This window comes from Paenibacillus faecis (assembly GCF_008084145.1).
GTDB lineage: Bacteria > Bacillota > Bacilli > Paenibacillales > Paenibacillaceae > Fontibacillus > Fontibacillus faecis.
Window position 1 is genome coordinate 692059 of sequence record NZ_VSDO01000003.1, and the last position, 57205, is coordinate 749263.

Consider the following 57205-nt stretch of genomic DNA (forward strand, 5'->3'; position numbering starts at 1 on the left):
AAACGGGCTAACCATCGCGGTTAGCCCGTTTTGCTTATTTCAAATGATTGTACCGCAGGTTTACGATTATTCGTTATCCTGCGCGGCCGGACCGGCCGGAGCCATCAAGCCTTGAACAGCGCCGAGAAACGGGCGGATGGACTTAATCATGCCGTAGCCCATTTTCACGACCGGAACAAATCTCCGGATCATGCCGAACAGCCGCATCCCGCCGCCGAGCATACCGCCAAGCCCCCCTGTGCCCGCAGCAGCAGCGGTGCCGCCGGACCCGCCAAAACCGCCGAACAGCGAGCCCAAGATCGGCAGGAACGCCGACACTTGGGCGTCCGGCTTGCGGGATCGCGAGCGGCCAGACGGTTTGCGCGCGCTGCTTCTCCGCTTTCCGGAACGGACGCCCCCCGGGGAGCGTGCACCCGCTCTGTTTTTCAGAGAGCGGGTGCTTTGCTTCCCGGACGAAGGGCGAGGGAGGGCTCCGGCGCCGGCGAGTACCACCCCGCTGGAATTGACGTCCGTGATGTAGCCGACGTAAGTCTCTCCGTTGTTCAGGGTGACACATACAGGATGGCCCTGCAGCTTCTTCGCTCGCGCACGCATCTCTTTCGATTGTGCCATGAAGTTCACCTCGATCACTGAGTTGTACTTCAGTTTACGCCGGGGGCGGGCTGGCTGCTTGTGCGAATGGGGCATGCGTACGCTAAAACGTTTTTCTAATACTCTCCTTTGATTACGAAAAACGAGCCCCGGATCGTTCCGGCCAGTTTGGACTTCTGGCGGGCAAATTTAAACTTCTTCTCCTCCAGCTCCCGGGGAACCTCCATCCCCTCGGAGAGTTTAAAACCAACCGCCCGTTTCTTCGGGTCGTCCACGGTGTACAAGACATTGACCTCAAGGCCATCTTCATAAAAAACGTAGGCCCATCGGATATTCTCCACTTGAAAACGCGACGTTTCCAGAGGCTTGGCCGCAAACTCGATGCCGCGTTCCTCTTTCAAAATCCGGTTCACATAGTCTAGAGTCTCCTGGCTTTCGCCGGCGGGTTCCACCGTAAATTCATGCTTGTATTTGTTCATGAAGTAGCGGGCTTCATTCGCGCGCAAACCGGCCAGCGCTTCCGCTACGGGTGAAGACTCCAAACCGATCGTGGACACATTTTTAAAATCAACAATATAGGACATCTCCATCACCCCTCCTGTCTATCCATCTATTTTCGAACAACGGGAATCCACATTTCGCCAAACACTTGACCGTCCCGCTGCCCCATGATCACCGTGGCATTCGGACCGCCTACATACGCGACATGGCTGACTTCAGGCAGGACTTGGCCGAAGGCAATCCCGGCAAGCTGATTACTCAATGCATCGGCCGTCGGCCCTTCCCCTTTAACCACCAGGTATTCCCCTTTAGGGAATTGAATAACCCGGGAACCCTCCGCTGCGGATGCCGACCCCGGCGCCGATGACTCGGTCAAGACTCCGGCATAATACATCATCTTGTTGTTCACCGCTTCGTTTACGGCAAATACATAGTCGTTGGCGGCCATGGATTTTAAAGTATCGAGCCTTCCGTCATGATGGACCGCCTGCCAAAAGTCCGATTTTTCCTTGTTAATGCCGGCATAGTCCGTGTAATCGCTCTTCAGCTCGGTTCCCAGACCGTAAACGATAAAGCCCTCTTTTTCTTCCAATTGATAGTTTGCCATGTTCATAACCTTCCTTCTTTTTTATTTCATTTGTGTTCTTCACTTGATAGGTTTATGATAATCTTCAATCATGTCAAAAAATGATACCATTTAGGAGTCGCAATGAAAAAAGTTGAACGGATTAATACGATCATGCGGTATATCAATAATCGTTCCCAATTTACCATCTCCGAAATCATGCGCGAATTTCAGATCTCCCGTTCCACGGCCATTCGGGACATCCGGGAAATCGAAGCCTTGGGGATGCCGCTTGTCGCCGAGGTTGGACGGGATGGGGGCTATTTTGTCATGCACAACAAGCTCCTGCCCGGCGTTCGTTTTACCGATAATGAAGTCAAAGCCCTTTTTATCGCCTTTATGGCCACAAGAAATGCGCAGCTCCCCTATCTGAAGAGCCGTCAATCTCTAGCCGAGAAATTACTGGGCCTCATCTCGACCAACCAGCAGGACGACCTTGTTCTTTTGAATCAAATCCTGCTTTTTGAAGGAACCAACCCGCATAATCCCGATCTGCTTGAGCTTTCCGACCTCCCCCACCCCATGCTGGAAAAGCTCATCCAAAACCTGCTTACGGACAGCTATTTACGGATTACGATCGAAGAAGCGCGGGAAATGAAGTCCTACCCCATCTATCTCCTGCATCTTTATCATCAAAAAGGCGTCTGGCTGATGGAGGGCTTTGACTTACAGGAAGAAAGGAAGCGGCTGTTTCCCGTCGACGGGCTCACCGATATCACACTCTACCAACCGAAGAAAAGGGTAAGCCGGAAAAAGATTATGGAAACCCTGAGCAAACAGGAGGAAGAAATTAACCTTGTCCTGTATCTGGGTCCGAAAGCCATTGCCCAATACAAGAAGTACCATCCTTTAAAAGCTTCCGTTTCCTATACGAACCCTTATCAAACCACGGCCATTCTAAAAACTTTCATCCCTGTGGATAAGCCCGAAGAATTGACCGAATTCACCGATTGGCTTCTTTTTCTGGGCGGGGATATCAAGGTCAGGGAAGCGCCGAAAGAGCTCCTGGACAGGTTGGAAGAACGATTAAGTGCCCTTAAGGAGCAGTTGCGCGGATCATCACTATGACAGCGCGAAGTCAACCGCAGACTCCGCATGAAGTCTTGTTGTATCGTAGAGAGGGATTCCGCAATGTTCTTGCGAAATGAGCAAGGTGATCTCGGTGCAACCCAGAATAATCGCCTCTGCTCCCTGTCGACCAAGCTCCTGTATGATGCTTAGATAGGATTGCCGGGATTCGTCATTAATGATGCCAAGGCATAGCTCTTGATAAATGATGTCATGAATGACCCTTCGATCGGCCTCGCCGGGGACTATCACTTCAAGTCCGAACTTGTCCCTAAGTCTGCCCTTGTAAAAATCTTGTTCCATCGTAAAAGCGGTACCCAATAGCGCGACCTTCTGCCGTCCGTCCTTAACCATTTCTTTCGCCGTTGCGTCCGCGATGTGAAGCAGTGGAATTGTGACGGCTTCCTCCACTTCGTTGGCCATCTTGTGCATCGTATTGGTACAAATCACGATGAAGTCAGCCCCGCCGGATTCCAGCTTTTGCGCCGCATCCATCATAAGTTTCGTGGCCTCATCCCATTTCCCCTGATACTGAAGGCTTTTGATCTCATCAAAATCCACGGAATACATGAGGCTTTTGGCGGAATGAAGTCCTCCCAGCTTCTCATTGACCCGTTGATTGATGATTTGGTAATACAACAACGACGACTCCCAGCTCATCCCGCCGATTAAACCTATGGTTTTCATAAACACGTACCTCCAAGGGGCTTTTTACTCTATCCTCCATTAAAAATGGTTCAAATTCAATCCTTTTCTTCCCCCCCATAAAGAGAAGCACCCCTTAGTTGAGCTGAAGAGTCCACTTAAGAACTTTTTGTCCCACCGGTTTGTTTTTTCATAAACCAAAGATAAAAAATACGGGACAAGCAAAAGGTAATTAGAAGGGAAGCCCACGTCCAGAACCAATTCCAATCGATGTAGCGAATGAGGTTGGTGTACCTTTCCGCCAATACCTCCAAAATGGTCATCCAGCTTGGAAAAAACAAAAACCAGAGTGTTTTATGGATGTTGGTTTTGTTTTTCGGAAATTTCAAGTTAAACACGACGCAGAGAGCGGGAAAGATAAAATACTCGAACGAAAAACTACTTCGCGATGCATAGGGAAACATACGAACCGGATATTCAATTAATTTGTACTGTACAACTAGTAGACCTAAAAACCAGGTAAGTATTTGCTTAAAAGAAAAGATGACAAACGCTTCTCGAATTTTATTACGCGGTGTCGTAACTAGTAACAGCAGAATGGTTAAAATCCATACTACAATTAATATGATTATTTCCATTGTCATAAGACGCATAACCTCGGCTACATGGGATATGTACAGAATGACAAGCAGAGCCATCCTTTGCGGGATGGCCCTGGCTAAGTTTTAATGTCCGGCGTGCAATTCTTCCCGGTCTATAGCCTCTGGAGGCTGCTCCAACCACCCCTGGTCAATCATAAGATTGGCGCCATCCTCCACATACAACGATACATCCAATTGGCATTTTGCATATAAAACGCCTATATCTTTTCTTCCATTCAGCGATGCGCCATTGGCGTATTCCCGGATCTTCATGGAGAACATGTCGATTTTATGATAAACCATGAGTTTATCCGAGAACGGAGGCTCCGTGGAGGGTCTGACCAAATGATCTATACTTTGAGGGAACGGCAAACCGTCTTTAGACAATTTGTCCGACATCAGATCAATATGTTTTTGATTCAGCCTCTTTCCACGCTCTAAATATTGTCTGACTTTTTCGCTTCTCGCCACCTGAACAAAGCCGGTAATAATAGCTTTACTCGTGATGTCGTTGTTCAAGTTTCCGAAAAAATGGGCTATTTCCAATCCTTGCAGCGGTCGCACTTTTCCGAAGAAAACATTTAAAAAACTCTGCTTTGTAATAAAGTCCACACCTTGAGGCGGAGGAAGGACGGGTGGATTTACGGATGTATTTCTGGAGAGTAAGGCCTCCGTGACATTGACCATTAATTTACTGGTATCCTGAAGGGCTTTGACGAAGAAATCCCGGATATCTTTCCTTGTCACCAAGGGGATAGCCACGCTATAAATACTCACCCCGGCTTTACCCAAATACTGCAGGTAATGAAGATAGAAATCGTCTTCATACAGTCGGGGTGCCTCCAAATTGACGTCGTCGTCCGTAAACCCGACCGGGATCGGAAAATCGGCTTGTTTAAAAATAGCTTCAATGGTCTGTATATACTCTTTACATAGCCCCAGGGCATATTGTAAATTTTCTTTAATCTCTTTATCGTCCACATGTTGAAGAAAATAGCCAAGCACGCATTTCCCCATCGTATTTCCCACATATGTGGCCCAAAGCTTCCCCATCTCCGCTGCGGTTAAATGCGATTGATCGGTTTTCACAAGCACTCATTCCTTTGCGATCTATTGAGAATCCGTGATTAGGATATCCCGGTAACCGTTTGAAAATACACGGTTTTTTTGCCGCATAGTAGACTGCTATTGCCGTCTGATCGATTTCGCTGGAAAGCTCGGCGAGGATGAAGTCCCCAACAGATTAGTCCCAATGACACCCACAATAATAAGCGCAGCACCGACGATATGGTACATTCTGATTTCTTCCCCGAGCAAAAGCGCTCCGGCAGCGATCGACACGATCGTCGACAGGTTGGAGAATACGCTCATTTTGGAGGCTTCGATTCGGGACAAGGCATAGTTGGAACTAAGCGCCGTAACCAGGGTAGACAAGACGCCAAGGTAGAGAATGGCTGCAACAAACGCACCGCTGGCCAGCGGAGAGAACAATTGATCCAGCGTACCTGCGGCGGTGTGCCCGGCTAGCGACATGGCCAGGAAAGAAAGAAAGGCAATGCCCAGCATAACATACGTGATTTCCGCAGGACTGAACGATTTGAGCAGCCTTCTCGCGAGCACGTTGTAGCCCGCAATGGCCAGGCAGGACAGGAACAAGAGAACAATTCCCGTCATGTTGGACCAATCGATGCCGCTGCCTTTCATGATAAAGATGAACAGGACTCCGCTCACCGACAAACAGATGGATAGCTTTTGCAGAAGCGTGGTCGTTTCCTTCAGGAACAAGAACGCCAGCAGCAGCGTTAAAACCGGCGTAAAAGCGAGCAGAATGCCACCTTCGCTGGATGTGGTATATTTCAGACCGTAAGATTGAAGCGCGAAAAACGCCAGCGGGTACAATATGGCCAAGAGCACTACCTTGCGGAGCTTTTTTCCGCGATAGTTCAAACGAACTCGGCCCAGCAGGACGGGAATGGACATCGCGGCGAAGGATGCGGCAAACCGGAAGGTCAGTGTATCCATAGGGTCGGCAAATTCGAGCGCAATCTTCGTAAATAAAAAGGAAAACCCTATAATCATAGCATTCATAATAGCGCATAGATAAGCAAGTTTTAACCCGGATGAATTCATCGTAGTAAGTGCCTCCTTAGTGTTGTCATATTCGCGGACATGGGGCTGAATACTTGAAATGGTAAAGCGAAATGGAGACACCCACAACAACAAGTTTCCGGAATTGTATCGATACAGTTCTGAATATCACTTATAATGGGGAGTGGCAGAAATGAGGGAGAAAACGTGAAAAGATACTTGCTAATCCTCTCCGACCTGGAACTTAAATTAAATGAAGGGCACTACCGCCCGGGTCAAAAGCTCCCCTCCGTCCGCGATGCCGCCAAGCTGTACGAGTGCAGCGTCAGCACCGTCGTTCGGGCTTACACCGAGTTGGAAAAGCGCCACGCTATCTACTCGATTCCACAGAGTGGGTACTATGTCGTCGACAAGCCGGCCTCCGAAATCATAGCCGAGGATGACGACTGGATCGATTTTTCATCGGCCATGCCGGATGTTCACGTATTTCCCTACTTGGACTTCCAGCATTGTTTGAACAAGGCGATCGATACCTACAAGCAGCAACTGTTCACGGCCGGCGATTCAAGAGGGCTGGAGAAGCTCCGGCAGACGCTGGTATCCCACCTGGCGAATGATCAGATATTTGCCAAGACGGAGCAGATTATTATCACTTCGGGGGCTCAGCGGGCTTTGGAAATTTTGGCTCGGATGCCGTTTCCAAACCGAAATAAGACCATTCTGGTCGAGCAGCCAAGCTACGATCTCTATCTGCGATACCTTGAGACGGAGGGCATTCCGGTAGAAGGGATTGCGCGCAGCACAGCCGGTATGGATTTGCAGGCGTTGGAGCAAAAGTTCAAGAACGGCGGAATTAAATTTTTCTACACCATGTCCAGATACCACAATCCCCTGGGAACCACGTACCGTGAGGAAGAGCGGAAGGCCATCGCCCGGCTGGCGGACAAATACGATGTGTACATCGTTGAGGACGACTATATGGGGGATTTAGGGGAGGAGAAGCAGTTCGATCCCATTTACGCGTATAGCCGGACCTCCCATGTCGTTTATGTAAAAAGTTTCTCCAAGATCATCTTCCCGGGGCTGCGCCTAGGCGCGGTTGTGCTGCCGGAACGGCTGTCGGCGACATTCCGAGCATATAAGGGGCATCCCGATACTTCGCTATTGTCACAAGCGGCGCTCGATGTATATATCAAAAACGGGATGTATGAACGGCATCGGCATAAAATCAGCAGTCAATATGCGTCCCGGATTCGAGCGGCAAACGACGCGGTGAGCCGACATAACCACGAAGGCCTGGTGGCGTTATCCGAGGTCGATTCCGGCGTTTATATCCAATTTAAGCTGCCGCAAACCGTTAATTTGGATCGGCTGATAAAGCGCCTGTCGGCGAGGCGGGTGAAAGCAATGACCGGAAAGTCGTTCTATTTGACAAACTGGCTCGAGCGGGAAAAATTTCTGCGAATCAGCATTTCACGGGTCAGGCCGGAGAGAATCGAGGAGGGCGTAAGGGTGATTATGGAAGAAGTGGGGAGAGAACTGGGAAGGTAGATCCATTTGCATAGCGCTTCATAACAAGCACCGGCCACCGAAAGATCGGCGGCCTGATTGTCGATGATTTACAGTTCCTTGGCATAATTTAACCCTAAGTCATGCGCTTGATGAAGCAGCATCTCATAATGTTTGGCATCGGAATCCAGGGTCTCGTACAAAAATTCAACCCGGGAATGGTTCACACCGCAATAATCCGCAATTCCCACATTGAGCAGATGAGCAATCGTCTCATCATAGTTACGCTTTTTCATCTGTTCTCTGGAAACGCCCGCCAGACCGATCCACAAGACTTGCCGATGATGAAGCTGGTTCGAACCGTACGCAAACCCGTTGTTCCATACACGGTCAATATAACCTTTTAGCATGGCCGGCAAGTGCCACCACCACACCGGAAAGATAAATGCCAGAGCATCATGCTCCTTCATTCGCCGTATTTCCCTTTCCACCTCAGGGGAAAAAGTCTGTTCCGCCGCTGACCAATCCGGTTCATCTATTCCTTTTAAAACCGGGTCGAAGCCAATCCCGTGCAAGTCCAAAATCTCATAGTCGTGGCCGGCCTCGGCAAGACCCTGCACGAAACGATCGGCAACCTTAAAGGTCAGGGAATCTTTTCTCGGGTGCGACACAACGCATAGTACTTTCATACTTGTATCTTCACTACCTTTCTTCAGCAGTTAACTTATAGCCATCATCCCTGGCTGATGCTATTATAAACAGGACTTGAATAACCTGGAAGTACGCACTTTCACGTGCTATAGGATGATACGGGTGCCATAGGAACATGGAAGTGCCCTACTCTAGATAACCGCCCAAGAGGTTATGTCTCGGCCATAACACATCCTTTTTAACGGAGGAATCAAAGATGACTGAAGCGAGGGACAATAGCGTTCAAAAGAAGTATAGAGTTGGAGTGGAGGCGGCGTTAGAGGTCATGGGGGGAAAATGGAAGCCTCTGATCATCTATCATTTGATGACCGGACCGAAACGGACTTCGGAGCTCCGCCGGTTAATCCCCGACATTACACAAAAAATGCTGACCACTCAACTAAGGGGCCTGGAAAAGGATGAGATCGTGGCGCGAGAGGTTTATAAAGAAATCCCGCCTAAAGTGGAGTATAAGCTGACCCCTTACGGCTGGGGGTTAAAGCCCGCGCTAGACCATTTATGCTATTGGGGAGAGGATCACCTGGAAAAGGTGTATGGCGACAAATCCAAGGTTTTGGAGGAGTTTTACGGGTGTTCATAAGCACAAAACCCTATGAGTTTTCGTGAAAAAGACCATCACATCAACTGATTGGATGGTCTTTTTTGCTCAGTTGGAGCGGAGCGGCTCGTTATACATACTAATGGAGTGAACCTTATTTTGTAATAAGTTGTCGATGATCTGCTTTAATACACCGGGTTCTCGTAAGTCTTCATTCTCGATTTTAGCAAGCTCATTTACTTGCACCCATTTGCTGTCGGAAATTTCATCCTCTTCGAGTTTTAAAACCCCTCCGGTCATCTCACCGATGAAATGAAATAAAATAACCTGATTGTTCGTACGGCTCATAAAATTATATACCCCCGTAGTACCCGTCAGGTTTACTTCCAGCCCCGTCTCTTCTCTAACTTCCCTACGAGCTGTATGAAGAATGTCCTCACCATATTCCATACGTCCACTTGGAAAGTTCCACTTATCCCTAGCATTAGGCTTATTCTCTTTGATTATCAAAGCTTGATCATGATTCAAGATGGTTACACTTGCTACCAAAACAATTCCTTCTGGTGTCATCCAATGATTCTCCTCAATAGTGCATGTTTTGCACTAGTTTTTTAAGTGCGGCCTAGCGCACTTCCAACACGGCAAACTCCAAAAAGATGCAAATCTGCAGGTATTTCTAGCGATTTTAGCGAAAAGAGCCGGTTTCGTCGAAAATTCCTGCAGAATCGCAGGAATTTTCAAATTTTGGCCCCCAACGAGAAAAAAACATGCAGATTTGCAGGAATTCCATGTCATCCAGGTTATCTGACGGGCCTCCCCCCCTCATGCCTTACGGGCAGAGGGCGAGTAAAATACATCGCTATGCATATGCTGAATTCTATCCCAGTTGGCCGGATTGGTCGTGTCTGGCGAACGGCGCTCCAAAATGGCCTGATAGAGGGCGGTTTTTTCCTCCAAATGGGCAACGTGCCGTTTGGCTTCTTCGAGCTTCAGGAGCGCCGCCTCTTTATGCTCCATCATGAGTTTGAAGCGTTGCGGAATGGTCGAATCCCCTTGCAGACATAAATCGATATACATTTTAATGACTTCAATCGGCATCCCGGATTGCTTAAGGCATTTGACGCCAAGCAGCCAGTTGATCGATTCTTCGTCGAACATCCGGATATTATTTTCATTTCGCTGTAAGCTCGGCACCAGGCCTTTATCCGTGTAAAAGCGCACAGCGTGCTCGGTGAGTCCCGTAATCTGTGCGGCTTCTTTGACCGTATACATGTGACATCCCCCTTGGAAAAAAATGATGAACGACGCTTGACTTCGTGTAACACGAAGGTCCTAAGCTTATTGTAATGCAAAACGGCTATATGCGGAACTACCGCTCTGTAGGGCCAATCTCCCGGGGTTCGCGGCCGTTTGCCGTTATACATTTAAACTAAGGAGGAATTACCATGCAAACCGTAACATTGAACAACGGAGTGAAAATGCCGATTATCGGCTTCGGGGTCTACCAGGTTCCCGATGCTGAAGAATGCGAGAACGCAGTATATGACGCATTGATGGCCGGTTACCGCCTGATCGACACCGCCTCCGGATACCTGAATGAGGAAGCGGTCGGACGCGCAATCAAGCGCAGCGGCATCCCGCGTGAGGAGCTGTTCATCACGACCAAACTTTGGGTTCAGGATGCCGGCTACGAGAGTGCCAAGCTGGCTTTTGCCAAATCCCTGAAGAAGCTGCAGCTGGACTATCTCGATTTGTATCTTATTCACCAGCCGTTCGGCGATTACTACGGCGCTTGGCGTGCGATGGAAGAACTCTATCGCGACGGAAAAATCAAGGCGATCGGGGTCAGCAACTTCCATCCCGACCGTCTAATGGATCTCATCGTGCATAACGAAATTGTTCCCGCCGTGAACCAGATCGAAACGCATCCGTTCTACCACCAGCTCGAGAGCGCCGCTTTTATGAAACAGCAGGGTGTGCAGCACCAGTCATGGGCGCCGTTCGCTGAAGGACGGGGCGACATGTTCGGCAATGAAGTATTGGTCTCGATCGCGGAAAAATACAACAAGTCCGTCGCCCAAGTCGTGTTGCGTTGGCTTGTCCAGCGTGGAGTCGTTGTCATTCCAAAATCGGTGCGCAAAGAGCGGATCGTCGAAAACTTCGACATTTTCGATTTTGAGCTGAGCGCGGAAGATATTGAACAAATCTCTACCCTGGATACGGGAAAAAGTCTGTTTTTATCGTATCACGATCCGGAAGTCGCCAAAATGATGGGCAACTGGAAAATCGATCTGTAAGCCTTTGATCGAACTGTAAAAGAAAGGACAGGGGCCGGCACCCCTGTCCTTTTTCCTCAAAACTTCTCCCACCCGAATACCGGCCTCAACATCTTGCGCATCCAATAAGCTAGTACCGTTCCTGCGCCCCATGAACCGGGATTCTGCAAGTACTCCCTGTATTGATCGTTAATGATATAAGTCCGGGTGGAAGTGGGGTTCTTCAGCCCGAACTTTTCCCACATTGCCGGATCATTCGAATCTCCCAGCTTGGCGAGCATATTCGCCGACGCCTTATCTATTTTAGCCGGGAGTTGCTCGAAGGCTTGGATGATTTGCGCATGAAATTCGTCGATCGGATTGCGGTTAACCAGGCTCGTCAAATGGATGCCTTCGCGAAGGTAGGAGACGTATTCCAGATGGTCGGCCCAGAACTTGTCGATAAAATAAAGCCGTACCCGCTGCTCCGATGGGCCCACCTTCGTCTCGCCTTTCAAAATGCCGAGCCGCTCCTCGTATAGAATACGCCGCTGCTCCTCCACCATATCCGAATAACGGTTCAGTTCCTGGCGGATATGGAAGTTTTGACCCATGATCACGCGCTGAATATGCGCGATTTTGCCGCGGAGCACCGACTCTTCGAGAGGCTCATCCTGCCTGAGCCCCCGATAGGCGCGCGGAATCGCTTTATTGATGCCGAACCGCTGCATCAACTCGTCCTCCAAGCTTACGAAAAATACGGAAGCTCCCGGGTCCCCTTGGCGGCCGGAACGACCGCGCAGTTGGTCGTCGATCCGTACGCTTTGGTGCACATGCGTACCAATGACGTATAGCCCGCTCAGCCCTGCGACAACTTCCGCTTGCGCGGGGTCGCCGCCGCCGAGCCGGATGTCGACGCCGCGTCCCGCCATATTCGTAGACACCGTCACGGCGCCGATTTCTCCCGCTTTGGCGATGATTTCAGCTTCCTCCGCGTCGTTCTTCGCGTTCAGAACATGGCAGGGTACGCCCAGAGCCGCCAGCGCCTCCGCCAGCAGGTCAGACTCCTCGACGCTTGACGTACCGATAAGAATCGGCCGTCCCGTCCGATGAACGGACGAGATTTCCTGAAGAAGCGCCTTAAATTTGGCTTCTTTATGGGTATAAATCCGGTGCGGACCGTCGATCCGTTGGTTGGGCCGATTCGGCGGAATCGGCACGACCTGGAGCGCATAAATCGCTTCGAATTCCATCGCGGAAACTTGCGCAGTCGCCGTCATTCCGCAAATCTTCGGATATAGACTAAGGAAGTGCTGCAGGGTGATCGTCCCGAGAATTTTCCCTCCGGCTTTCACGGGCAGCCCTTCTTTGGCCGCAAGCGCGGCTTGCAGCCCCTCCGGCAAATGCCTGTTCTCCGCCACGCGGCCGGTATATTCGTCGATCAGTTCGATCTTACCGTCCCGGACGATGTAATCGACGTCTTTTTTCAATAACGCTTCCGCATGCAGCGCGCAATTTAACGACGATAACAACTCACTATGCCGGCTTTCGTACAAATTGCCGCATCCCAGCAGTTCCTCCGCTTTCGCGGCGCCCGCTTCATTCAAATAAACATTCCGCCGGAACTCGTCGAAGTCGTAATGCTCCCCTTGCTTAAGCTGTCTGGCGACTTCCGCGAAACGAGTGCCGTTGTTGCTCTCGGAAGAGCCCGGCTCGCCGGCGATGACGAGCGGTACCCGCGCTTCGTCGAGAAGCAGCGAATCCGCTTCGTCGACGATGACGTAGTGGAAAGGACGATGCACAGTGTCGGCTTCGCTCAGGGCGATCGTGTCGCGCAAATAATCGAATCCCGCCTCTTTGGCCGTCACATAGGTAATATCCGCGGCGTACGCTTCCCTTTTCTCCGACAGGCTCATGCCGGTCTGCACCGATTTTACCGTTAACCCGAGAAAACGATAGATCGGGCCCATCCACTCCGCATCCCGATCCGCCAAATAATCGTTGAACGTCAGCACATGTACGCCTGCGCCGGTCAGCGCATTGAGACAGGCGGGCATCACCGCGGAGAGCGTTTTTCCTTCGCCGGTATGCTGCTCGATCAGAAATCCCTCGTGCAGGGCGATGGCTGCCATGACCTGGACATCGTAGGGCTGCAATCCGAGCGTTCTCTTCGCCGCCTCGCAGACTAGCGCATACGCATCGACAAGCAGCTCGTCCAAAGGCGTACCCGAAGTCGCCTCCTTTTTCAGCCGGAGAGATTCGGCTTGCAGCCGCCGATCGTCCCAGGCTTCCAAATTCCGCTTCCTGACGAGCTCCACTTTGTCCCGATAGCCTTTCAGCCTAAGCCGGTGATCGCGGTCCTTCCATTCTTGCATCCACTTGATTGCTAAACTCATTGGAATGGGCTCCCTCCTTCCTACTCATCCGTTGACCGTCGTTGGTACATGACAACGGACACGATCGATAACACAACCGTCCAGGCCAAAATAATGAGGAGCGGTTTTAATAAATCTCCTGTCGTAAAGCCTGTGCTCTCTATGCTCAGCAAACGCACAAGTTGAACGCTTGGGGTGTACTCCAGCACTTGGAAAATCGGAAAATCATCTGCCAGCAGCACTCCCCAGGGCGCCCCGGAGAATACGAATGCCACAGGAATGATGGATAACGATGCATCCAGCAGCGTCCTGGAGAATAACCCGCAGATCGTTCCGACCGCAATGTAAAGGATGATCGAAAGAATAACGGCCGTCGCAAAAGCCCATATATTGACCGGCGTATATTCGAATATATACGTAGAAACCGTCAGAATCACCGCAGACATGACAAAGACCAGACTGCTTTTACCGATTAAAACGTCCAGGGACGTGGCCGGAGTCATCATTAATGATCTTAACGTGCTACGCTCCTTTTCTTCCGCAATCAAGCAGGCTTGTGCGAAACAGGTCAGCAGCACAAACGAAAGATTAAGAACGGTAGCAAAAGTTCCAGCCACGGAAGCTAAGGGTAAAGACGAATCTACACCTCGAATAAGGAGTGCGAGAATAATAGGGAGAGTCAGCATAATGGAGAGCCCGTAATTGCGCGAAAACTCTTTATAATCCTTCACAAATATCGCGCGCACACGTTTAAATGAGATACTCGTACTCATAGCAGCTCACTTCCCGCTTTCGAATAAGTTCTACTTGGATCACACCCATGAACACCACTTCCTTGGAGTTGATACCTTAAGCATATAAGGATCGCGTGCTCCAAGCCATCAAAACCCGCCGAAATGTAGCTATTGTCGCCTGAACGGTACCCTGGAATGCCTGACGGATTCCATATTGCCCCGGAAATTAAAGATGAAGAAGCGACTTTAATTCCTGCAATTTTGAACGGGATAACGGAACCACGGCGTCTTTACCCGTACTTAATCGCAAGCTGTAGCTGTTCTTCGTCCATGTAATGATTTCTCTTACCTTTTGCAGATTCACGATGTAGGATCGGTGACACCTGAAAAAGCCGAAATTGTTCAATCTCTGCTCGAGCTCGGTTAGCGTCAAAGCGCAGACATAATTTTCTCCACCTACATGCACGAGGACCGAACCATCCATACTTTCTATGTAGTCGACTTCAGGCGGATCGAATAGAATCACCTTGTCGTTTTTTTTCGTATAAATCTTCTGCAGGGTGATGTTGGCCCGATCTTGTTCCTGCGCTTCCTGCTTATCTTCTTCCGAGTCCCGAATATCCAGTGGATGAAATCCGAGCTCGTTCAAACGATAGATGACATCACAGGAAATCATGGCGTCTTCTAAATTCGAAGTTAACATCAAAATCCGTTTCTCTTTCGAGAGGTCATCCAAAATCCGTTTAAAATGGCGGCGATCTTCTTCTTCCAAGTAAAAATAAGGTTCCTCCAAAACAATCGTAGGCTGATGCGCAAAAAAGACACGCAGCAAGGTGACGTACATTCTTTTCGATGAGCTTAGATCCTTGATTTTCACCTTCCGCTCTTCCTTTAAACCAAAATATTCTATTAACCGTGCGGCACGGTCATTCCGCTCTGTTACATTGATTAGAAAAGTGATTAATTCCTCCACCGATAAATGCATATACTCGTTTTGCCCCGCTCGAAATAAATAATACCGGGAATGATCCTCTAACTGATTCATGATAAGCTGCTTTCGCTTCAAGTCCGTTATAATGCCGACCGATTGGTTCGAGGTCATATTGAATTCGATCTTGGGTAGAAGTAATTTCCCATGCTCATAGATCGGTTGAAATTGCATGCCGTCCTCCTAGTCCGTGCCGCTATAGGATGTATATAACAATTATAATGTCGGGGTGCCTATTTGAAAAATATAACGGGTTCCTATCGGGAGCCCCAGCCCTCCTCCTCACATCAAGGATGTGAGGACCCGCTAACAAGCAGCGGCCATTCCACCTTTAGTTAAATCGCCGGCGGCTCCCGCGATCCGGAACGATTGATAACTCGTGTCCATGAACAGCCGAATGGCCTTAGAAGCACACAAACGAGCCAATCCGGTTCAAATCGATGCCGAAGTACCCCCAGAAGAAGCCGAACCATCTATACCCTGCAACCGAAGTACGCCCGACGAATACCGGGAAGAACCAGAATTGCTCACCGTTGTTCAGCCAGATGTAGGTGTTGCGGAATAGGCAGCGTCTGATCCCTCCGGGATCAACGGCAAATGTGGCAGTTTGCATTTGCGGTACGAATTGCGGAGGAGGACTTGTCGGCGCCTGAACGCCTCCCGGCGCACCCCCCGGAAATCCCCCTGGAAATCCACCTGGAAATCCCGGTCCTCCCGGTACACCCGGTCCGCCTGGAAATCCTCCACCCGTCCCTGGCGCTGGAAAAAACCCCATATATGATCGCTCCTTTCAATGATTAGGCATAATCATCATATGCATTCGCGGAAAGAGCGCTTGGGTGAACGCCCATAAAAAACATTCAGCCGCAGCTTTCTAAAATCATAATCACCCGTCTTAGGCTATAAGCCATTATTACCGGCTCGCGTCTAAAGAAGCTAGCTTTCACTTTGTCAAGCTACTATGCCGTTGCCGCTTTTGCCTCCCCCTGAAGGGATGCGTTTATTACTAGTCGCCTTCAGACAACCTGGATACTATAGAATTCCTGCATATGTGCATGTTTTTTTCTTGTTTAAGGCCAAAATTTCAAAATTCCTGCAAATCTGCAGGAATTTTCGACGAAACCGGCTCGTTTCTCTAAAATCGCTGGAAATTCCTGCGGATTTGCATCTTTTTTCGCATCCCCTCGGGGATCGGCCTAAAATACCTGCAGATTTGCATCTTTTTGGAGTTGGAAGCACATAGCAGGTGGTTTATTGTTTCGCACGCTTCGCGTGCTCAACTGGCTAAAGCCGCTAATAAAAACAACCGCCGCCGGTTTTGAGCCGACAACGGTTGTTTTGTTTTGCAGCTTAAATCGATATCTTCTTAGTCAATCAGTCCGGTCGTCTTCAACAAGCGTTGGATCATCGCGGCGGCTTCCGCCCGCGTCATCTTCGCTTGCGGCTTCAAGAGTTGGCCGTTGCCACCTTCGGTAATTCCTTCGGAGATCAGCAGCGCGACCGCTTCCTTCGCCCAATTCGATACCTTGTTGCCGTCGCCGTATCCGGACAGTACGGCATTCATTTGTTCCGTATTCATCGACGCTTCCGGTCTGATCAGGCGGTAGGCGCGCGCGATCATCGCCATTCCCTGCTCTCTCGTAATGTACGCTTCGCCATGGAACGCGCCATCGTCATAACCGAGCACGATGCCGGATTCGCTGGCGATCGTGACTGCCGCATGGTACCAGGTCGATGAAGGCACATCGCGGAAAGCGTTTTGCTCTACATCCTGGCGCATCAGACCCAAGCCTTTGACGATAAATACCGCAAATTCGGAGCGGTTAATATCGCGGTTTGGCGTGAAGGTATTGTTGCCCGTTCCTTCAATCACCAACCGGGCTCCGATATCATTGGCGCTAGCTTTCGCCCAGTGGTTCAACACATCGTCATAATTCTTCGGATTCCAAATGACGGAGTAGGTTCCACTGCCGCGCAAATCGTTGATTCTCGCAAAATAACGGTTGTTGATCTTCGTGACTACCGTCGGCACGTGGAACACGCTGCCGTCCGGGTTTACGATAACGCCGGTGGTGATCCGGCTCGGATCAACGCCTTCCGGCAAAGCGATATATTTGGCGGCATAACTGTTCAGTTTACCCGCCTTGATCGTTTGTCCGCCATGCGTGAAGGACAGGTCCAGATCGACCGGATGGACGAGCAGTTCATAGCCGTTTTTAGCCGCCACTTCACGCGCGAGTTGATTCAATTCGTTCGAAGCCCGTTTGATGTTGACGTTGACGGCGATGTCGCTCAGCGAAGCGTTGCCGAATTGGCCGGCGATGCGGTTCAGGTTCAGTTGTCCCGCAGGAAGCGGATAAATCGCCAGCAGATTCTCGATCTCCAGGCTGGAGCCGGAATCCTTCAGCTCTTTCAACTGCTGTACCGTCAATCCTTGCACCGTCAAATCGCCGTTGTTCGGAACGCTGATGGACAGCTTTTGTCCTTTTCCGCCCGCGAGAACGCCGGACAGTTTGCCCGCATCTACAGTTACAGTCGTTTGCGTACGGTCGCCCGTTTGCGTTACCGTGCCTGTAGCAAACGGTACTTGCTGCCCATTGACCGTCGTGACAAGATCGAGCGGCTTGCTCACCTGTCCCGTGCCGGTCGATGGCGAAGTGGTCACCGTGCCGCCACTGCTGGAACCGCCGCTGCCGCCGTTATCGGAGCCGCTGCTGTACGCGCGGTACACCGTGACTTTGTACTCCTTCGAAACGTTGTTCTCATCCGTGACTAGGATGTAAATGTCGTTCGAGCCGGGATTCAGAACGCCGCTGAATTCGCCGCTCGTCACTGCTTGCGGTTTACCGTTCGCACCCACACGAATCTCAATCTTCGCGTTCGGATTCTGCGCCGTCGGCTTGAACTGAATCTGATACACGCTGTTCGTTACGCTCATCGTGTAGGAAGCTGTATCCGGATTGAACTCAGGATACAGGCTGCCTGTGGACGGCACCAACGATCCCAGCTTGTTGTTGGCCGCCGGCGAGTCTTCGTGAGTGATTTCGATGGTATACTCGTTAATTAGGTTGCCAGCCGTGTCTTCAACTTTGACCTGAACCAGATTTCTCTGCCCCACATTCAATGGAAGCTTGCTCCATTGTTCCGCAGGGTATTCCGTTCCGTTGACGTAAACCTTCACCTGTGTACCATTCGGATATTCGACCGTTGGGTTCAGGCCAATGCCGTATACGTCATTCGTTACGGTAGCCGTGTAATGCTTGTACTGATTCGGGTTAAACTCAGGGCTTACCTTGATGTCTTTCGTACCGTCTTCAGTTAGTCCGACAAGCTCCCAATCTTTCAGTTCCCCGCCGATTTTCACCAGGTTCTTCTCGGCATTGTCCAACGCGGTTTTGACTTGGTCTACTTGTTCTTGCGTTGCATTTGAATCCGCGAAGACTTCTCTCGCTTTCTTCAATACATCCTGCATTGCTTGCCAGCTTTCCGTGGTGTAATCTTCGGCTTTCAGATTGCCGTTCTCAAGTTTGCCGTCCATATCCGAGATTTTGGCTTCAAGGGCGGATTTATCGACGATTTCCGGAACTGTAGTGTCAACCTTCAAACTCACTTTCACCAGTTCCGAGTATTTTCCATCCTTGGCCGCTCCTATTTCGACATCATAAACTCCGTCCGGCAAGTCTTGCTCCGGTTGAACGCTCCAATTCCCGTCCACGTCAGCTTTTGTTGTCAGGATAAGGCCATCCTTTAACTTCACCATTATTTCCGAACCTGGCGTTGCGGTTCCCTTAAATTGCGGTTTGCCGGTATTCACTGTTCCGCGTGGCTCGGTCAGCGTCACCGTTGGCTTGGTTGTATCTACTTTTACGTCCATTTTGAACGGTTCCGATGTTTTACCGCCATACGTCGCGGTAACCTCAACATTGTAAGTGCCATCCGGCAGGTCTTGCTCCGGTTGAACGCTCCAGTTGCCGTGTTCATCCGCTTCCGCGGTCAAAGTAATTCCTTCGCTTACTTTTACCGTCACTGTGGAGCCTGGAGTCGCCGTTCCCTTAAATTGCGGTTTGCCGGTACTCACTGTTCCGTTCGGTTCCGTCAGCGTCACCGTTGGAGTAGCGCCAATTTTATTGGTAACTTCCTTATTAAAATCAAGGACAGAGGCACCATGGGTTCCTTTTAAGTTACCTTCTGCATGCTTATACTCCAGTTTTACGGTATCAGTCGGTTTGAGCTCTTTCGACAGCGTCAATTTCACTTTGTTGCCTTCTACGACAACTTTGCTGATATCGACCGGCTCTTGGGTGTCACCAACTGTAATTAAAAAACCATCTTTAGTAGCATCTGTTGCAATCTCTTGATCAAAGCTCAGCACGATCTCGTTGCCGCCAGCGGTGATCTCCTCAAGCGTTACGGTCTCCGGCTCCGGGGCCAGTACTCCATATGTAAAAAATTGCCCATCTGCCAACCCTTCCGGTACTGTAGCCACATAATGCGAAATGCCGTTAATCGCTTTAATTTCAAATTCATAACTTTTAGCATGGTCAGGTGTAAAGTCAGTTTCACTATCGCTTACGAACAATTTCTCCAATTTCGGGATATTGTTCTCCGGAATAGCAACTTGAACTTGTCCCACCTGCCCGGTGTTTTGCACCTTCCACACACGTTGAGCACGGTATTCCTTTGTGTCACCGATCTGCTGATCAAAAAGCAATGGTTTGCCATTATCGCCCCAGATCAGATACTGCTTGTCCGTAAGTGAATTTCCATTAGCCTCATTGGTTTCGGCAAACACACCAGCAGCAATGGCCACTTGCGGCACACCTGCGTTAACGCTGCGACTTTGTCTCTGGTCAAGGCCCTCCACGCTGTCGCGGCCGATACCTGCAATGTTGTACTTGTAAGTGGCATCTACCTGCCACACAGGATTACCATCGGTGTCAACGTAATTACTGCCGCCTTTATTCAGCGTGATTCCATACTTTACCGCTAAATAGGTCTCTATTTTCGCTGCATCGGCACTTGTCAATTGATCGTATAAAATAATTTCCGCGACATCGGCGCCAAGACCCAACCAATCATCAGAACCCCCATTCGTAGCTCCAATGACAGGTGTGAACGTTATGTCGCCAAAATCGCTCGGTCTTGTAATTGGCACCGATTCCCCGTCCAACTTGGCGGAATGACTGCTACTGCTTACGTCGGCGATTTCAAAGTTCACTAGTTGAGGTCGTGTTCTGTTTACAGGTCTAAAATAATTATAAACCCCGGTGGTTCCATTTCCCGTAGTGAAGTCATCACCATAGCCGCCCATTATAATTACACCGTTTGTTTGACCGGCATTTTTATCCTTTCCCCCAACCAGTGCTCCTGCACTGCCGGAGTCAGGAGTCTTATAGACAGCAAAGCCTGATTTGAAAGTGATTGGCTTATCTCCAATCAGTTTTACTGACTTACTGTAATGCCCAATTCTTGGAATGTCATTGTTATAAAATTTGATACTTGGGTTGAAGTTAATCCCACTTGCATTCACTGTCGGGATTCTCGCCTCTTGGCCCGCTGGAACATCCATATCAAACCTTATCGGATTCGCCGATTTATCGCTCCATCCTGCCAGTTTTCCATCCGGAGCATCCAGGCCGTCATCCGCCTTCAACCACACCACGGGAGCCTTTGTACTAGCTCCGCCCGGGTTTTTAGGATCGGCTTCCGCCGCCTTCGCCACCGGCGCGAACGCAGCGGGAAATCCGCTTACGACCACAACAAACGCCAGCAAAACCATAAGCTGCTTTTTCCAAAAAAACTTGCTGCTACGTGTAGACACGTAATCTCATCCCCCTGTTCATTTCGTACCTCCTGGTATGTATAAACCGCTGGAGAGCAAATGGAACAGGCTTCCCACAGAGAGATCCACCTGCCTGTCTCATACATTTGCAGGAGGATTTGAATTTTGCATACACATTTCGGGTGTTTGTCCTTCAGTCCTATTGTCGCGATCCTGAGCATTATCATTACGGCACTATGTTTGAATCAAATCGGTTCCAACTTCCCCCTCTCCCTATGACGTTGGGCACAACGGAACAAAAATGACTAAATTTTACACACCCTTATAGACCAGCATAACTACCTCGCCTATACAAAAACTATACAAATTATGGTTCTTGGTATGGCAATCTGACCGGTGGAATCGTTCTCGCGCATGAAAGAAAGAACTGCCTGGCAGGGATTTTTTTACATTCTACCTTGCCTGTTCCTCGATCACCTGTTCAATCCCGAGCAAAATCACCTTCAAGCCGAACTCAAACGCCTTGTCGGTCCCCATCAGTTCGAACAGCCCGCTCGTGAACATTCTCCGGAACAGCCCCGCATCCGTCTCGCTCATGGAATCCAGCAGGTGAATCATTTGCTCGCCCGGAAGCGCCTCCGCTCCCTGTTCCTCAAGAATCGCAGAGACATTGCGCTGGTGCTCATAATCGTCCAGAACGAAGTTGTAGACATAGTTCATAAGCGTGAGAACCACTTGCACTTTCTGCTCTGGTTCGAGCGGCGTCGATTCCACGCAGCGCAGCATACGATTGTTGAACCGGATGATATCCGCTTCATGGGGCAGCGTCGACATCATGAGCTGCGTGGAGCAAGGATACCGGCCGAGCACGCTTCGAACCGTTACGGCAAGCCCCTTCAGTTGCTCCTTCCAGTCCCCCTCGGAGTGAAACTCCTCTAGAATCACGCTCGATACCTGGTTGGCCAGACGCTGGTAGAGATGCTGCTTGCTCTTGAAGTGCCAGTACAGAGAGGGAGCCTGAATCCCCAGCCGGCCGGCCAATCGTCGCATACTGAATTTCTCGATGCCATCCTCTTGAAGAAGCTCCCACGAGGCTTCCAAAATCTTATCCTCCGAAATCTGAGGCTGCTGTTTTTTCATCATTATCCGCCCTTTTATCTAACAGTGTAAGTTTATGCTTTACATGATCCTATGCCCATGTTATCATCTAACACTGTAAGGCTCAACCTAACGGTGTTAGATTGGTTGTAAAATATATATGAAAGTGGTGAACCCCATGGATGCGGAAAACCTCCATTACTTTGAAAAAGCACCCGTCGCAAAAGCTGTAGCTCACTTCGCTGTACCGATGATGCTCGGCACGTCAATGAGTGTCATCTATTCCATTTTGAACGCCTATTTTCTGGGTACGCTTCACAATACCGCCATGTTAACCGCACTCGCGCTTACCCTGCCGTTATTCGCCATCATTATGGCGCTAGGCAACTTGCTTGGCATAGGTGGCGGCACATTCATCTCCCGTTTGCTGGGAGAGAAGAAATATGATGACGTCAAGCATGTGTCTTCATTCGCTTTTTACAGCAGCCTGGTTCTCGGTATGATCGTGATGGCCGTCGGCCTCCCGTTGATCGATCTCATCGTTCATGGCTTGGGGGCAACGCCCGACTCCTTCGGATTTACGAAGGACTATGTCACGATGATGCTGGTGGGTTCACCTTTCGTCATCTTATTTTTCACGCTGGAAAATATCGTGCGTTCGGAAGGTGCGGCCATCACGTCGATGATCGGTATGATGCTCAGTGTCCTCGTTAATATTATTCTGGATGCGCTCGTCATCTTCGTTTTCCACTGGGGCGTGATCGGCGTTGCGTCCGCTACGGTTATTTCCAACCTGGTCGCGAGTGCCTTCTACGCCTTCCATATGGGAGCCAAGAGCCAATTCTTGACCATCTCCGTAAAATGGTTCAAAGCTACCAAGGAGGTTCTGAGCAATGTGTTCAAAATTGGAACCCCCGTCTTTATTATGAGTATCTTTTTGGGGGCGATGTCGCTCATCTTTAACCATTTTCTTGTTGAGTATGGAGATTCGGCCGTAGCGGCTTACGGTATCTCGTCACGTTTAATGCAATTTCCCGAGTTTATTCTGATGGGGTTATGCGAGGGAGTCGTGCCGCTCATTGCCTTCTCGTTTACAGCGAATAAATTACGGATGAAGCATACGATCGGGTTTACGATCAAAACGATTGCGGCGTTAGCCGTCGTGTTCGGCGTCATCGTCTATCTGATCTCCGACCACTTGATCGGTTTATTTACGAATGACCCGCAATTAATCGAAATGGGCAGCTATATTCTGCATGTCACGTTCCTATCCTTGTTCATTTCAGGAATGACCACCTTGTTCACGGGGATCTTTCAAGCCACAGCCCAAGGAACCGCCGCGTTAATCATGTCGGTTATTCAAGGAGCGACTCTGATTCCCGTATTGTTTATCGCCAATCAGACGAACGGCTTTCACGGGGTCGTCTGGTCACTCGTCATTGCGGATGCCGTCGCGTTCCTTGTCGGGGCCGCCATGCTGTATGTTCTGCGGAACAAGTTGCAGCCGGATATAGAAAGTTTGGTGCAGTAAGAAATCTATCCTACGCAAGAGGACAGGATTCGGGGCTTTCCGATCCTGTCCTTTTTACGTATTCTTCACCCAAGTTTTGGGGTTTTCCTGTATGATGGGGCTATGAAAAAAATATTATCTTTCATGGATTGGGGGGTATTCGCCCTTCGTTCGTACCATTATATTCTGCTGTTGTCCCGGATTCTGCCAGGAAGTGAACTTTCAACCCGAACGCTAATTAACGTGATCTGGCTGAGCATAGCCCTTGTTACCCCTTTGCTGTTCTGGTTTCCCGGGCGCCGGATGAACAAAGTCTGGTTTTGCATACTGGAGCTGTTGCTTGGCGGTTCTTATTATGTGCATTCTGTCATGGATCCGACCCTGACTTCAAAAGCGGACTATTTGCTGCCGAGTCTTACAATGGGATACTTATTAACGAAGCCAACCCTCTGGATCATTCCCTTACTCGCGGTCATTCCATTTTTCTTTCAGTCCTACTTAAAAATATCTTGGGAGCAAACTCTAAGTGTCGGAACAGACAACCTGCTGTTCTGCTTCATCGGGATGTGGGCAAGCTTCGTGGCCAATGCGTATGTGCAGAAGAATAGACTGGCAGCCGAAGTGGAGCGTCAAAACAAGCTCTTAACCCACTACTCGGCCGAGATCGAGAAAATGACTCTGCTTGAAGAGCGCAACCGCATGTCCAAGGAGCTTCATGACACTCTGGGTCATTCCTTTATCTCACTCATCTTGAGCCTGGATGCTTCTATTGCTCTGATGGACAGCAAGCCTGTCGAGGCCAAAGACCGGCTGATTCGCTTAAGGGCATTGGCCGAAACGAATCTGGACGATATGAGAAACATCGTACACGAGATCGGAGAAGAAGAGGAATCCCGTCTGATCCGACAGGTTGAATCCCTTGCGGCCCGTTTCCGGGAACACACGGGTACAGCCCTGACTTTGAGTCTGCCGGAGACGGAGCGGTCTATACGTTTTGATATACGGCAAGCGGTCCTGCGGGTCATCCAGGAGTCTTTTACAAATGCGCTAAAACACGGAAAAGCTACTCAACTGCATCTGGAGCTTGGATATTCTGAGAGCCATCTTCATTTGTCCGTACGAAATAACGGTATACCGATCGACAAGTTCCATTATGGTTTCGGATTGACCGCGATGAAACATCGGGTCGAGCGGTTGGGAGGCCGCCTGCACCTATCATCCGGGAAGGGAATTCCCACGATCACCGAGGTGAGATGCGAAATCCCGCTGAAAGGAGTGATGCCGCATGGTGAAGATTAAAGTGCTGCTTGCGGATGATCAAGAGTTGATTCTCGAGAGCTTGCATATCGTGCTGTCCATGGAAGAGGATTTAGAAATTGTCGGGTTAGCCAAAAATGGAGAAGAAGCCCTAAAGGCCTGCGAGCAGTTTAAACCGGATATGGTGTTGATGGATGTCAACATGCCGGTCATGGACGGCGTCGCCGCAACGGCTCTGATTAAAGAGCGAATGCCGGCAACCAAAATCATCATGCTGACCTCCTATAAAGAAGTGGAATATGTGTTAGCGGCGTTAAGCCATGGAGCGGAAGGTTATCTCCTCAAAGCCATTCATCCCCGAGACCTGGCGGCAGGCATACGGGTGGTTCAGGCGGGGGGAACTTTAATTACGCAGGAAATGGCGAGTAAAATGATCAAGAACATCAACCGCACCACCCCTCCGAAAAATAATGAGTTCGGGCTCTCCGGCCGTGAAATTGAAGTGATGCATAAGCTGGCTGCCGGCCTGCGTAATCAAGAAATCGCCGAGGCGTTGTATCTTAGCGAAGGGACGGTTAAAAATTATATCTCCGCGATTTATTCGAAGCTCCATGTGAAAGGAAGACGGGAGGCCGCCCGTAAAGCACGCGATTCGGGAATTTTGGATCGTTGAGAAGCCGCTTTTTTGAAGCTAGCCGCAGATTAAATTATGACCAAAGCGCACTGTCCCTTTATGACTTTTTCAGCCTATACTCATAGCATTCTACAACAGGGAGAGTGATGTAAGGCATGAAGAAAAAAGGGTCTGAAAATAAAGGGCTGCCGCATAATGGCAAAAAGTTGAGCGCTTGGAGTTTATTTTGGGGCTTTCCCCTCGTTTGGATGATTGCGGGAGCTATCGGCATCATTCTCATAGATGCGTTATTCCGGCAGTTGACAGCGCAATTCGATGGGATCGTTTCCCTTATTTTTACTCTAATAACGGGGTTTCTTGCCATCTTGGTTTATAAGCTCACGCTGACCTGCCTTGCGCGGCGGTCCACCCCAGAGATATCTGGACAGCGCGCAGGGATTGAAACGGTTCTGGGCGTACTAATCGGGACCCTTTTTATCACGGGATCCGCTTTTATTATTATGGCTCTGGGAGGGTACTCCTTTCAGTGGGCGGGTTCCACGGATACGAGTTTTGTTCTGATTTCCTCCATTGAAGCAGCTTTAGGAGCAGCCGTTATCGAGGAACTCATCTTTCGGGGACTTATGTTGCAAGCCATCGATAAATTAGGGGGAAAAACGCTCGCACTTGCCGTGACCTCACTATTCTTTGGAGTCGCCCATCTTGGCAATGCAGGCGCAACCTTATGGAGCGCGCTCGCCATAGCCCTGGAAGCAGGGCTTCTGCTCGGAGCCGCTTTCTTGTGGCGGCGGAACTTGTGGTTTACGATGGGATTGCATTTTGCTTGGAATGCCGTTGAAGGCTTGCTTGGTATTCCTGTTTCCGGACACGCCGCTAACGGTCTATTTACTGTAAAGGTCAACGGTGCCGCACTTCTCACGGGGGGCGACTTTGGACTTGAAGGCTCTATTGTTCCGGTCGTAATCAGTCTTCTGATCTCTATTCCTATGCTCATAACTTTCTATGCCCATTTTGACAATGGAAGGAAGAGAATGGTAGATTCAAAATAATACTATTTCTTTAATCCGGGTGGGCCTATGAGAAAAAAATTGCAAATTTATATATCGTCTACTTACTACGATCTTATTGAAGAAAGACATACCGCTGTGGAAGCCGTACTTCGAGCCGGTCATATCCCTGCGGGAATCGAACAATCCTTCAAGGAAAGTCCGATCCATATTAGGAAGCGATGGATCGACGAGTCGGATGTCTATATGCTGATTCTCGGAGGATTCTATGGTTTAACGCTTCCTGATGATGAATCCAAGAGCTACACGCAGTGGGAATACGAGTATGCCGGAGAAACGGGCAAACCCCGATTTGCTTTTGTGGTCACGGATGAAGCCTTAAGACAAAAGCCATACGACTTCTCGGCAATTGAATACTATCAGGAGTTCCAGGAGTTTAAGCAAGCGGTCATGGAACAAGTCCCTATCTATTATGTTGAAGATGTACGGCATATTATGATGGTACTTCGTGACCAATTGCCGGTGTATGCTGCAAGAGACGATTTGTCTGGCTGGGTTTCCGGCAAGGATATCCCGGACGTTCCAAAGCTGTTGGAAGAGAATGCGAGATTAAAAGCGGAGTTGGAGAAAAAGAAACCATAACCACCATCAAACGGGTGGTTTGCTCTAAGGCTATAAGCCTTTATTACCGGCTCGCGTCTTAATGGCGCTAGCTTTCGCTACGTTCAAGCTACTATGCCGTTGCCGCTTTTGCCTACCCCTGAGGGGGTGCGATGATTACTAGTACCCCTTCAGACAACCTTGATAACATAGAATTCCTGCATATGTGCATGTTTTTTTCTTGTTTGGGGCCCAAAATTTCAAAATTCCTGCAAATCTGCAGGAATTTTCGACGAAACCGGCCCGTTTCTCTAAAATCGCTGGAAATTCCTGCAGATTTGCATCTTTTTTCGCATTCCCTTGAGGACCGGCCTAAAATACCTGCAGATTTGCATCTTTTTGGAGTTCGAAGCTTAGTCAACACACTAGGCGCCTCTTGGGATGTGACATATCACTTCGATTAGCCATTAAGCCACCCCTTGGTTTTTTAGTGTCTAACGCTCAGGCATAGATCTCCCCTCTTTTCGCCCTACTTATCTCAATTCAGATTTAACAACTCCTCTAAGGTAAACCTGCCTACAACTTCAAAGCCATTCCCTCGCCCTCTTGGTTTTATAACAACCGTGCCTAAGCTTGGAATTTCCCCTAATCCCATCCCTTGAGGGAAACTGTGAGCAATAATCACTTTGTTGGTCTTAGGAGACGGTAATGCTTCTAATTTAGAAGTTAGGTCTTTGAAAGTTGATTGCTGCTCGGCGGGAGGCAAGGAAGCGTTTAATTTATACACTCTGACCCAGAACGGGTCGGTTTGAACCTGGTCCTGGCTAAAGGCCAATGCTGCGGTTTCCTTTGTCCGGCAAAAGGGACTAGCCAGAACGGGGGTCTGGATCGGAATTTGCAAACTGCGCAGCTCCTCACCAAATTGGACAGCTTGTCTTCTTCCAGCCTCGGAGAGATTTCTTTGGGTGGAGCAATCATTGAAATCAAGATTCGGTAAGTCCTCCCCTACTGTTGCATCCCCATGCCTTACATACAGGATATAACCTCCTTGACGAAGTGAATTTAGCAACGAGGAGTCCAGGGGCCTTGATTCCGAAACGCCCCCTGATGCTCCAGCCGGTTGTGTGAGCATCAGGAGCAGTACGCCAAAGATACTTGTGAAAAATAATCCTTTCATTTTTTAAAACCTCCTTCAGGTACGTATTTACCATGAAATAGTGTCTGCAAGGAGGTGAAAGTTAAAACAGATAAGGGACAAATTGTTCAACTTATCCGCCTTTTTAGGATTACAAATGGCTTCAAAACGGCTCCACAATTTTTTGACCAATCAGTCCGAATATATTTGACTGTTCGGTCCGGAAAGTGATATAGTAATCCTAGACCTTCCCCCTTGGATCATGCACCCATTCTCTCAAGAAAGCGAGGCCACTGAAATGAGTACCTTGTCTTACGAGCAAGCTGAACGGCTCATTCAACTTTTCGCAGACCGTTATATTCGTAAGGATTATGATGCATTTCTCGATTTGTTTACTGACGCTATCGTCTTTGAATTCCCTTATGCCCAGGAACCGAATCCTAAACGTCTGGATGGGAAGGCCTCGCTGCAGCAGTATCTCGAGAAGCTGGAAAAGGTGCTTGAAATCACTTCATTCACCAAACCGGTCATTCATGTAGCGGCCGGCGCTCCGGTGTTCTTTGCCCAATTTGAAGCGAGCGGCAGCAACCTGCTCACAGGCGGATCTTATGAACAAAGCTATATATCCGTAGTCGAAGTTCAAGATGGCAGGATTGTCCGCTACCAGGACTACTGGAATCCACTAGCAGTCAATTGAAACCCGACATGAATGAGAACTAAAGGAGATAATCATATGCCTAATGAATCATCCACTCGTTTTCTGCTAACCGGAGGACAGGGCAAGACTTCCTCCCGTATCGCACAGCTGCTGCACAGTCAGGGCTATCTGGTTCGAAGAGCCGGACGCAGCATCCCCAAGCCCGGGGATCAACAAGTCGGCGAACACGTCCCCTTCGACTGGTTTGACGACTCGAACCATGATGACCTCCTGCAGGACGTCCATGCCGTATATCTGGTCGCGCCTGCGAGCCTGCATCCTGAAGAAGTCATGATTCCTTTTATCCGCAGAGCACTGGACGCTTCGGTTAAGCGCTTCGTCCTGTTATCCAGTGCCTCGATTCCGGAGGATGGCCCCATCTTCGGTGGCGTTCACCGTTATCTGCATGACCATGCCCCCGAGTGGGCCGTATTGCGCCCCTCCTACTTCATGCAGAACTTCACGGAACCCAGCCACGGGCACGGGTACTCTTTGCGCCACAGCGGGCGCATTTATACGGCAGCGGGAGACGGCAAGATCGGCTTCGTCGACGCCGATGATATCGCAGCGGTTGGCTTCCACGCCCTGACCGACAAGGAGCCCCCTAACCGGGAACTCCTCATTACGGGCCCGGAATCCCTCACTTATGATGATGTGGCCGGCGTGATCCGCAAGGTTACCGGTCTGGACGCCAAGCATATTCGTGTTACACCGGAGCAACTCACTGAGAGACATAAGGCTTCCGGCCTGCCGGAGAGCTATGCCGAATACCTGGCTGGAATGGATGTCCGTATTCGCTTGGAGGGAATGGAGGATCGGGTAACGGACACGGTACTTCGTATAACCGGTCGAGAGCCGCGATCCCTGGAGCAATTCATTTCGGAGCATAAGACGTCGTTTCATCTCATTAATCAAATGGTACCTTAAGATAAAGAAGGCTCTCCTGTCATCACCATTTAAGATGACCCTAGGAGAGCCTTTTGACGTTTACACTTCGTTGAGATCTACCGCTTTGCTGCCTTGTCCTTGTATCGTCCGGAAGACCGACAGTACCATCTGTAGAATGGCAACCAGCCTCGGCTCATCCATTCCCAGCTTGGCTGACGTGATCAGGGCGATCCGCTCATGCACCAGGAACCGGGCCAGGTCTCGGATGTTCACCTCCGGGTCCAGTCCCCCTTCTTCCACCGCGCGTTCCAGCATAGTGTAAAAGATCTGTTCCGACAGCTCGATACTCTCGTGCAAATAAGCAGCCAGCTCCTCATGATGAGGCGCCTGCTCGATCGCGCTGCTGATAATGAAGCATTGCAGGCGCAATTCGGGGTCCACGAGCACTTTAATGATGGTTGTGAATGCGAGTTCCACCTTTTCAACGACCGTTCCCGGTCCCTCGCAATGCTGCTTCAACTCCTGATTCTTCTGATCCATATAATGTCGGACTGCTGCGAAAAACAACTCCCACTTCGTTCCATACGTATCATATATACTTTGGCGGGCAATGCCCAATCCTTGGATTAAATCCGGCAGCGAGGTGCCTTCATAGCCGCGATTTCCAAAAACATGCATGGCTTTATAAAGGATCTCATTCGTATCAAACGCCTTCGTTCTTGCCACCACTCACCCCCCTTTCTTCAGTTCCACCTATAAGCAATTATACTATAATTGCTGGCGAACCCGCTTCTTCCGCCTGGATGCTACCGAACCGTAAATTCATCACGTGTTAATCTTGACAATCCATTTATCTATAGTTATTGTAGACACATTAAGTCTACGATAAAAAATGCTGGAGCCTTATGCTACGAATTTTAAAACCTTAAAAGGAGCGGGTACCATGAAGAATGAATTATTTGATGCGGCGGTATGGGAACGGGCTTGGAAGGAAGATTCACAAACGGCAGTGATGAGAATGAAACATGCGGGGATTGATCCCACCCGCTCTTTTGACCATAAAGCCCAGGCGTTCAATAAGGAGGTCTTCAGCGAAGGAGGCAGACGCAGAGCCAAACGGATTATCGGATGGCTGGAGGACCAAGGGGTCACTTTTGCGGGGAAATCGGTATTGGATATCGGTGCGGCCTCCGGAGGTTTTGCGCTGCCCTTTGCCGAGAGGGGAGCTGAAGTTACGGCCCTTGAGCCGAACTTACCGCTGGTTGAACTGATGAAAGACAATGTAGCCGGGTCCGCAACCGGGAACATTAAGATCGTAACCAAACCGTTTGAGGACATTGATGTTCAGACTAACGGATGGGAAAAGGCGTTTGATCTCGTCTTCGTCTCCATGTGCCCCGTATGGAGCAACTGGGATGATGTCGAGAAGGTGCTAAGCTGTGCCCGGGAATTTTGCTATTTGAGCACCATGGTAGGCTCTGCGGAGCACAGTCTGTTGGATGAAGTATGGCCTCTTGTTAACGACCGCCCCCGCACGAACGAAGTGATGGATATGGCCTATTTGTCCCATATCCTGCTGCTTAAGGGTTATGCTTACCAGTCACTGGTTACGAGGGAAATGCAGACCATGGTGGTATCCCATGCCGTGGCGTTGGAAGAGGTCATGACTATGCTGCAAACGTCCAGTCGATCGGCAGATGAGCAAGCGCGGGTGCGCCGCATCGTCCTGGAGCATCTGGAGCGCAATTATCCTTCCGGCGAGGTGACCGTCCGGAAGGGAGGACGGTTCGGCAAGGTGCTGGTCCGCCTGCAAAACCAACAGATGTACAGCAGAGATTGAGGGAAAAAATCCAAAATAGTATCATTTTTTGATACGTTTTAAAGTTATTATAAACCCATCAAGTGAAAGACATTTTAAAAAAGAGGATGGGATCAAAGCATGGGAGCAAAAGGAAAAAGGATTGCATACTGGATAGTCACTTCATTTTTCGCCGTATCGATGCTGTTAAGTGGTTTGGGCCAACTGATGAAATTAGGAGAAAATGTCGAGTTGGTAGAAAATATCGGTTACCCGTTGTACATCATGAATATTCTTGGGGGTTGGAAAATACTCGCGGTTATTGCTATCGTTCTTCCAGGTTTTCCTCGGCTTAAAGAATGGGCCCATGCCGGTGTCTTCTTTTTAATGACAGGCGCGGCTTTATCTCATGCTTTCGCTAGCGACTACGGTACTTTCGGGTTCAATATTATCCTTCCGCTTTTCTATGCGGCCCTCAATATCGCCTCATGGGCGCTGAGACCAGAAAGCCGCATCCTGGGGATTTTACTTGGGGACCCTGAAAAACGTGCGCAAAAACAAAGATTCAACAATACGGTGACTCGGACTCCCAAATAGAAGACGAACCGCGAATTCCAGATTGCGACCAGTTCAGCTAAAAAGGCCTTCCTTTTTCAGGAGGGCCCCTTCTTTTTTCCATTTAAGAAATACACTAGCTTCAAACTGGCAACTCAAAGTGTTATGCCCTTCCCATGCCCCGGGAATACCCTTTTTTCGTTTGTCCTTCTTAGTTGCGACCAACTAATATCAACCTTTTCGTTCGATTCAATAATCAACTGGTTTTGGAAAGGCAAATCACCCGTAAAAATCCCTACCCCCTCGATTACAATACTGATGGAATCATCTGAGTGACCTGGTGTATGGAGGATATAACCTGGCATGCCTACTTTCTCAAAAAATGCCGATGTATCGTTTTCGTTGATTATGTTTCGTGGGTTAATTACAATTTCCTTAAAATCGTGAAGCTTTCTCATGGATTCATTGGCGGATTCGAGAAAATCCAGTTGCGTTCTGCCGATGATTAATTCAACGCCCATGGCTTGAATCTCTTGTGCGATTCCACAATGATCAGGATGAAAGTGAGTAACCATCAAATGATGAATATCCTTCAATTGGATTCCAAACTTTCGCAGTTGGCTCATCATCTTTCCAAGCGTACCCGGCAAGCCCGTATCGATTAGCAGATACTTTTCTTGATATTCAACCGCATAATAATTTGTCGAACCATAACCCATATTTAATACATTCATCGGGCCCTCCATTTTATCGTTCATATCGGTTGATATAGAGATCGCCCACAACTTTTGCATTAGGATGAAATCGACCATAGGATTGATATACATCATTTGCCCATTTTAATATCATCATTTCAAGATCTTTTAGCTTAAGTCCTACCAAGTCCGTAACCGTGACTTCTCCTCTTTCTTGAACAGGCAATGTGGGGATCAAAACATCCGGATGGGACAATTTGTATTGATCCATGATATGGCTTAACTGAGGTGTTTTTGAATACGTCCATTCTATATTTTTTTCAAGAATTAAATATTGTCTGGTGAGATGAAAATTGTTGTTCCATTGCCCATGAACCTCCGAATGTTGCAAACAATGGGCATCGGCAAATATAAATGGAAACAGACCGGTTCCACCCACAAAGTTACTTGCCATATCATTGAAAATGTCAAAACATTCAAATACTCCGCCTTTGGTTTTTGCCCCACAAAATTGGCATCTCCCGTAATCCTTCAACTTTACGCCGTTTTTCTGGGCTTGTCGCTCTATACTCTGCATAGACTCACCTTAATCACCCCTTATTACCACTATAAGGGTTAACGCTACGTTAAAGTCAATCAGCATCCTCCGCCCTAACGGGGTTGACGGCGAAGAGGGAATGAATGTTGCCTTCTGGATCCGCAAAGAAGCCCGTGGTATGCCCCCAGGGCATCACCTTCGGCGCCGTTATCCCTACAGCCCCTTTTGCAACAAAAGCATCATACCTAACGTAGACATCCTCAGGAGAATCACATTCGAAGTTAAGCTCAAACGCTTGCCCTTTACGCTCTTCTAGAAAAGAATGGTGACCGTTTGTGTTATCTGCCATTAAGGGTCCCGAGAAAATGGCTAGTCGGACGCCGTCATTCTCAAATTCAGTGTAATGCTCTTCTTCTATAAGCACCTTAAATCCCAGGACATCACGATAAAAGCTGGTCAATCCAGGAACATCACGCGCCAAAACCGTGATTCCTTCTAATTTTACTCTCATGCCCATTCTCCCATCATCCCTATTTGACTTGTTCAACTAGCAGCATTGCCAATCATACACGACTTGTGAAAAATCCCTATTTCTTAGTGCATCCTTTGGAATCGAGAAAACACAGTTCCCGGCATCCCCGAACATAATTCCGCATTCATCATCGATATCCAGTTGCAATAAGAGGAAATCATCGTCGTCAAAACCCAAATAGTCATTCTGAACAAAATACGGATACCCGCCAACTCTGCTATTACTGCTATAGCAATCATCGCTCAACTTCTCATATTCTGCTTCTGAAAGCTCATTCTTAAAAGTTTCCCGAAATAAATCCAAGGAGGAGGACATAGGCATTTCCCTTGTTTTAAAATACATCTTTCCACTATGTGAGAAGGGGAGATTCCCCTCATACTCTTCGTTTTCATAAGGATTTTTCTTTAGTAAATGCTCTTCATTTTCCTCATAATCTTCTATATATCTTACAAGAACTGGACTATCCAAACCAAACATATCATCATTTGCAACGTAAAACTGCAGCAGCCCTCGTTCTGGCAGTTCATCTAGCTTTTCGAGGTCTGCGAGATTGATTTGCGCTAAAAACAACATCGGCTCTCCAGCTTCATCCATCGGATAATCTTTAATGTTTTTTAAATAGGGACATCCGCCTAGTTTACTCTCCCAAGGCTTTGTTTCTTCCCGTTTAAAATGGATCTCGTTACTATACCTAAACGTTTTTTTAATGATAGGCTCATGCTTTTTCAAAATTTCAGGAATTTCGTAGGTTATCAATTTAAATCCTCCGATCCGATATTTGACTTCCAAAATCCATTTCATAATCCTATAAAAGTACTCCAGAGTACCGCATACCGCCTGTCCGGCTGATCAGGGTACCCGTATTATTTAACGAGGAGAGGCAACCCGCACGCTAAATTGGGAATAATCCTCTTCCTATTAAATTTGCAGTGACAGGCTTCTTCCCCATTTCACGTGACCATACTGATAATTGGCCGATGTGGTGAATCTCGTGAGCGATAACGTGCCGCAATACTTCGCCATATTTATGAGCTTCTTGTTCCCCTTCATCCGTGATATCAATCATAATCAGGTCCTCCAGGCTGTCGTTCCAATCATAGATAAACGGTGCAACTTCAGTGTGGCAACGGTCGGAGAAGTCTTTGATTTGTTGCAAGCTGGTCAACTCCTCGAAAGGAGGGATTTTAATGTCTTTCCCCTGAATTCCCCCGCATATCCAGCCATACTCGACTGCCACAATGTGATACAAAGTGGGTAAAATGTATCCGATCCCGCCCGTGCGTCTTTTCATTAATTCCTCCTCGTTCACCGTATCACACCAAGCAAACCAATCCTTGCGAACCTGCCAGTTATATTCGAACAGTTTCAACATATCGCAACCTCCTATTCAACGATGTCCACCCCCTGATCGGGTTAATACGGGAGTGTCTTCAGGTATCAGCGACCGTACTGTGAGGCAAAAAAGCGATCGATCATTTTTTTCGTTTCGCTTGGAAGCCTCAACTGAACGGCCTTTCCGTCTTCATCAAAGGTAAAATGCCCCTTAAAGGCCTCCGGCATATCTTGATACTGTTTCTCGACTTGTTGCCGTACTTTTTCAAAACAGGGATAACCGTATTTTTTAACGAGGAGAGGCAGCCCGAAGGCAGACCTTAAAAACTCATATTCTTGGTAGTTATAAGGGGTAGACTCCGGCCTTTTTACCAAAATCTTAAGGAAATGATCCATGACCTTGTCGATCTCTTCTTCTGAAGCATCATGTGCTAATCCATGGATCGCGAGCAGTTTCATGTCCAAGTATCGTTCTTTTTTATAGGCTTTCTGAAAAAAATCTTTCAATTCCAATTCCTTGCACCGGATTAGACCGTACAGAATTTGATTTCGCAATGCGATATTCTTCAATTTAAAATACAGCTCCTCGATCAAAGCTGCTTCGTCTGCTGTTAAAAACTCATAGGTTACCCCGCCTATTGCGCTGATAAACTTAGCGTCATTTTCACGAAGGGGGGCAGTCGTTAGATACTTCATGGATTCCTTGTGAAGCTGTTGATTGGAAGACATAGCGCCATAACTCCTTTGATCATATATCTTAATTCCATTATAAAGCTCATTTTTCCTGAATCTACCTACTATATACCTGTATTCTCATTTAAAAAGGGTACGGGGTGGACGTGTCATGTAAGCGTGAAAAAACACATCCTAAATTGGAATATGGACCAAAAAGGATGTGTTTTCCTGTCTTACTATAAGGTTGGATAGGTGCTACATTAAGAAGCCTTGGCGGCCACAGCTTTTTGGATTAATGCTTTTGCTTCGTTAACAGAAAGACCTTGTTTAGGTTGAAGCAGGTTTTTGTCTGCTGCATTAAGAATACCTTTGTCAACCAGTTTTGCCATGGATTCAACCGCATAGGCGGAAACGGTTTCGCCATCTTCAAAACCTGCAAGGATCGCAGCCGCATTTTTATCGGAAGCTGGATGGTTTAACAGGTTGGCAAGAATCATAGCCGCTTCTTCACGAGTGATCTCACGATCCGGATTGAAGTTACCATCGTAGCCTTGAATGAATCCGGCATGAGCAGCTTCAGCGATGGCATCCGCATAGGCAGCGTCAGCAGCAACATCCTTAAATGCAGGCGCTGTGGCTACCTCGTTGAGTTTCAACATGTCTACCAGTGCACTTACAAATTCAGCGCGGGAAATGAATTCTGTTGCTGTTGCAGGTGGTTCAGTTGGCTCTGTAGATGTGGCAGCCAGATTCGTGATACGTCCTTCCTTTTTCGCCTCAATCTTACCGCCTTTAAACGTATCTACAATGTACTGGTAGAATACATCCAGATCGATCGGGCCTGCCAAGGAGGATTTGGCATCCACCAACACTTTATAGTTATCTCCACCCGCTGCCATAAAGTTGTTAACTATCGCCATATATGTTTTTTCAGGATCAATAGGTGTGCCATCCTCAAGACTAAGACTAGTGACACGCTCCGCAACCGGCTTATTGAAATCTGCAGTGTACTTCAAGCCGGAAATTTGTAGTGTTTTTGTGTTTGGCGTACCGTCGGCATTGGTTCCCCATTGCTGCTCCAACAACGTTTGAATTTGTTTACCGGTCAGCTCTAGCTTCACCAAAGTATTGCCAAAAGGTTGGATTTTAGCAAGATCGGCAAAGGTCACATCGCCTTGCGGCAGATCCGCACGAATACCGCCTGGGTTCATAAATGCAAAGTCAGCAGGACCTGCCTTATCGCCAAAGTCCGCTTGGCGCATGGCATCCGCAATGAGGTTCCCTAGAGGCGCTTCGTTATTATAGGCGTCTGTACGAGTGACAGAACCGTCTGTTGTACCTACCGGCTTCGTCAACTCAGGATGTTTGTCTAAAGATTTTTTAATAATAGCTAAAGATTCGGGGTCTTCTTTTACACCCTCCTGAAAAGTCGTTGTCACGGTAGCTGATTTCTCGGTGACATCCCCCGTCGTAGGGTCGATCATCAACTTAATATCTTCAAATGCCGTACCATAAGAATAGGCTTGAACGATCAATTTTCCATTCACTTCACCGTTGGCAAATGCATGATTGTCACCCGCAACGATAACGTCCACAGGGGAATCCGCCGGCAAAGCCTTTGCTAAATCCGCCGCTTCTCCCGTTGTTACGCCTTCTTTGGTTGTTGCCGGATCATGCGCCAGGACGATGATCGTCTCCACACCTTGATCTTGCAATTCTTTGGCATATTTATTGACCGCTTCGACTTCTTCTTCTGCGCTTAAGAAACGTACGCCCGCTGTGCCGGATGGAGATACTTTAGCGGGTGTAGCCTTGGTCACCAATCCGATAAATCCGATTTTGACGCCGCCCACTTCTTTAATCACATAGGGCTTAAGCAAGGTTTTGCCCGTGGAAGTTTCAATGACGTTGGCATTGACATAATCAAACTTTGCACCGGCATGAGTTACCTTGCCTTCTTTGGGGTCAAGGCCGCCAAAGATTTGTGCTTTTAATGCCGCGATACCCTGGTCGAATTCATGATTGCCTAAGGAAGCCACATCAAAGCCCATCATATTCATCCATTCCATCGTAGGCTCATCCCGATCTAGAGAAGAGACTGGAGCGGATGCGCCAACCGAATCTCCATTATGAAAGAGTAGGGAGTGTTTATATTTGGCTTGAGCTTCTTTTAGATAGGTTGCTAGAATCGGAGCTGTTCCTACTTTTTTATCATTAACGATCGATGTGGTATCTAACTGACCGTGCAGGTCATTGATTCCAATCAAGTGTACTTCGACATCTTGGCTTGCAGCCGAGACAGAACCTGCCGCGCCCAATAGCTGGGAAAGCAATAGTGCTGCAGCGGCCACACGAACAGTGCTTTTACCCACATTCTTTTTCCATGACATAAGTTACAAAACCCCTCTCCAGTTTCTACTCCTGACAACTCTAACATGATTAAATTCAGAAACATCGTAGACTGTATGAAATCTATGTAAAAAAAGTTGAAAAAATTCGTATGCTCGATGTTCCCAAGCCATCTTATTTTTTGCACTTTGTTCATTCATGTTTGGACGATAAATCCCCCTTTATTCAAGACTTTTCCGACTTAAGAAAGCGTATACAATTCTAAAGTAGAATTCATGGTACCATATAATGGAACAATGTACCAGATCCTTTCGCTTCAAATTTTACGCATAGTCTAAAAAGGCTACATAATAAACAAGATTAAACGCTGGAATAATAGATTTCTAATCGTTTTGCAACGCCCCCCCTTCTCTGTGTAAGATACTAGGGAGGGCTTCTAATTGATGCTTTTCTCATGGCAGGGAAAGTTAGTACGAGGTGAATGAACATTGCCGACGATTATGGTAGTGGATGACGACGCCTTTGTCCGCGAACTGGCAGGGCTGTTATTAAGAGACGAAGGTATGGACGTCGTAGAGAAAATGGATGGTCTCGAAGCCTGGGATTATTACTTGCATCATTCCGTCGATTTAATCATTTTGGATATTATGATGCCCGGTATGGACGGTTGGGAACTGTGCAGAAAGCTGCGGGAGGTCGGGGACAAGCCGATGCTGATGGTCACGGCCAAAAAGGAGTCGCTGGACAAAGTCAAAGGCTTTCGTTTGGGGACGGACGACTATTTGACCAAACCTTTTGATCCGATGGAGATGGTCATGCGGGTCAAGGCACTGCTCAAAAGGTATCGGATCGCTACCTCCCATATCGTGAAGCTCGGTCGAGTCATTCTCGATAAAACGAGCTACCAGGTTCACTTTTCCGATACGGGCGAGGAATGGGCTCTTCCTTTAAAAGAATTTGAGCTGCTATACAAACTGGCCAGTTATCCCGGGCAAATTTTTACACGCGACATGCTGATCCGCGACATCTGGGGCTACGCGTACAATGGGGATGAACGCACCGTGGACACGCATGTCAAACGTCTGCGCGACAAGTTTGAGCGGTATGCCGAAGATTTTCGCATCGTAACGATTCGCGGCATGGGCTACCGTCTGGAGGCGTATCATGATTAACTCGCTCTATGCCCGCGTCGTGTTCACGTTTCTGGGGGCCGTCATAGTCAGCCTGCTCTCGGTTTTTTTCGTTCAAAGCTATTTCTACAAAAGCCATATCGAAGCGATCGTGGAAGAGAAGATGATCGGCAATGCCGAAATGATCATTCAATTATATAAGAAATTGTCTCCGAAGGATGCGAAGGCTTTCGTGGAAGTAAGCAGCTCCACTCCCTTTTATAAGATACGGTTTTATGACAGTGCGGGAACGCTGCTGAACCCGGGGAGCGCTCTTCCAGACCCAAAGAAGGATCAACCGTATCTGCAGCAAGTGCTCAAACAAAACAAAATTTATCGCAACGGATCCAGTGAGGATGACGAGATTACGGTTGGCCTGCCTTTTGCGCTGAACGGTTCGCCGCACGCCTTGTTGGTTACGACCCAGACCGGTTTTTTCCTCGACGAAATCGATTCCTTGATCCGGTATCAGCAGCTGTTTACTCTCGGTTTGGGAAGTATTCTGGTGTTGATCGCTGCGCGGTATTTGGTCAGGCCCCTGCGGAAGTTGACACATGCAACGCAAAGAATGGCCAGGGGTGATTTTAACGTTGGCCTGTCTACCAAACGTCGCGACGAAATTGGACAGCTTACTCTAAGCTTTAACGCGATGGCGGCTGAATTGGGAAGGCTGGATATGCTCCGTCGGCGGTTTGTTTCCGATGTATCCCACGAAATCCAATCTCCTCTAACATCGATCAAAGGATATACCCGTGTGCTGAAGATCAAGTCCATGGACGAGAAGACCCGTATGCGGATGCTGAATATTATCGACGAGGAGAGCGACAGGCTGTCCCGGCTGTGCGACGATCTGCTGGAATTGACCAGCCTGGAGCACGAGCATGCAAAGCCCGCCCCGCAAAAGTTTCGTCTCGACGAGCAACTGCGCAAAGCTGTCATTCGCCTGGAACCGCAATGGTCTGCCCGCAATCTGGATATGCAACTTAGGCTGGAGCCGATAACTCTTGTGGCGGATGAAGACAAGATGAATCAGGTGTGGAACAACTTGCTTGGCAATGGCATCAAATTTACCGCCGATCATGGAAAGATAATGGTGGAGTCTTTCCAGAGAGGCGAAAGCGCGGTCGTCCGAATAACGGACAATGGAATCGGCATACCTGAGGAGGAAATCAGCCAAATTTTCAAACCGTTCTACAAAGTGGATAAAGCGAGAAACCGCAATATTAGCGGCAACGGAATCGGTCTTTCCATCGTGAAGCGAATTGTCGACCTTCATCATGGAAAAATCGAAGTGTCCAGCAGATTGGGGAGCGGAACCTCCTTCTCGATCACCCTTCCCCTCGAAGATACAAAGCCCGAATTGTAATCCTCCGTTCAAACTGAGGACAAATTCGGGCTTTATACTATCCTCGAAAAGCCGATTTAATTTTTTTGATCAGAAGGAGGACCAAAAATGAAAGTATGGATTGCCATCTTGACCCTCCTGACATTCAGCATGTCGGGAACCTATGTCCAGGCGAAGGAGAATCTGAAGCTGCCGCCCCCCGCAACCACAGCCGCCGAGCGCCAGCTTTGGCAATCGGAAGGGTATGGCCATATATTCGAAATAGAAGGCCAGTCCGTTAAGGTCTACAGCTACACCAAGGACAGCTTGGTACCGTTCGGGAAAGGAAATATCGAGAACAACGGCGACATTTATATTCATGAAATTTACGACAACTCCAAAGCCCAGGAGCAATTTAATGCCCCGCGATTTCTGATGGGCCGCTTCGTTAACGGCAGCTTGACCGATGGCTTGGGGTACGTGCAGCATCTCAAACGGATCGATAATCTTCCCAAGGTGAAGTATAACGGATTCAGCAAGGATCCCGTGCAAAATTTTGAAGTATTCTGGCAATCCTTTGAAGAGAATTTCAGTTTCTTTCCGCTCGTCAAAGTGAATTGGAAAGAGGTGTACAAAGAGTATCGGCCCAAAGTTAGCGCCGCTACCTCCGAGAAGGAACTGGAAGATATTTTGACGCAAATGTTCCAAAAGCTGAACGACGGACACAGCATCATATTCGGTAAAGAGGGTATGATCTTCTCCAAGTCCAAAGTTGAGCGAGAAGAATTTTTCATAGCCAATTCGGAGTCGATGCAACGAAACGTCGAAGATGGATATATGAAAGGTGCGGTAAAGAGCAAGCTCGACGGGCGCATTGTTTATGGCCAAACGAAAAGCGGCGGCGCTTACGTTAGGCTGATTGGTTTTGACGAGTCCGATCCGCAGAAAATTGACCAAGCACTGGCGGAAATGGTGCGGGATCTGGCGAACTGCCGCAACTTTATAATCGATATGCGCTTTAATGAGGGGGGTGAGGACTTCTTCGGGTTGAAAATAGCCGGCTTGTTTACCGAGAAACGCAAGCTGGCGTATGCCAAACAGGCCCGAACAGGCGGATACGAGCAATTCTCCAAGCCTACGCAGGTATATATCGAACCGGGAGCAAAGCAGTTTTCGGCTGACAATATTGTGGTGCTGACCAGTCCGATGACGGTAAGCGCCGGCGAGACAGGAACGATGGCCTTAAAAGCATTGGACAAAGTAACGGTTATCGGGGAAAAGACGTGCGGATACTTTTCGGACATGCTGCTTAGACTGTTGCCGAACAAACAGTTATTCACCCTGAGCAACGAACGCTATACATCGCCTGACGGCACTAATTACGAGCAGCGCGGCCTGCCTCCGGACGAAAAGATCATGATCAAGCAAGCCGATATTGATGCCGGCAAGGACCCGGTGATGAACCGCGCTTTGGAATTGCTTAAAAAGAAGCGATAAGGGACACCCCTTTCACTTATGGGCACTCCTCCCATGGGATAAAGCACAAGCCCCTGGCAAATGTAAATGCCGGGGGTTTTTGGCGTTCATTCCGCAAAATCACCGGGTACCCCGAAACCATTCCGTAAGGCGGACGGACGGATACTCTTTTAATGTGATATAATCACGGCAATACCTTAGACCGTTTAATTCGTATTGGAGGAACCGTCGAGATGCTATCGGAAAAAGTGGTCCATTATTGCAAAAGCAAAAACTGGTGGTTTGAAGAGATTTTAGAAGAGTATGAACAGGCTTTAGTAAAGTTAGGCATCGATTTGGGTTCAGATTTTGCAACGTTTTATTTGCATGCAGAGGATGGGCCGACTTTCATTAATAGACGACGTGAAATCTATCAGATTTGTTGGTTTATGATCAATTCTTCGGACTACATGCTAGGTATGGAGAGGACGCATGCCGTTTTAAACCTGCCTGAAGAGTATATTCCGTTGGATAACTTTGCAGGGGAGTTCGGCTTTTTTTACAATAAGAACACGGACGAAGTGTTAGGCTTAGGATTGGGCCAGCAGATGGAGGATTTTTTTGCCGGCAAATTGGAGTCGCAATGGAAGAGCTTTAACTCCTTTCTGGAGTGGTATTTTGAACTGACGGATTCGAGTGTGACGATATAGAAAAAAGCCCCAGCTACCGTTATCAACCATATATTTGGGCAAAAACCACAATAGTGTGTCCCCAAAACAATTAAAGGGAATTCTTCCCGCTAATTTGGTGCGTATGCGGCTCCAGAGGCGAATTAGCTGGAAAACCTCCCGCTAATTCGCCTGAAATTGTGTATACCGGCAATAGGAGCGTGAAATAGATGGAACTTTTCCAGCTAAATCCGTTCGAAGAGCCCAGGACGGTATATTAACAGGAGATTTTCCCGTTAATGGTGTTATATTGCTTGATTACAGAGGCACACGCTTGGAGCAATCTTTCAAGAGAAGAAATGATTTCAGCATACCGTGAGGTAACTGAACTTCAAATTGATCATCTGGGATGGCAATTGCAAATAGGTGGTTTATGTTGGTTGATAAAAACATTATATTGGCTTAATCCTCACCTCCGATAAGGAGGCTTGTCGGCAGATGTTACCGGGAAACCGGAAATCTCAGTCCATCGACTCTGCCGAAATCGTCTCGCAGCCGTTGAATAGCGCAAACTTTTGGAAACAACGGTTCAGGGCTGTTCGCAACTGCTTTGTTAGCCGTATGCCGTTCTCGTACCAAATATTTTTAACAACGAGCGTCCCGGTTTTTCGCTCCGCGATAACCTCGGCTCGTCCGATGAGGCTTTCTCCGTATAATAGAGGCAGCACATAATAGCCGAATTTCCGTTTGTTGGCGGGGGTGTAAATCTCCCAGGTGTAATCGAAGCCAAACAATGCGTTGATCAGCCTTCTGTCCCACATCAAATTGTCCAGCGGGGCAATCAGCTCGCAGCGAAATTTCGGCTCCGGATTTTGCAGGACGGCTTCAATAAGCGGCAAGTCCTCCACGCGGCAGTACAGCGTATCCTTCACTTGGTCTACGGCAATTGCAACAATGCGGGCTTCGTCCAACAACTGGCGAAAAACCTCCTTGCGCTGCTCCGCTTTTAATCCCCATATGCTTAGCCAGGCATCGGATGCGCGATTCCATAAAAGACCCACAGCGCCGATCCGGCGCAGTACCCGCCACTTGTGATGCTCAAGCTCGTCTTTCAGGGGCTCCGACGCATTCAGCAGATTGGGCTGTATATACTTCCCGGCGATATCGTAGTATTTACGTGTTCCTTTTTTGTGATGGATAACCAACTCGCCTGTTGAGTACATCTGTTCCAGCACCGACCGGGACGTATTGTTTCCGCCGCTCCAATGGATGGCCGATCGCCATGAGAAATTTCCATCCAATTTTAGATCATCCGAACATATCGCACCGTGATTTTGGATGTGGACCCGCACTTGCTCCGTCAACGCTTCCATCTCGGGATAGCGCTTGGCATGTTGTCGGGCGGCCTGCCTGTACCGCTCAAAATACGGCCAGTCCTCAACAGGCATAATAGCCAGATTCTTGTCGGGATAATCGATTAGTAATCTGTCTTTATAAAGCAACTCGTCGAGCAAGTTCTTGGTAAATCCTTTGATTCGCGACTGCAGCACCAACTCGGCGTTTTTTCCGCAAACATCGATGGGATCGAATTGAATACAACCGACCTGCCGCACAAAATCCAAAACTCCCTGTTTTCCAGTAAATTGATATTCACCTAACAGCCCGTGCTTCAACAAAAGAAATTGCCGTGCCTGGCGGTTTGTCAATTCGATCATGTACGCATCGACTCCTTAACGGAACTATTCCCTCTATTCGTGGAAAAAAACAAACACACGTTCCCATAATTTTACCATTATATAGGGAACAAAAACAAGCATTATTTAGGTTAAGGTTCACCGCGTTAGTGGCCCATCAGACAACCTGGATAATATTAAATACCTGCAGATTTGCATCTTTTTGGAGTTGCAAGGGTTGGAAAATAGAATTCTTATTTTCCCCTACTACGATGGTCTCCCTCTAAACCGTTCAATCGCATCCTCGGTCACCGGCTCGAAGAGGTTAAGCAGGTTGCCGTCGGGATCGCGGAACAGCATAGAGCGGTTCCCCCACGGCATCAGGGTCGGTTCCATTACCCAATGATCGACCAGTGGCTTCAAGCGCACATATTCGGCTTCGACATCGTCGACGCGGAACTCTAGAATGACCGTGCGATTATGGGCCCCTATTGCGGAACCGGCGCCGAATAGCTGCGTCGTCTGGACATGGCCGATGGCAAGGGTGCAGGACGGCAGAACGAGCTCGGCAAATACGGGCGCGGGGCGCTCCGCCGAAACCTCCATGACTTTCTCATAGAACCCGACAAGACGATCCACGTCGTCCGTAATGATGCGTACAGAAGCGAAATTCACAAGATATCATCCTTCCTAATATCTATTCCTTTACATTTGCATGTCCAATTATAAAAAAACGCTACTGACAACATTATGTCAGTAGCGTTTTAGAATTCTTCGGGCTTCCTCACGAATCCGATTTCGGAATGATTCGGGTTCCAACACGATTATTCCCGATCTCCCGCCGCATATTCGCCCGGACAGACGTCCATCACTTCTCTGGAAGGCTGGATCAGCGCCATTTCGAACCTGCAAGGCCAATGCACTTCCGGCGCCATCTCCCCGTTCAGCAAGCCGGCGATCGTTTCGCCGTCGCTCACCGGCACCTCCGCTTCAAACAAGTAGGCTGCGACAGCGAAGGCATGCCGTGACACGTCGTTCGGATCCAAGGTATGAAAATGATACTGCACATCCGGAAGTCCAAGGGCAAACAAGCCGAGCGAATCGACCAGGCTGTCTTCGGTCCCATGAATGGTAAAATAGCGGATATTCATGCCGAACTGCAAAAACCTCTCGGCCCCTTCGTACGGATTATCCGTAATTTCCGCCGGATGCAGCAATTTCCCGCTCGATGGAATCCAGATCGCTTTGCAGGTCGGAAACAGGCTAACGGCGACCTCCAGCCAATCCGCCAGCAAGGCGCTGCGCGATTTATAGTCCAGCCCCGCCGCCATGAAGTCGCTGATCAGCAGCTTATAGCGGCATTTTTGCAGAACGTCCTCCGCATCCGGCATCGTCCAAAACTGGGTTCGCTCCAAGTCGCTAATCGTCTCCGGTTGAAAAGGAGTCATGTCGGTCATCATCACCTGAGCCGGCAGCTCTCCCTCCTGGTAGGCTACTTTATAAGCCTCCACGGCAAACGACGACAAGGCGTCGTCTGGCGACACGGTATCCGTTTTCCCGCAGCGGGCTTCTAACGCCTTCCGAATGGCTTCCGCATTCGGCCGTTCCGCGTTCTCCTCAAACAGCAGATACATTTGAAACAACCGCTGAAACTCGCTTTCTTCATCTAAATTTTGCTGTAGCACGCGTTCGCTCTCCATTTTCCCCTACCACTCCGTTCGTATGTCATTTCCCTCTACTATAGAGATTCCCGCATAGTTCACGCAACTCCCGCCAGGAAAATGGTTCCAAAGTCGGGTCTATGGGACATTCCGTCTTTGCCGAACGCCTATAGATACGTATAGGGCTGTGATGGAGCGGATGGGTGAGTTGAAGTTACGTGTAGGCCAATTGAATGTAAATAAACTGAACGACGAATTGACAAATTTCACCCGCTTGGTCGTAGCCCCAATAAACCGGATAAGCGCCATCCCCAAAACCCGACTGAAACAGGGATATATGGTACTCGGTATCAGGAATCCGCCAGTTCACCCAATCGCCTCCACTGCGCTGATACTGTGGATGCTCACGAAAACTCTCAGCAAACAGAGCGGCAAAATAATCATCGTAAAGATTGCCATCCGGATGTTCTTTATGCCAGCGACTAGAAAAGTCGCAAAACGCTTGATGCGCCTGCTTATCGCAAATACATGCCAGACCGGCGTCTACATTAAAGCCAAAAAACTCTCCGTCCCCCATCCCCGAAATATCTTCATGTCCAATCAGCGCTTCCTCGAACCGGACGGCAGGAGCATCGGAAAATCGCAGACGAACGGCGGCATAGCGGGCACAGTCCCCCTCCTCGTCCGGCTTCACCACACAGACTTCGGTAGAGTAGGTTCCAACGGGTGCCGTTTGGAAATAAGGCTGCTCCTCTATATGCCCCAAATAACATAGCGGATCGCGGACAAGAATTTGACCCGTAGGAATAGAGGTGGGGCCGATATCCATAACTACCAGCTGCTTACCTGCTATTTCAGGCAAAATAAAATAGTCGTTCAAATCTACGGGGCATTTCAATTTGTCACGCTGCCGCTCCCACTGGGACAGCCACTCGCTCGTTGGTACCATCGGCATTCATCTCCTGAAAATAGACTTGTACAAGTAGAATGTGTGCTAACCTTAAATTTTCCCAAATCCTTTTTCGCATATCATATCCGACTCGAGAATATCATACAGATTTTGCTTGGATTCTTCTAATTTTTGTTGAGCGGCTTCAATCTCCGCAATTTTATTTTGGATCAGGTTTACATGCTCATCCTTCGGTATCCCGTTCATCGAGATCATGACTTGGATATCCCGAATCGAGAAGCCAACGGCCAAACAATGTTTAACCACGCTCAAATGATGAATGATGTCTGGAGTATATACCCGATAATTGTTTTGATTCCTTACTACGTATTCATCCGTGATAATGCCGATTTGCTCATAATAACGAATCGTTGAAATCGGAAGATCAACCCTTCTTGCAACTTCACTTATCTTCATAACCAACACCCCGTTCTCAGCGCTTGCTATAAAGTATACTTTATAGTTTACCATCTTGTTAGTAATGATGAGGAACATCATTGCCAGACTCAACCGAAAAAGGAGAGGACCCTTTATGAGTATCCATACCGGCAACTACCACAAAACTAACGACTTCAACAAAATTGTGTTGGAACGTCGTTCCGTTAAAGTCTACGATCCCCAAGTAAAAATCAGCCGCGAGGAAATGCGCGAAATTTTAGCGGAAGCTACCCGTGCCCCATCGGCCATCAACATGCAGCCCTGGCGTTTCCTTGTGATCGACAGCGACGAAGGAAAACAAAAACTCGCGCCGCTAGCTTCCTTCAACCAGACACAAGTTTTGACATCTTCGGCTGTCATTGCGGTATTTTATGATGCTCACAATGTTGAATATATGGACGAGATTTTCAATAAAGCAGTAGAGCTCGGCTACATGCCGCAGGACATCAAGGACATGCAATTGCCGCAGGCAAGGTCGTATTATGCGAGCCTGACTCCAGCCGCTCTGCGCGACATCAACATGCTGGACTCCGGCCTTGTTTCGATGCAGTTGATGCTGGTAGCTCGTGCGCACGGGTATGACACCAATCCGATGGCGGGTTATGACAAGGAACGAATCGCGGAGGTCTTTGGCCTGGACAAAGATCGCTTCCAGTCGGTCATGCTGATTTCGATCGGCAAAGCGAGCAAAGAAGGCTATCCCTCCTACCGTTTGCCCGTAGATACGATTACTAGATGGGCTTGATTGAAGCTCGAGATCGACTTGACGACGCATTTTGTCCGATAAAAGCTGAACCGGTATAATGTAATGAAAAAGAGTTGGGACTTGCGCCGAATGCAGGTGAAAAGAGGAGATGAAGGAAGTGCCAAATCATAACCAAGCCAGGCCCCCTGCCGGTTCTATTCGAGAAGTTGGTCGTTATCCCATCGACCTAACAGGCCCTCACAGCCATACGCTCGTCATTGAGCCAGGCGTGGGCAGCCTCTCCATTGGACCGGCTCATTTGGGCAGGAAGGCGGATCTGTACGTCGAGCCTGATGCACATATCGATTGGACTGTATTCGATGCCTTTGCCACGCCGGCGGGCTCGCCTTGGCCACGATTTTTGCACTACACGGGCAGCGACGCCGGATTCTTCGACTGGGCACGGGAGCGCCCCATTGAGGAAATGACGTGGGTTCCGATCTTGTCTGCTGACACCGTGGCGGACGCCAGCCGTTCCAAATTGCATGCCTTGCATGTCGGGCTGGACCCGTCCGGTGGGCGGCTGCACCTGCAGCTTCCGAAGCGGGTTGATTATTTCCGCCTGAGTATGTCCGGCGACCTGTCGCGCTTCTCGGCCGATGGCGTTAGGCCCTACTCGCTGACACTGGCGCCGAGTACCAGCCGACGCAATAATGGGGCTCCTGTCCTGCTGCCCGATCTGGGTGAGCTGCACCAGGTCACGAATCTAACGCTCCGGAACGAACCGTTGGCACAGCCTATCTCGCTGGAATGCCTAAGCCGTTTCCCCAACCTCACATCCCTGAGTTTGTGGGGCAACTTCTGCGACTTGGATCAACTGGCCTGTCAGGCCCGGTTAACCAATCTGGAGCTGCGCTACATGCCTGATCTGGGTGGCTTGCCGCCCTTGGATACATTGCCGCTGCTTGACAGTTTTATCGCCTTCAACGTGGAGGAGATCACCGGCAAGCGTCTAAGGCAGCAATTGAAAACACGGGCTAACACCCGCCCGTGGAACGGGTATACTTCAGTGAGCAAATTGCGAAAGCCTGAATGGTGGGCGGCCGAGTTTGGACGTCCGTTTTCATCCTGGCCCAAACGTCTGGCTAAACTGGCTAACGAAGCCTACGACGTTGCCCAGGCGGCCATGGCCCAAGCTCGCAGCCTTGCCGATGCGGAGGCGGCCATCACCGCCTTTACCGTGCGCTTCAATACACTCAAAGGGATCGAAACCGTTGAGAGAGAAGACCTGGGTGAAGCCGTACGGCAACTAAGCCAGTCCGACCACCTGATCGGCCAGCCTATACCGGAGGAGATGGCTGAGCGCTGGTTTGACGCAGCACGCGATTACTGAGCGAAGTGAAGACCCTTCCCATTGAAAGGGGGCGCTTCCCAAGTCATATTAAATGACTCAGGAGCGCCCCCTTTTTTCATTTATTCACCGACTCACAGAGGCATCCAAAGGCGCTTATCAGAACATGTTTACGATATCGCTTGGTTTTGTCATTCTACTAGTGCCCCATCAGACAACTTTGATCACATGGAATTCCTGCGGATTTACATCTTTTTGGAGCTAAAAAGGGTTATGAGATAGTTTGCAAAATATGAACGATTTTCACCTCCATATGGGAGTCGTCGATCATCTTCTGGTATTCGGGTTTTAGCAATTGATACTGCTTCATGCGGTAGTAATCCATAATGGCTTGCTTCAAGGTGATATCATACTGAATCGAAAATGAGGGCTCGATAAAGCGCCGCAGCACAGCGTCATCTTGGACCATAAACAATACGGCATTCAATCTGTTGAAAATTTGCTGCTCCATGCCGGATTCAAAAAAAGCTTGCAAGTTTTTATTCCGATTTTGCAGGGCAACCGACAGATTCTCAAAATGGTGCGGATAAAATTCCTTCAGATCCTGCAAGAACAAATCGGAGATATACACGGCACACATCAAAGATTGTAAAAACGTGATTTGAAACCGTTCCAAAAAAGAGACGGAATCATCATTGGCCGTGGCGTCAGCTTTCTTCGAGTAATCCAAGTAATAATCTACAACCTGTTCGATGATGTCATCTTTGGAGGCAAAATACTTATATAGTGTCACTTTGCTGATATCCATATATTTTGCGAGATCGTCGACTTTCAGTTGGCTGAATTTTGTTTTTCTAATCACGGTTTTTATTTTTTCTATATATTTCTCCACACTCACGGCTTTTCTCACGAATAAATGCCCCTCTCTGTGATTCGTATCAAATGCATTATAACAAATTTACAGCCTTTTTATTTACACTAATAATGAAATGAATTAGGTTAACTAATTTAGTTAATTTAGTTTACTTAGTAAATACGCTGTTGTATAATCGTTCCTGTACCTAATCATCCGATGGCGGATTATACCAAGGGAGGACGATTCAAATGGAACTATCCAGTAAGGGCAAATTTTCCGGCAAGAAAGTCGTGATCACGGGAGGCAGCAGCGGAATCGGCCTCGAGACAGCGAAGCTGCTAGTGGATGAAGGGGCGCGCGTGCTGATTACCGGACGCACTCAGGCGACGCTTAACGCGGCTCGTGAACAACTCGGCACCAACGCGACCTCGTTCCTGAGCGATGCCGCTTCATTGGAGGATATCGCCGCGTTGGCCGATCGAGTGAAGGTTGAATTTGAAACGATAGATGCCCTGTTCGTTAACGCAGGTGTCACCGGCTTTGTCCCATTCGAGTCAACGACGGAAGAAACGTTCGACGAGATTTTTACAATCAACGCTAAAGGGTCGTACTTCACCGTCCAAAAACTCGCTCCACTCCTGAGCACAGGAAGCGGGGTAGTCTTGACCACTTCCATCGTGAACGTCGTGGGTCTCCCCATGCTCAGTGCGTACGCAGCCAGTAAAGCGGCGCTACGCTCCATGACTCGAAGTCTGGCACGCGAGTTATTGCCTCGAAATATTCGCGTCAACGCAGTCAGTCCTGGCGTCATTGACACAGGGATCTTAGAGAAGGCCATGCCGAAGGAAGCCGCCGAACAGACAAAGGCACAGATGACTCAGCAGATCCCGATGCTGCGTTTGGGCGATCCCGACGAGGTCGCCAAAGTCGTAGCATTCCTGGCCTTTGACGCCACCTATACCACCGGGGCCGAGTTCCCTGTCGACGGAGGCGGCTCCCAGATTTGAAGCCCGAGGGGGGGACATCCATTGAGTACGAACCAACCAAACCATATCGCACTGATTACAGGCGCGAGCCAGGGAATCGGCTTGGCATTAGCCCGGAAACTTCTATCGCAGAACTGGCAGGTCCTTACTTTGAACCGTTCCGATATTCCGGCGGACGATATGCTCATGCAAAATGCCCTCAAGAACGGACAGCTCCGCACCTATAAAGTGAAGGATCTCACCGATTATGGCAGCTTGAGACACGCTTTGGAAGAAATCAAAAGCAAGGAGCGGCGGATCGATATTTTGTTCAACAACGCCGGAGGAGGCTTAAGTGAGCTGCGCTATTCGAAACAAGGCCGCGAAATGCATTATGAATTGCTGACGGTCGTTCCCTATATTGTTCTGATGGAATTGAAGGAGCTGTTGACAAACGGCAGCTTAAAAACGGTGATTAACACTTCATCGCAGGTGTTTCGATTTACGAAAGAGTTTTCGACCGAAAACTTGGAGCATCCCAAATCCTTCCGTAAAATGTATGGCCCTTATGCGACTTCAAAGCTGGCTCTTTCGTTGTGGACCCAGGCCATTGCCCCACAACTTGCCAAGGAAGGCATCAAAATCCGCAGCGTCGACCCTGGAATTAACAACACGCTAAGAAAGGGAAAAGATTCCGGACTGACCGCATCGTTTGGGCTATTTATGAAGCTGTTTGCCTCTCCGCCTACGCATGGCGCCAACCTGTTATTTGAAGGCGCCCTCGGCAAAAACCGCAATGAGACCGGCGTGTTCTTGTTGAAAGATCGGGTGGCGGACTTGAAATTTACAGATCACGCGCAGCATGTACTGGACAGAATATCCGACATCTATAGCCGTGAGTTTCTTGACGGGAATGTTCTTCATGGCTGAGTTCCAGGAGAGCTTTGCTTAGGAGACGATCTTCTGAACTGCGTTCCAATTGCGGCATATTGATTACTACCTGTAGGAGCGCCGGACGAGATCGGATATCTCATTGGGGGTTTAATCCGACATCATAGAAGGGGCTTCTGTCGGAAATATTACTTTTAGGGACACCCTTATGGGTGCCCCTTTTGCCTATAGCTATCGTTAGATTAAGCTTAGCAGTTTGTTTGCTCGTTAAAGATCGTAGACCTACTATATCCTCTGCTTGGAAAGTGTCTCGAAATAGTCAATGACCACCTCCCGAAATTCCAAAGCCCCCTGCGTAAGGTACCGACTTTTGTGCCGTAACAATGCGATTTCCCGCACTAAGTTATGGTCGTCGATATGGAGATAACGGATCGGGTCTCTTTCATTTCTGGCTGTACTCGGCATAAAGGCGATCCCGATCTCGGCTTCCACGAGTGCACTTAATCTTGCTGGTTCATCCCCCTCATACACATAATGGGGTTCAAACTCAACCGATTTACAGGCGGCGTCTACAATATCGCGAATCCCATAACCCCTCTTTACCCCGACAAACCGCTCTTCCCTGAGTTCCAACAGCGTAACGCTGTTTCGGTTCGCCAGCCGATGTCCATTCGGAACGGCAACGAGGATCGGGTCAACGAACACGATTTGGCACTCTATGTCCTCCTCATAAATTGGCGGGGAGGATAAGCAAAAATCGACTTCTCCTCTATGGAGGAGCGCGATCATTTCCCGCAAGCTCGTCATTTGCACGTGGACTTGAACGTTGTTCCTCCTTTTTTGAAACGCTCGAAGGATATTGGGTAACGTGCTTGCGGTCGTTACCGCTAATTCGAGCGTGCCCGGCACCCGGCCAGCTAAATCATTAAGCTCCAGCTTCCCCTGTTCCAGTTCAAACAAAGCCCTTTCCGCACGGCGAAGGAATCGGCTTCCGGCCTCGTTTAATTTCAGTTTTCTGCCTGATCGATTAAAGAGAGGGACACCCAAACTCTCCTCAAGACGCTGAATCGTTCGGCTGAGCGAAGATTGCGTAACGTGCAGCGCTCGGGAGGCTTCAGTCATATGCTCCAAGCGAGCTACCGTGAGAAAATACTGCAATTGAAGAAGTTCCATTTCAACGCCCCATTCATTCCTTCTAGTAAATGGGATTATATCACAAAATGCGTTAGAGTAAATGTAAATACTCAAGTAAGATAGCTATAGAAACATAAAGGGGATGATTTGCAATGGGGGCTCAAAGTAGATGGTTGGTGATAGCCGTCGGGCTCGGGATTATGTTGAACCCGTTAAATTCTTCAATGATTGCTGTCGCAATCGCGAGGCTGCAACACGTGTATCATCTAAATTTCAACGTGGTATCCTGGCTAATTTTCTCCTTCTACATTGCAAGTGCGATTGCTCAGCCCATCGTCGGCAAGTTGAGCGATTTATTCGGGCGGAGGAGAATATTCCTAGCCGGCCTTGTCGTATCTTTCATTTCTTCTTTACTGGCTCCGTTCTCACCTAACTTTGGTTGGCTCATTGTGTCGCGTATTGTGCAATCAATCGGGACAAGTATGATGGTTGCAACTGGAATGGCCATTGTGCGCGTTCATATAACGGAGAAGCAGGCGACAGCCCTATCCATTCTCTCTATTTTCATGTCCGGAGCGGCGGCCATCGGACCCTTCGCCGGGGGAGTCTTGCTAGAGTGGTGGGATTGGCCTTCGATCTTTATCGTCAATATTCCGTTTGTGGTCATAAGCTTTTTCTTAGCTTGGAAAATGATCCCCAAGAGTCAACCCGCTTCCTTTGAAGGCCGCATGTCCATTCGTAAATGGCTGGCTATGATTGATGCCTCAGGGATTGTATTTTTTACTATCGGACTGGTTGCCCTGCTAGTCGGCGTAATGTCGGCTAACTCATCCGGATATGTCTCATTATGGAATGGGGTTGTTCTAGCAATCGGCTTTGCGGCTCTGGGCGTGTTCATCCGACACGAGTTAAGAACGACGTCGCCCTTTATTCCGCTGCGTACATTTGCCTTATATCCATCGATAACATGGGTAAATATACAATTCATGCTGGTCAACCTACTATTCTATGCCCTATTCTTCGGGCTTCCGTCCTATTTGCAAATGGTGCGTCATGTTAGCGAGTTCCATACCGGCATCCTGATGCTGACCTTAGGCGTGAGCTCCCTTGTTGCCTCCCCCATCGCGGGCAAATGGATCGACAAATCGGGACCGCGTCCTGCATTAGTGTTATCCGCAATCTTGATGGCAGTCGGTTCGGTGTGGATCGTAACCTTAAATGAAACGTCACCGGTGATCAGCGTGAGCTTTGCATTGACCGCATTCGGGATCAGTAACGGGCTGAATTCTGTCGGTATGCAGGCAGCCTTGTTTAAAAGTTCCCCTAAGGAAATAGTCGGTGTAGCATCGGGACTGTTTAATACTTCGCGGTATTTGGGTACCATTTTATCTTCCTTATTGACAGGAATCATCATGAGGGGGACGTTCAGCTTCGCAGGATTTCGCCTTCTTGGTGTATTCCTCACAGCCGTTGCTTTAATTCTTGTTGTGATTAGTCTTCGATTTCAGGTGTCTGGACAACGGAAAGAGGCTAGTGCGAACAATGGAGTTGGCTAGTAAAATTAACTACCCGATAGGGTACGGTTCTTCTGTGGCCCGTCTTCGCATGTCGCGAGATGAAATAGACGAATACACAGAGCAGATGTATCATGCCATGAAAAACACACTGGAATAATAGTTGCAGCAGCTACGACTTGGAATTGGCGCATAAGAAGAACACTCGCCTCCGTAACGGCGAGTGTTCTTTTAGTATTAGTTGGTTAATATTTTTGGTTGCTCATTTGCAGGCCCTACAATCGTGTTTCCGCCGAAACTGAGATGCTGACCATACTTCTCTACGATAAAGTCGTTAAACGATCCGTCTGCATTCACTGTGGCAATGACTGTGGGAGCGTCTTTTTTGGTGAACGTCATTTGATCCTTGTCCCATGCATTTGTTCCTCTTGCTCCCTTATATCCTTTCAGATCCAGATCTAGCATCGTTTTTGCGTCTTTCACTGCATTCTTCATTAATGTATCCAACGTCAGATTCTTGATCTTTGTATCTTTTGCTTTTTCTTCCTTTTGGAATTCTTCGTAATTATCTACGCTTTTACCATGATTTACGCCTGCTTGGAGCAGTTCCAGCGTTTGTTCTTCAATGGCAAAGCTCACATCCATCGTATTTGATTTATACTTATATTGATACACATTCGGTTTGCCATCAAGGACAAACACACGATCTAACTTTTCTCCTTTCTTGACCTTACCATTGGTAAGCTTGGATAATACCTGAGCCGCCTTCTTCTGCACGCTTGCCGGGGCATCGTCAGGTGCATAATTTACGCCATGCAGCTCTCCGTTGTCTTCCATATAAACTTGTTTATTTTGTTTGGCATTCGATGAGATTGTACCCACACTGTAGATTGACTCCGAGATATTCACATACTTCGGTTCTTCCCCTGGGAACAAAGCTGCCCACGTTTCCTTCAGTTTGGTTTGATATTTCCCACCGTTTAAATCTTCATAATTGATTTTAATACCGATATTTTCGAGCTTTCCATTCTTTTTATAAGTAATAATATCGTCCTTGAAGTTCTCTCTTTTAAAACTCACCATATCTTTCATGGCCGTTCCCTGAATTAACGTATACGTATTTCCTGTTAGCTCTTTCAGTTTATCCTGAGCCTGTTGCATAAGCTTCTGATCCTGCTTAGCATTCTGTGAAGCATTTGTATTTACCTTGTTAGGCGAATCTGCCTGAACAGGGGTTTGGCATCCCAGCAAACTTGCTGATAATAAGGCTACCCCGAGTATAGGTAAAATTTTCTTTTTGGTCATATCAATGAATTCCTTTCTTTTGCTACCTCATGGTTATACTGAAATAGAAGTGCATCTCCAAGCTGCTTTTTCAATACATATCAGTCAATTAACAATTTGAGTTCTTCATTTGGGGGACCTGCGATGGTCATTCCGTAAAAATCGATTGTCTGATTATACTTGTCAATGGTAAAGCTGCTAAACGATCCGTCTTTATCAAATCTAGCAGTAACTGAAGGAGCCCCTTCTTTGGTGAACGTCATATAATCCTCGTCCCATGCATTTGTTCCTCTTGCTCCCTTATATCCTTTCAAATCCAGATCTAGCATCGCTTTTGCGTCTTTCACTGCGTTCTCCATCAAAGTGTCTAACGTCAACTTCTTCATCTTTGCACTTTTTTCTTTTTCTTGTTTCTGGAATTCTTCATAACTGTCTACACCTTTACCAGCGGTACGATATACATCTGCTTGGAGCAATTCCAGCGTTTGTTCTTCAATGGCAAAGCTGACTTCGATCGCTTCTGATTTATACTTATATCGATACACATTCGGTTTGCCATCACGGACAAACATACGATCCAACTTAGCACCCTGCTTGACCTTTCCATCGGTAAGCTTGGATAATGCCTGAGCAGCCTTTTTCTGCACGCTTGCTGGAGCATCGTCAGGAGCATAATTTACGCCATAAGCCCCGCCATTCTCTTGCATATAAATTTGCTTATTTTGCTTGGCATTCGACGAGATTGTACCCACACTGTAGATTGACTCCGAGATATTCACATACTTCGGTTCTTCCTCTGGGAACAAAGCTGCCCACGTTTCCTTCAGTTTGGTTTGA

General features: G+C 48.5%; 56 protein-coding genes and 1 pseudogene (1 of these 57 cut by a window edge). 23 read left to right on the forward strand and 34 right to left on the reverse strand.

Features of this window, described 5'->3' with window-relative positions:
- Nucleotides 1-66: 66 nt before the first annotated feature.
- The 3 genes from FRY98_RS16475 to FRY98_RS16485 form a co-directional block, all read right to left on the reverse strand.
- The gene (locus FRY98_RS16475; protein WP_148453888.1) at nt 67-612 is read right to left on the reverse strand and encodes a hypothetical protein; all 546 of its coding nucleotides are present in this window, start codon (nt 610-612) and stop codon (nt 67-69) included.
- Nucleotides 613-707: 95 nt separating this feature from the next.
- Nucleotides 708-1175, reverse strand: coding sequence for a phage tail protein (locus FRY98_RS16480; RefSeq protein WP_148453890.1), 468 nt, complete (start codon nt 1173-1175; stop codon nt 708-710).
- 26 nt (nt 1176-1201) lie between these two features.
- Nucleotides 1202-1699 carry a GyrI-like domain-containing protein gene (locus FRY98_RS16485; RefSeq protein WP_148453892.1) on the reverse strand — a complete coding sequence of 166 codons (498 nt, stop codon included), beginning with the start codon at nt 1697-1699 and terminating at the stop codon, nt 1202-1204.
- Nucleotides 1700-1801: 102 nt separating this feature from the next.
- On the opposite strand from FRY98_RS16485, the gene FRY98_RS16490 reads away from it, so the two are divergent.
- Nucleotides 1802-2785 (forward strand): helix-turn-helix transcriptional regulator, encoded by a 984-nt coding sequence (locus FRY98_RS16490; protein WP_148453893.1) that lies wholly within the window; start codon nt 1802-1804, stop codon nt 2783-2785.
- Here the strand turns inward: FRY98_RS16490 and FRY98_RS16495 are convergent.
- The 4 genes from FRY98_RS16495 to FRY98_RS16510 form a co-directional block, all read right to left on the reverse strand.
- Nucleotides 2780-3472, reverse strand: coding sequence for an aspartate/glutamate racemase family protein (locus tag FRY98_RS16495; protein WP_148453895.1), 693 nt, complete (start codon nt 3470-3472; stop codon nt 2780-2782). The genes FRY98_RS16490 and FRY98_RS16495 overlap by 6 nt on opposite strands.
- Before the next feature lie 116 nt (nt 3473-3588).
- Nucleotides 3589-4128, reverse strand: a complete 540-nt coding sequence (locus tag FRY98_RS29310; protein WP_318249347.1) for a CBO0543 family protein — start codon at nt 4126-4128, stop codon at nt 3589-3591.
- Nucleotides 4129-4155: 27 nt separating this feature from the next.
- Nucleotides 4156-5160 (reverse strand): DUF3231 family protein, encoded by a 1005-nt coding sequence (locus FRY98_RS16505; protein WP_225039057.1) that lies wholly within the window; start codon nt 5158-5160, stop codon nt 4156-4158.
- 96 nt (nt 5161-5256) lie between these two features.
- The gene (locus FRY98_RS16510; RefSeq protein ID WP_148453899.1) at nt 5257-6201 is read right to left on the reverse strand and encodes a DMT family transporter; all 945 of its coding nucleotides are present in this window, start codon (nt 6199-6201) and stop codon (nt 5257-5259) included.
- Between the two features lie 165 nt (nt 6202-6366).
- Between FRY98_RS16510 and FRY98_RS16515 the strand changes: the two genes are divergently transcribed.
- Entirely contained in the window at nt 6367-7710 is a 1344-nt protein-coding gene (locus FRY98_RS16515) for an aminotransferase-like domain-containing protein (RefSeq protein ID WP_148453901.1), read from the forward strand.
- Between the two features lie 68 nt (nt 7711-7778).
- Here FRY98_RS16515 and FRY98_RS16520 read toward each other — a convergent pair whose 3' ends face one another.
- Nucleotides 7779-8357 (reverse strand): NAD(P)H oxidoreductase, encoded by a 579-nt coding sequence (locus tag FRY98_RS16520; RefSeq protein ID WP_148453903.1) that lies wholly within the window; start codon nt 8355-8357, stop codon nt 7779-7781.
- Nucleotides 8358-8575: 218 nt separating this feature from the next.
- On the opposite strand from FRY98_RS16520, the gene FRY98_RS16525 reads away from it, so the two are divergent.
- Nucleotides 8576-8959, forward strand: a complete 384-nt coding sequence (locus FRY98_RS16525; protein WP_148453906.1) for a winged helix-turn-helix transcriptional regulator — start codon at nt 8576-8578, stop codon at nt 8957-8959.
- Between the two features lie 66 nt (nt 8960-9025).
- Here FRY98_RS16525 and FRY98_RS16530 read toward each other — a convergent pair whose 3' ends face one another.
- Entirely contained in the window at nt 9026-9487 is a 462-nt protein-coding gene (locus FRY98_RS16530; protein ID WP_148453908.1) for an NUDIX hydrolase, read from the reverse strand.
- Nucleotides 9488-9739: 252 nt separating this feature from the next.
- Complete coding sequence (locus tag FRY98_RS16535) at nt 9740-10189, reverse strand: MerR family transcriptional regulator (RefSeq protein ID WP_148453909.1); 450 nt, start codon at nt 10187-10189, stop codon at nt 9740-9742.
- A 173-nt stretch (nt 10190-10362) separates the two neighbouring features.
- Between FRY98_RS16535 and FRY98_RS16540 the strand changes: the two genes are divergently transcribed.
- Nucleotides 10363-11214, forward strand: coding sequence for an aldo/keto reductase (locus FRY98_RS16540; RefSeq protein ID WP_148453911.1), 852 nt, complete (start codon nt 10363-10365; stop codon nt 11212-11214).
- A 56-nt stretch (nt 11215-11270) separates the two neighbouring features.
- Here the strand turns inward: FRY98_RS16540 and FRY98_RS16545 are convergent, their stop codons facing one another.
- The 6 genes from FRY98_RS16545 to FRY98_RS16570 form a co-directional block, all read right to left on the reverse strand.
- On the reverse strand, nt 11271-13568 hold the full coding sequence (locus FRY98_RS16545; protein WP_148453913.1) for a preprotein translocase subunit SecA: 2298 nt from the start codon (nt 13566-13568) through the stop codon (nt 11271-11273).
- Between the two features lie 20 nt (nt 13569-13588).
- The gene (locus FRY98_RS16550; protein WP_148453915.1) at nt 13589-14320 is read right to left on the reverse strand and encodes an ABC transporter permease; all 732 of its coding nucleotides are present in this window, start codon (nt 14318-14320) and stop codon (nt 13589-13591) included.
- A 187-nt stretch (nt 14321-14507) separates the two neighbouring features.
- On the reverse strand, nt 14508-15443 hold the full coding sequence (locus FRY98_RS16555) for a LytTR family transcriptional regulator DNA-binding domain-containing protein (RefSeq protein WP_148453917.1): 936 nt from the start codon (nt 15441-15443) through the stop codon (nt 14508-14510).
- Nucleotides 15444-15672: 229 nt separating this feature from the next.
- Nucleotides 15673-16044 carry a collagen-like protein gene (locus FRY98_RS16560; protein ID WP_148453919.1) on the reverse strand — a complete coding sequence of 124 codons (372 nt, stop codon included), beginning with the start codon at nt 16042-16044 and terminating at the stop codon, nt 15673-15675.
- A 591-nt stretch (nt 16045-16635) separates the two neighbouring features.
- Nucleotides 16636-20424 carry a DUF8202 domain-containing protein gene (locus tag FRY98_RS16565; protein WP_170287109.1) on the reverse strand — a complete coding sequence of 1263 codons (3789 nt, stop codon included), beginning with the start codon at nt 20422-20424 and terminating at the stop codon, nt 16636-16638.
- A 1080-nt stretch (nt 20425-21504) separates the two neighbouring features.
- Nucleotides 21505-22191, reverse strand: a complete 687-nt coding sequence (locus FRY98_RS16570; RefSeq protein ID WP_148454564.1) for a TetR/AcrR family transcriptional regulator C-terminal domain-containing protein — start codon at nt 22189-22191, stop codon at nt 21505-21507.
- Nucleotides 22192-22327: 136 nt separating this feature from the next.
- Between FRY98_RS16570 and FRY98_RS16575 the strand changes: the two genes are divergently transcribed.
- The 5 genes from FRY98_RS16575 (at nt 22328) to FRY98_RS16595 (ending at nt 27199) form a co-directional block, all read left to right on the forward strand.
- The gene (locus FRY98_RS16575) at nt 22328-23680 is read left to right on the forward strand and encodes an MATE family efflux transporter (RefSeq protein ID WP_148453923.1); all 1353 of its coding nucleotides are present in this window, start codon (nt 22328-22330) and stop codon (nt 23678-23680) included.
- Nucleotides 23681-23782: 102 nt separating this feature from the next.
- A complete protein-coding gene (locus tag FRY98_RS16580) occupies nt 23783-24958 on the forward strand; it encodes a sensor histidine kinase (RefSeq protein ID WP_170287110.1) in 1176 nt (391 codons plus the stop codon).
- Nucleotides 24945-25589, forward strand: a complete 645-nt coding sequence (locus FRY98_RS16585) for a response regulator transcription factor (protein ID WP_148453925.1) — start codon at nt 24945-24947, stop codon at nt 25587-25589. The genes FRY98_RS16580 and FRY98_RS16585 overlap by 14 nt, the downstream gene beginning before the upstream one ends.
- Nucleotides 25590-25705: 116 nt before the next feature.
- On the forward strand, nt 25706-26599 hold the full coding sequence (locus FRY98_RS16590) for a CPBP family intramembrane glutamic endopeptidase (RefSeq protein ID WP_148453927.1): 894 nt from the start codon (nt 25706-25708) through the stop codon (nt 26597-26599).
- A 27-nt stretch (nt 26600-26626) separates the two neighbouring features.
- Complete coding sequence (locus FRY98_RS16595; RefSeq protein WP_148453929.1) at nt 26627-27199, forward strand: DUF4062 domain-containing protein; 573 nt, start codon at nt 26627-26629, stop codon at nt 27197-27199.
- Between the two features lie 496 nt (nt 27200-27695).
- On the opposite strand, the gene FRY98_RS16600 is transcribed toward FRY98_RS16595, so the two are convergent.
- Nucleotides 27696-28334 carry a histidine phosphatase family protein gene (locus FRY98_RS16600; protein ID WP_170287111.1) on the reverse strand — a complete coding sequence of 213 codons (639 nt, stop codon included), beginning with the start codon at nt 28332-28334 and terminating at the stop codon, nt 27696-27698.
- A 256-nt stretch (nt 28335-28590) separates the two neighbouring features.
- Between FRY98_RS16600 and FRY98_RS16605 the strand changes: the two genes are divergently transcribed.
- Nucleotides 28591-28989: a nuclear transport factor 2 family protein gene (locus FRY98_RS16605; protein ID WP_170287112.1), complete on the forward strand. Its 399-nt coding sequence runs from the start codon at nt 28591-28593 to the stop codon at nt 28987-28989.
- Nucleotides 28990-29025: 36 nt separating this feature from the next.
- A complete protein-coding gene (locus tag FRY98_RS16610; RefSeq protein ID WP_148453933.1) occupies nt 29026-29916 on the forward strand; it encodes an NmrA family NAD(P)-binding protein in 891 nt (296 codons plus the stop codon).
- A 60-nt stretch (nt 29917-29976) separates the two neighbouring features.
- On the opposite strand, the gene FRY98_RS16615 is transcribed toward FRY98_RS16610, so the two are convergent.
- Entirely contained in the window at nt 29977-30603 is a 627-nt protein-coding gene (locus tag FRY98_RS16615) for a TetR/AcrR family transcriptional regulator (protein ID WP_148453935.1), read from the reverse strand.
- A 217-nt stretch (nt 30604-30820) separates the two neighbouring features.
- On the opposite strand from FRY98_RS16615, the gene FRY98_RS16620 reads away from it, so the two are divergent.
- Complete coding sequence (locus FRY98_RS16620; RefSeq protein WP_148453937.1) at nt 30821-31717, forward strand: class I SAM-dependent methyltransferase; 897 nt, start codon at nt 30821-30823, stop codon at nt 31715-31717.
- Between the two features lie 99 nt (nt 31718-31816).
- On the forward strand, nt 31817-32272 hold the full coding sequence (locus FRY98_RS16625) for a DoxX family protein (RefSeq protein ID WP_148453939.1): 456 nt from the start codon (nt 31817-31819) through the stop codon (nt 32270-32272).
- 113 nt (nt 32273-32385) lie between these two features.
- On the opposite strand, the gene FRY98_RS16630 is transcribed toward FRY98_RS16625, so the two are convergent.
- The 7 genes from FRY98_RS16630 to FRY98_RS16660 form a co-directional block, all read right to left on the reverse strand.
- A complete protein-coding gene (locus tag FRY98_RS16630; protein WP_170287113.1) occupies nt 32386-32964 on the reverse strand; it encodes an MBL fold metallo-hydrolase in 579 nt (192 codons plus the stop codon).
- A gap of 13 nt (nt 32965-32977) precedes the next feature.
- Nucleotides 32978-33502: a DUF5946 family protein gene (locus FRY98_RS16635; protein ID WP_148453943.1), complete on the reverse strand. Its 525-nt coding sequence runs from the start codon at nt 33500-33502 to the stop codon at nt 32978-32980.
- Between the two features lie 55 nt (nt 33503-33557).
- Entirely contained in the window at nt 33558-33974 is a 417-nt protein-coding gene (locus FRY98_RS16640; RefSeq protein WP_148453945.1) for a VOC family protein, read from the reverse strand.
- Nucleotides 33975-34010: 36 nt separating this feature from the next.
- The gene (locus tag FRY98_RS16645) at nt 34011-34796 is read right to left on the reverse strand and encodes a YwqG family protein (RefSeq protein WP_225039060.1); all 786 of its coding nucleotides are present in this window, start codon (nt 34794-34796) and stop codon (nt 34011-34013) included.
- Between the two features lie 91 nt (nt 34797-34887).
- Nucleotides 34888-35367 (reverse strand): DinB family protein, encoded by a 480-nt coding sequence (locus tag FRY98_RS16650; RefSeq protein ID WP_148453947.1) that lies wholly within the window; start codon nt 35365-35367, stop codon nt 34888-34890.
- A 65-nt stretch (nt 35368-35432) separates the two neighbouring features.
- Nucleotides 35433-36056 (reverse strand): hypothetical protein, encoded by a 624-nt coding sequence (locus tag FRY98_RS28985; RefSeq protein WP_225039061.1) that lies wholly within the window; start codon nt 36054-36056, stop codon nt 35433-35435.
- Between the two features lie 206 nt (nt 36057-36262).
- The gene (locus tag FRY98_RS16660) at nt 36263-38392 is read right to left on the reverse strand and encodes a 5'-nucleotidase C-terminal domain-containing protein (protein WP_148453949.1); all 2130 of its coding nucleotides are present in this window, start codon (nt 38390-38392) and stop codon (nt 36263-36265) included.
- A gap of 447 nt (nt 38393-38839) precedes the next feature.
- On the opposite strand from FRY98_RS16660, the gene FRY98_RS16665 reads away from it, so the two are divergent.
- The 4 genes from FRY98_RS16665 (at nt 38840) to FRY98_RS16680 (ending at nt 43009) form a co-directional block, all read left to right on the forward strand.
- Nucleotides 38840-39523 (forward strand): response regulator transcription factor, encoded by a 684-nt coding sequence (locus FRY98_RS16665; RefSeq protein WP_148453951.1) that lies wholly within the window; start codon nt 38840-38842, stop codon nt 39521-39523.
- Nucleotides 39516-40886: a sensor histidine kinase gene (locus FRY98_RS16670; RefSeq protein WP_148453953.1), complete on the forward strand. Its 1371-nt coding sequence runs from the start codon at nt 39516-39518 to the stop codon at nt 40884-40886. Before FRY98_RS16665 ends, FRY98_RS16670 begins: the two co-directional genes overlap by 8 nt.
- An 87-nt stretch (nt 40887-40973) precedes the next feature.
- Nucleotides 40974-42341: a S41 family peptidase gene (locus FRY98_RS16675; protein WP_148453955.1), complete on the forward strand. Its 1368-nt coding sequence runs from the start codon at nt 40974-40976 to the stop codon at nt 42339-42341.
- A gap of 212 nt (nt 42342-42553) precedes the next feature.
- The gene (locus FRY98_RS16680) at nt 42554-43009 is read left to right on the forward strand and encodes a hypothetical protein (protein WP_148453957.1); all 456 of its coding nucleotides are present in this window, start codon (nt 42554-42556) and stop codon (nt 43007-43009) included.
- A 479-nt stretch (nt 43010-43488) separates the two neighbouring features.
- On the opposite strand, the gene FRY98_RS16685 is transcribed toward FRY98_RS16680, so the two are convergent.
- The 5 genes from FRY98_RS16685 to FRY98_RS16705 all read right to left on the reverse strand — a co-directional run bounded on the left by FRY98_RS16685 (nt 43489) and on the right by FRY98_RS16705 (nt 47667).
- Nucleotides 43489-44682 (reverse strand): winged helix-turn-helix domain-containing protein, encoded by a 1194-nt coding sequence (locus tag FRY98_RS16685; RefSeq protein WP_148453959.1) that lies wholly within the window; start codon nt 44680-44682, stop codon nt 43489-43491.
- Nucleotides 44683-44907: 225 nt separating this feature from the next.
- The gene (locus tag FRY98_RS16690; RefSeq protein ID WP_148453961.1) at nt 44908-45315 is read right to left on the reverse strand and encodes a VOC family protein; all 408 of its coding nucleotides are present in this window, start codon (nt 45313-45315) and stop codon (nt 44908-44910) included.
- A 149-nt stretch (nt 45316-45464) separates the two neighbouring features.
- Nucleotides 45465-46325: a DUF4261 domain-containing protein gene (locus tag FRY98_RS16695; protein WP_148453963.1), complete on the reverse strand. Its 861-nt coding sequence runs from the start codon at nt 46323-46325 to the stop codon at nt 45465-45467.
- A gap of 190 nt (nt 46326-46515) precedes the next feature.
- On the reverse strand, nt 46516-47250 hold the full coding sequence (locus FRY98_RS16700; RefSeq protein WP_148453965.1) for a DUF4241 domain-containing protein: 735 nt from the start codon (nt 47248-47250) through the stop codon (nt 46516-46518).
- A gap of 51 nt (nt 47251-47301) precedes the next feature.
- Nucleotides 47302-47667 (reverse strand): MerR family transcriptional regulator, encoded by a 366-nt coding sequence (locus FRY98_RS16705; RefSeq protein ID WP_225039062.1) that lies wholly within the window; start codon nt 47665-47667, stop codon nt 47302-47304.
- Nucleotides 47668-47782: 115 nt separating this feature from the next.
- On the opposite strand from FRY98_RS16705, the gene FRY98_RS16710 reads away from it, so the two are divergent.
- Nucleotides 47783-48433 (forward strand): nitroreductase family protein, encoded by a 651-nt coding sequence (locus tag FRY98_RS16710; protein WP_148453967.1) that lies wholly within the window; start codon nt 47783-47785, stop codon nt 48431-48433.
- A gap of 109 nt (nt 48434-48542) precedes the next feature.
- Nucleotides 48543-49766: a hypothetical protein gene (locus FRY98_RS16715; RefSeq protein ID WP_148453969.1), complete on the forward strand. Its 1224-nt coding sequence runs from the start codon at nt 48543-48545 to the stop codon at nt 49764-49766.
- 229 nt (nt 49767-49995) lie between these two features.
- Here FRY98_RS16715 and FRY98_RS16720 read toward each other — a convergent pair whose 3' ends face one another.
- Nucleotides 49996-50634 carry a TetR/AcrR family transcriptional regulator gene (locus FRY98_RS16720; protein WP_148453971.1) on the reverse strand — a complete coding sequence of 213 codons (639 nt, stop codon included), beginning with the start codon at nt 50632-50634 and terminating at the stop codon, nt 49996-49998.
- A 194-nt stretch (nt 50635-50828) separates the two neighbouring features.
- Here FRY98_RS16720 and FRY98_RS16725 point away from each other — a divergent pair, with 194 nt between their 5' ends.
- Both FRY98_RS16725 and FRY98_RS16730 read left to right on the forward strand, forming a co-directional pair.
- Complete coding sequence (locus FRY98_RS16725; protein ID WP_148453973.1) at nt 50829-51587, forward strand: SDR family oxidoreductase; 759 nt, start codon at nt 50829-50831, stop codon at nt 51585-51587.
- 21 nt (nt 51588-51608) lie between these two features.
- Nucleotides 51609-52475, forward strand: coding sequence for an SDR family NAD(P)-dependent oxidoreductase (locus FRY98_RS16730; protein ID WP_148453975.1), 867 nt, complete (start codon nt 51609-51611; stop codon nt 52473-52475).
- A 246-nt stretch (nt 52476-52721) separates the two neighbouring features.
- Here FRY98_RS16730 and FRY98_RS16735 read toward each other — a convergent pair whose 3' ends face one another.
- The gene (locus FRY98_RS16735) at nt 52722-53609 is read right to left on the reverse strand and encodes a LysR family transcriptional regulator (protein ID WP_148453977.1); all 888 of its coding nucleotides are present in this window, start codon (nt 53607-53609) and stop codon (nt 52722-52724) included.
- 113 nt (nt 53610-53722) lie between these two features.
- Between FRY98_RS16735 and FRY98_RS16740 the strand changes: the two genes are divergently transcribed.
- Together FRY98_RS16740 and FRY98_RS28990 are read left to right on the forward strand one after the other, a co-directional pair.
- Nucleotides 53723-55126, forward strand: a complete 1404-nt coding sequence (locus tag FRY98_RS16740; RefSeq protein WP_148453979.1) for an MFS transporter — start codon at nt 53723-53725, stop codon at nt 55124-55126.
- 16 nt (nt 55127-55142) lie between these two features.
- Nucleotides 55143-55244 (forward strand): annotated as a pseudogene (locus FRY98_RS28990) (short-chain dehydrogenase); the annotation flags it as partial.
- 77 nt (nt 55245-55321) lie between these two features.
- Here FRY98_RS28990 and FRY98_RS16750 read toward each other — a convergent pair.
- A complete protein-coding gene (locus tag FRY98_RS16750; RefSeq protein WP_148453981.1) occupies nt 55322-56389 on the reverse strand; it encodes a hypothetical protein in 1068 nt (355 codons plus the stop codon).
- Nucleotides 56390-56469: 80 nt separating this feature from the next.
- Nucleotides 56470-57205, reverse strand: the 3' portion of a protein-coding gene (locus FRY98_RS16755) for a hypothetical protein (RefSeq protein ID WP_148453983.1). 338 nt of this gene lie beyond the right edge of the window; the window shows 736 of its 1074 coding nt (coding positions 339-1074); its start codon lies off the right edge, out of view — the gene reads right to left on this strand; the stop codon is at nt 56470-56472.

What these genes read in the sequence shown, in the direction of transcription:
- FRY98_RS16610 (WP_148453933.1), top strand. Translation starts at nt 29,026, where the DNA reads ATGCCTAATGAATCATCCACTCGTTTTCTGCTAACCGGAGGACAGGGC.
- FRY98_RS16635 (WP_148453943.1), bottom strand. Translation starts at nt 33,502, where the DNA reads ATGCAGAGTATAGAGCGACAAGCCCAGAAAAACGGCGTAAAGTTGAAG.
- FRY98_RS16520 (WP_148453903.1), bottom strand. Translation starts at nt 8,357, where the DNA reads ATGAAAGTACTATGCGTTGTGTCGCACCCGAGAAAAGATTCCCTGACC.
- FRY98_RS16545 (WP_148453913.1), bottom strand. Translation starts at nt 13,568, where the DNA reads ATGAGTTTAGCAATCAAGTGGATGCAAGAATGGAAGGACCGCGATCAC.
- FRY98_RS16600 (WP_170287111.1), bottom strand. Translation starts at nt 28,334, where the DNA reads ATGAAAGGATTATTTTTCACAAGTATCTTTGGCGTACTGCTCCTGATG.
- FRY98_RS16705 (WP_225039062.1), bottom strand. Translation starts at nt 47,667, where the DNA reads ATGAAGATAAGTGAAGTTGCAAGAAGGGTTGATCTTCCGATTTCAACG.
- FRY98_RS16480 (WP_148453890.1), bottom strand. Translation starts at nt 1,175, where the DNA reads ATGTCCTATATTGTTGATTTTAAAAATGTGTCCACGATCGGTTTGGAG.
- FRY98_RS16660 (WP_148453949.1), bottom strand. Translation starts at nt 38,392, where the DNA reads ATGTCATGGAAAAAGAATGTGGGTAAAAGCACTGTTCGTGTGGCCGCT.
- FRY98_RS16685 (WP_148453959.1), bottom strand. Translation starts at nt 44,682, where the DNA reads ATGATCGAATTGACAAACCGCCAGGCACGGCAATTTCTTTTGTTGAAG.
- FRY98_RS16550 (WP_148453915.1), bottom strand. Translation starts at nt 14,320, where the DNA reads ATGAGTACGAGTATCTCATTTAAACGTGTGCGCGCGATATTTGTGAAG.
- FRY98_RS16680 (WP_148453957.1), top strand. Translation starts at nt 42,554, where the DNA reads ATGCTATCGGAAAAAGTGGTCCATTATTGCAAAAGCAAAAACTGGTGG.
- FRY98_RS16590 (WP_148453927.1), top strand. Translation starts at nt 25,706, where the DNA reads ATGAAGAAAAAAGGGTCTGAAAATAAAGGGCTGCCGCATAATGGCAAA.
- FRY98_RS16575 (WP_148453923.1), top strand. Translation starts at nt 22,328, where the DNA reads ATGGATGCGGAAAACCTCCATTACTTTGAAAAAGCACCCGTCGCAAAA.
- FRY98_RS16585 (WP_148453925.1), top strand. Translation starts at nt 24,945, where the DNA reads ATGGTGAAGATTAAAGTGCTGCTTGCGGATGATCAAGAGTTGATTCTC.
- FRY98_RS16485 (WP_148453892.1), bottom strand. Translation starts at nt 1,699, where the DNA reads ATGGCAAACTATCAATTGGAAGAAAAAGAGGGCTTTATCGTTTACGGT.
- FRY98_RS16490 (WP_148453893.1), top strand. Translation starts at nt 1,802, where the DNA reads ATGAAAAAAGTTGAACGGATTAATACGATCATGCGGTATATCAATAAT.
- FRY98_RS16750 (WP_148453981.1), bottom strand. Translation starts at nt 56,389, where the DNA reads ATGACCAAAAAGAAAATTTTACCTATACTCGGGGTAGCCTTATTATCA.
- FRY98_RS16650 (WP_148453947.1), bottom strand. Translation starts at nt 35,367, where the DNA reads ATGTTGAAACTGTTCGAATATAACTGGCAGGTTCGCAAGGATTGGTTT.
- FRY98_RS16525 (WP_148453906.1), top strand. Translation starts at nt 8,576, where the DNA reads ATGACTGAAGCGAGGGACAATAGCGTTCAAAAGAAGTATAGAGTTGGA.
- FRY98_RS16570 (WP_148454564.1), bottom strand. Translation starts at nt 22,191, where the DNA reads ATGAAAAAACAGCAGCCTCAGATTTCGGAGGATAAGATTTTGGAAGCC.
- FRY98_RS16675 (WP_148453955.1), top strand. Translation starts at nt 40,974, where the DNA reads ATGAAAGTATGGATTGCCATCTTGACCCTCCTGACATTCAGCATGTCG.
- FRY98_RS16640 (WP_148453945.1), bottom strand. Translation starts at nt 33,974, where the DNA reads ATGAGAGTAAAATTAGAAGGAATCACGGTTTTGGCGCGTGATGTTCCT.
- FRY98_RS16645 (WP_225039060.1), bottom strand. Translation starts at nt 34,796, where the DNA reads ATGAAATGGATTTTGGAAGTCAAATATCGGATCGGAGGATTTAAATTG.
- FRY98_RS28985 (WP_225039061.1), bottom strand. Translation starts at nt 36,056, where the DNA reads ATGTCTTCCAATCAACAGCTTCACAAGGAATCCATGAAGTATCTAACG.
- FRY98_RS16560 (WP_148453919.1), bottom strand. Translation starts at nt 16,044, where the DNA reads ATGGGGTTTTTTCCAGCGCCAGGGACGGGTGGAGGATTTCCAGGCGGA.
- FRY98_RS16555 (WP_148453917.1), bottom strand. Translation starts at nt 15,443, where the DNA reads ATGCAATTTCAACCGATCTATGAGCATGGGAAATTACTTCTACCCAAG.
- FRY98_RS16715 (WP_148453969.1), top strand. Translation starts at nt 48,543, where the DNA reads ATGAAGGAAGTGCCAAATCATAACCAAGCCAGGCCCCCTGCCGGTTCT.
- FRY98_RS16530 (WP_148453908.1), bottom strand. Translation starts at nt 9,487, where the DNA reads ATGACACCAGAAGGAATTGTTTTGGTAGCAAGTGTAACCATCTTGAAT.
- FRY98_RS16740 (WP_148453979.1), top strand. Translation starts at nt 53,723, where the DNA reads ATGGGGGCTCAAAGTAGATGGTTGGTGATAGCCGTCGGGCTCGGGATT.
- FRY98_RS16735 (WP_148453977.1), bottom strand. Translation starts at nt 53,609, where the DNA reads ATGGAACTTCTTCAATTGCAGTATTTTCTCACGGTAGCTCGCTTGGAG.
- FRY98_RS16620 (WP_148453937.1), top strand. Translation starts at nt 30,821, where the DNA reads ATGAAGAATGAATTATTTGATGCGGCGGTATGGGAACGGGCTTGGAAG.
- FRY98_RS16700 (WP_148453965.1), bottom strand. Translation starts at nt 47,250, where the DNA reads ATGGTACCAACGAGCGAGTGGCTGTCCCAGTGGGAGCGGCAGCGTGAC.
- FRY98_RS29310 (WP_318249347.1), bottom strand. Translation starts at nt 4,128, where the DNA reads ATGGCTCTGCTTGTCATTCTGTACATATCCCATGTAGCCGAGGTTATG.
- FRY98_RS16725 (WP_148453973.1), top strand. Translation starts at nt 50,829, where the DNA reads ATGGAACTATCCAGTAAGGGCAAATTTTCCGGCAAGAAAGTCGTGATC.
- FRY98_RS16670 (WP_148453953.1), top strand. Translation starts at nt 39,516, where the DNA reads ATGATTAACTCGCTCTATGCCCGCGTCGTGTTCACGTTTCTGGGGGCC.
- FRY98_RS16475 (WP_148453888.1), bottom strand. Translation starts at nt 612, where the DNA reads ATGGCACAATCGAAAGAGATGCGTGCGCGAGCGAAGAAGCTGCAGGGC.
- FRY98_RS16595 (WP_148453929.1), top strand. Translation starts at nt 26,627, where the DNA reads ATGAGAAAAAAATTGCAAATTTATATATCGTCTACTTACTACGATCTT.
- FRY98_RS16630 (WP_170287113.1), bottom strand. Translation starts at nt 32,964, where the DNA reads ATGAATGTATTAAATATGGGTTATGGTTCGACAAATTATTATGCGGTT.
- FRY98_RS16580 (WP_170287110.1), top strand. Translation starts at nt 23,783, where the DNA reads ATGAAAAAAATATTATCTTTCATGGATTGGGGGGTATTCGCCCTTCGT.
- FRY98_RS16540 (WP_148453911.1), top strand. Translation starts at nt 10,363, where the DNA reads ATGCAAACCGTAACATTGAACAACGGAGTGAAAATGCCGATTATCGGC.
- FRY98_RS16625 (WP_148453939.1), top strand. Translation starts at nt 31,817, where the DNA reads ATGGGAGCAAAAGGAAAAAGGATTGCATACTGGATAGTCACTTCATTT.
- FRY98_RS16605 (WP_170287112.1), top strand. Translation starts at nt 28,591, where the DNA reads ATGAGTACCTTGTCTTACGAGCAAGCTGAACGGCTCATTCAACTTTTC.
- FRY98_RS16495 (WP_148453895.1), bottom strand. Translation starts at nt 3,472, where the DNA reads ATGAAAACCATAGGTTTAATCGGCGGGATGAGCTGGGAGTCGTCGTTG.
- FRY98_RS16510 (WP_148453899.1), bottom strand. Translation starts at nt 6,201, where the DNA reads ATGAATTCATCCGGGTTAAAACTTGCTTATCTATGCGCTATTATGAAT.
- FRY98_RS16710 (WP_148453967.1), top strand. Translation starts at nt 47,783, where the DNA reads ATGAGTATCCATACCGGCAACTACCACAAAACTAACGACTTCAACAAA.
- FRY98_RS16535 (WP_148453909.1), bottom strand. Translation starts at nt 10,189, where the DNA reads ATGTATACGGTCAAAGAAGCCGCACAGATTACGGGACTCACCGAGCAC.